The sequence below is a fragment of the Corynebacterium halotolerans genome (genome assembly GCF_050107895.1).
GTDB classification, from domain to species: Bacteria; Actinomycetota; Actinomycetes; order Mycobacteriales; family Mycobacteriaceae; genus Corynebacterium; species Corynebacterium halotolerans_B.
Map to the genome: position 1 here is coordinate 1 of NZ_JBNILW010000014.1, position 55,954 is coordinate 55,954.

At 66.3% G+C, this 55,954-nt stretch carries 51 protein-coding genes and 1 pseudogene (1 of these 52 cut by a window edge); 32 read left to right on the plus strand and 20 right to left on the minus strand.

The genetic code is table 11. The features are described 5' to 3' along the window. Positions 1-82 precede the first annotated feature (82 nt). Together ACQCVD_RS12585 and ACQCVD_RS12590 are read right to left on the minus strand one after the other, a co-directional pair. Positions 83-829, minus strand: coding sequence for an alpha/beta fold hydrolase (locus ACQCVD_RS12585; RefSeq protein ID WP_426824112.1), 747 nt, complete (start codon positions 827-829; stop codon positions 83-85). Between the two features lie 40 nt (positions 830-869). Beyond that, a complete protein-coding gene (locus ACQCVD_RS12590; protein ID WP_426824113.1) occupies positions 870-1,487 on the minus strand; it encodes an AAA family ATPase in 618 nt (205 codons plus the stop codon). A 226-nt stretch (positions 1,488-1,713) separates the two neighbouring features. On the opposite strand from ACQCVD_RS12590, the gene ACQCVD_RS12595 reads away from it, so the two are divergent. Further along, positions 1,714-2,316 (plus strand): CGNR zinc finger domain-containing protein, encoded by a 603-nt coding sequence (locus ACQCVD_RS12595; RefSeq protein WP_426824114.1) that lies wholly within the window; start codon positions 1,714-1,716, stop codon positions 2,314-2,316. A gap of 308 nt (positions 2,317-2,624) precedes the next feature. Further along, positions 2,625-3,851: an NAD(P)/FAD-dependent oxidoreductase gene (locus tag ACQCVD_RS12600; RefSeq protein ID WP_426824115.1), complete on the plus strand. Its 1,227-nt coding sequence runs from the start codon at positions 2,625-2,627 to the stop codon at positions 3,849-3,851. A gap of 150 nt (positions 3,852-4,001) precedes the next feature. Here ACQCVD_RS12600 and ACQCVD_RS12605 read toward each other — a convergent pair whose 3' ends face one another. Then, positions 4,002-4,703 carry an alpha/beta fold hydrolase gene (locus ACQCVD_RS12605; protein ID WP_426824116.1) on the minus strand — a complete coding sequence of 234 codons (702 nt, stop codon included), beginning with the start codon at positions 4,701-4,703 and terminating at the stop codon, positions 4,002-4,004. Between the two features lie 172 nt (positions 4,704-4,875). Between ACQCVD_RS12605 and ACQCVD_RS12610 the strand changes: the two genes are divergently transcribed. After that, positions 4,876-5,748, plus strand: a complete 873-nt coding sequence (locus ACQCVD_RS12610) for an SDR family oxidoreductase (RefSeq protein ID WP_426824117.1) — start codon at positions 4,876-4,878, stop codon at positions 5,746-5,748. 98 nt (positions 5,749-5,846) lie between these two features. On the opposite strand, the gene ACQCVD_RS12615 is transcribed toward ACQCVD_RS12610, so the two are convergent. Together ACQCVD_RS12615 and ACQCVD_RS12620 are read right to left on the minus strand one after the other, a co-directional pair. After that, a complete protein-coding gene (locus ACQCVD_RS12615; RefSeq protein ID WP_426824118.1) occupies positions 5,847-7,436 on the minus strand; it encodes a 4-hydroxyphenylacetate 3-hydroxylase N-terminal domain-containing protein in 1,590 nt (529 codons plus the stop codon). A 57-nt stretch (positions 7,437-7,493) separates the two neighbouring features. Next, on the minus strand, positions 7,494-8,066 hold the full coding sequence (locus ACQCVD_RS12620; RefSeq protein WP_426824119.1) for a flavin reductase family protein: 573 nt from the start codon (positions 8,064-8,066) through the stop codon (positions 7,494-7,496). Between the two features lie 448 nt (positions 8,067-8,514). On the opposite strand from ACQCVD_RS12620, the gene ACQCVD_RS12625 reads away from it, so the two are divergent. The 3 genes from ACQCVD_RS12625 (at position 8,515) to ACQCVD_RS12635 (ending at position 12,636) form a co-directional block, all read left to right on the plus strand. After that, a complete protein-coding gene (locus tag ACQCVD_RS12625; protein WP_426824120.1) occupies positions 8,515-10,848 on the plus strand; it encodes an ATP-binding protein in 2,334 nt (777 codons plus the stop codon). Between the two features lie 88 nt (positions 10,849-10,936). Beyond that, positions 10,937-11,827 (plus strand): aldo/keto reductase, encoded by an 891-nt coding sequence (locus tag ACQCVD_RS12630; RefSeq protein WP_426824121.1) that lies wholly within the window; start codon positions 10,937-10,939, stop codon positions 11,825-11,827. A 32-nt stretch (positions 11,828-11,859) separates the two neighbouring features. Beyond that, the gene (locus ACQCVD_RS12635; RefSeq protein ID WP_426824122.1) at positions 11,860-12,636 is read left to right on the plus strand and encodes a CPBP family intramembrane glutamic endopeptidase; all 777 of its coding nucleotides are present in this window, start codon (positions 11,860-11,862) and stop codon (positions 12,634-12,636) included. Positions 12,637-12,640: 4 nt separating this feature from the next. On the opposite strand, the gene ACQCVD_RS12640 is transcribed toward ACQCVD_RS12635, so the two are convergent. Together ACQCVD_RS12640 and ACQCVD_RS12645 are read right to left on the minus strand one after the other, a co-directional pair. Further along, positions 12,641-13,411, minus strand: a complete 771-nt coding sequence (locus ACQCVD_RS12640; protein ID WP_426824123.1) for an SDR family oxidoreductase — start codon at positions 13,409-13,411, stop codon at positions 12,641-12,643. Positions 13,412-13,423: 12 nt separating this feature from the next. Further along, positions 13,424-14,446 carry a zinc-dependent alcohol dehydrogenase family protein gene (locus tag ACQCVD_RS12645; RefSeq protein ID WP_426824124.1) on the minus strand — a complete coding sequence of 341 codons (1,023 nt, stop codon included), beginning with the start codon at positions 14,444-14,446 and terminating at the stop codon, positions 13,424-13,426. Positions 14,447-14,581: 135 nt separating this feature from the next. Between ACQCVD_RS12645 and ACQCVD_RS12650 the strand changes: the two genes are divergently transcribed. After that, positions 14,582-15,472 (plus strand): helix-turn-helix transcriptional regulator, encoded by an 891-nt coding sequence (locus tag ACQCVD_RS12650; protein ID WP_426824125.1) that lies wholly within the window; start codon positions 14,582-14,584, stop codon positions 15,470-15,472. Between the two features lie 124 nt (positions 15,473-15,596). Here the strand turns inward: ACQCVD_RS12650 and ACQCVD_RS12655 are convergent, their stop codons facing one another. Continuing rightward, on the minus strand, positions 15,597-16,355 hold the full coding sequence (locus ACQCVD_RS12655) for an amidohydrolase family protein (RefSeq protein WP_426824202.1): 759 nt from the start codon (positions 16,353-16,355) through the stop codon (positions 15,597-15,599). Positions 16,356-16,570: 215 nt separating this feature from the next. Next, a complete protein-coding gene (locus ACQCVD_RS12660; RefSeq protein ID WP_426824126.1) occupies positions 16,571-18,115 on the minus strand; it encodes a CitMHS family transporter in 1,545 nt (514 codons plus the stop codon). A 192-nt stretch (positions 18,116-18,307) separates the two neighbouring features. On the opposite strand from ACQCVD_RS12660, the gene ACQCVD_RS12665 reads away from it, so the two are divergent. Next, entirely contained in the window at positions 18,308-19,936 is a 1,629-nt protein-coding gene (locus ACQCVD_RS12665; protein ID WP_426824127.1) for an ATP-binding protein, read from the plus strand. Then, on the plus strand, positions 19,936-20,595 hold the full coding sequence (locus ACQCVD_RS12670) for a response regulator (RefSeq protein ID WP_426824128.1): 660 nt from the start codon (positions 19,936-19,938) through the stop codon (positions 20,593-20,595). The genes ACQCVD_RS12665 and ACQCVD_RS12670 overlap by 1 nt, the downstream gene beginning before the upstream one ends. A gap of 366 nt (positions 20,596-20,961) precedes the next feature. Here ACQCVD_RS12670 and ACQCVD_RS12675 read toward each other — a convergent pair whose 3' ends face one another. Both ACQCVD_RS12675 and ACQCVD_RS12680 read right to left on the minus strand, forming a co-directional pair. Continuing rightward, complete coding sequence (locus ACQCVD_RS12675; RefSeq protein WP_426824129.1) at positions 20,962-21,522, minus strand: hypothetical protein; 561 nt, start codon at positions 21,520-21,522, stop codon at positions 20,962-20,964. Positions 21,523-22,017: 495 nt separating this feature from the next. Next, positions 22,018-22,671 carry an IclR family transcriptional regulator gene (locus ACQCVD_RS12680; RefSeq protein WP_426824130.1) on the minus strand — a complete coding sequence of 218 codons (654 nt, stop codon included), beginning with the start codon at positions 22,669-22,671 and terminating at the stop codon, positions 22,018-22,020. A gap of 453 nt (positions 22,672-23,124) precedes the next feature. Here ACQCVD_RS12680 and ACQCVD_RS12685 point away from each other — a divergent pair, with 453 nt between their 5' ends. From ACQCVD_RS12685 to ACQCVD_RS12705, 5 genes and pseudogenes are all read left to right on the plus strand, one after another. Then, the gene (locus ACQCVD_RS12685) at positions 23,125-24,369 is read left to right on the plus strand and encodes a CaiB/BaiF CoA transferase family protein (RefSeq protein WP_426824131.1); all 1,245 of its coding nucleotides are present in this window, start codon (positions 23,125-23,127) and stop codon (positions 24,367-24,369) included. Continuing rightward, positions 24,359-25,225, plus strand: a complete 867-nt coding sequence (locus ACQCVD_RS12690) for a hydroxymethylglutaryl-CoA lyase (RefSeq protein WP_426824132.1) — start codon at positions 24,359-24,361, stop codon at positions 25,223-25,225. The genes ACQCVD_RS12685 and ACQCVD_RS12690 overlap by 11 nt, the downstream gene beginning before the upstream one ends. 86 nt (positions 25,226-25,311) lie before the next feature. Beyond that, positions 25,312-26,769: a 2-hydroxycarboxylate transporter family protein gene (locus ACQCVD_RS12695; protein WP_426824133.1), complete on the plus strand. Its 1,458-nt coding sequence runs from the start codon at positions 25,312-25,314 to the stop codon at positions 26,767-26,769. 723 nt (positions 26,770-27,492) lie between these two features. Beyond that, complete coding sequence (locus tag ACQCVD_RS12700; RefSeq protein ID WP_426824134.1) at positions 27,493-28,176, plus strand: DsbA family oxidoreductase; 684 nt, start codon at positions 27,493-27,495, stop codon at positions 28,174-28,176. A 240-nt stretch (positions 28,177-28,416) separates the two neighbouring features. Continuing rightward, positions 28,417-28,587: pseudogene (locus ACQCVD_RS12705) on the plus strand (alpha/beta hydrolase); the annotation flags it as partial. Between the two features lie 7 nt (positions 28,588-28,594). Here the strand turns inward: ACQCVD_RS12705 and ACQCVD_RS12710 are convergent. Continuing rightward, entirely contained in the window at positions 28,595-29,389 is a 795-nt protein-coding gene (locus ACQCVD_RS12710) for a SurA N-terminal domain-containing protein (protein WP_426824135.1), read from the minus strand. Positions 29,390-30,708: 1,319 nt separating this feature from the next. Between ACQCVD_RS12710 and ACQCVD_RS12715 the strand changes: the two genes are divergently transcribed. Together ACQCVD_RS12715 and ACQCVD_RS12720 are read left to right on the plus strand one after the other, a co-directional pair. Next, positions 30,709-31,158, plus strand: a complete 450-nt coding sequence (locus ACQCVD_RS12715; RefSeq protein ID WP_426824136.1) for a helix-turn-helix domain-containing protein — start codon at positions 30,709-30,711, stop codon at positions 31,156-31,158. Positions 31,159-31,240: 82 nt separating this feature from the next. Next, positions 31,241-31,708, plus strand: a complete 468-nt coding sequence (locus ACQCVD_RS12720) for a PIN domain-containing protein (RefSeq protein ID WP_426824203.1) — start codon at positions 31,241-31,243, stop codon at positions 31,706-31,708. 488 nt (positions 31,709-32,196) lie between these two features. Here ACQCVD_RS12720 and ACQCVD_RS12725 read toward each other — a convergent pair whose 3' ends face one another. Then, positions 32,197-33,387 (minus strand): PucR family transcriptional regulator, encoded by a 1,191-nt coding sequence (locus tag ACQCVD_RS12725; protein ID WP_426824137.1) that lies wholly within the window; start codon positions 33,385-33,387, stop codon positions 32,197-32,199. A gap of 142 nt (positions 33,388-33,529) precedes the next feature. Here ACQCVD_RS12725 and ACQCVD_RS12730 point away from each other — a divergent pair, with 142 nt between their 5' ends. After that, on the plus strand, positions 33,530-34,759 hold the full coding sequence (locus ACQCVD_RS12730; RefSeq protein ID WP_426824138.1) for an FAD-dependent monooxygenase: 1,230 nt from the start codon (positions 33,530-33,532) through the stop codon (positions 34,757-34,759). Positions 34,760-34,787: 28 nt separating this feature from the next. Here the strand turns inward: ACQCVD_RS12730 and ACQCVD_RS12735 are convergent, their stop codons facing one another. Next, on the minus strand, positions 34,788-36,236 hold the full coding sequence (locus tag ACQCVD_RS12735) for a tryptophan-rich sensory protein (RefSeq protein WP_426824139.1): 1,449 nt from the start codon (positions 36,234-36,236) through the stop codon (positions 34,788-34,790). 74 nt (positions 36,237-36,310) lie between these two features. Here ACQCVD_RS12735 and ACQCVD_RS12740 point away from each other — a divergent pair, with 74 nt between their 5' ends. Both ACQCVD_RS12740 and ACQCVD_RS12745 read left to right on the plus strand, forming a co-directional pair. Continuing rightward, positions 36,311-36,967 carry a CPBP family glutamic-type intramembrane protease gene (locus ACQCVD_RS12740; protein WP_426824140.1) on the plus strand — a complete coding sequence of 219 codons (657 nt, stop codon included), beginning with the start codon at positions 36,311-36,313 and terminating at the stop codon, positions 36,965-36,967. 44 nt (positions 36,968-37,011) lie between these two features. Continuing rightward, on the plus strand, positions 37,012-37,689 hold the full coding sequence (locus ACQCVD_RS12745) for an NAD(P)H-binding protein (RefSeq protein ID WP_426824141.1): 678 nt from the start codon (positions 37,012-37,014) through the stop codon (positions 37,687-37,689). Positions 37,690-37,771: 82 nt separating this feature from the next. Here ACQCVD_RS12745 and ACQCVD_RS12750 read toward each other — a convergent pair whose 3' ends face one another. After that, entirely contained in the window at positions 37,772-39,544 is a 1,773-nt protein-coding gene (locus ACQCVD_RS12750) for a penicillin-binding transpeptidase domain-containing protein (protein ID WP_426824142.1), read from the minus strand. A gap of 183 nt (positions 39,545-39,727) precedes the next feature. Here ACQCVD_RS12750 and ACQCVD_RS12755 point away from each other — a divergent pair, with 183 nt between their 5' ends. Next, positions 39,728-40,195, plus strand: a complete 468-nt coding sequence (locus ACQCVD_RS12755; protein WP_426824143.1) for a PAS domain-containing protein — start codon at positions 39,728-39,730, stop codon at positions 40,193-40,195. Between the two features lie 87 nt (positions 40,196-40,282). Here the strand turns inward: ACQCVD_RS12755 and ACQCVD_RS12760 are convergent, their stop codons facing one another. Then, a complete protein-coding gene (locus ACQCVD_RS12760; protein ID WP_426824144.1) occupies positions 40,283-40,471 on the minus strand; it encodes a tautomerase family protein in 189 nt (62 codons plus the stop codon). Positions 40,472-40,680: 209 nt separating this feature from the next. On the opposite strand from ACQCVD_RS12760, the gene ACQCVD_RS12765 reads away from it, so the two are divergent. From ACQCVD_RS12765 to ACQCVD_RS12775, 3 genes are all read left to right on the plus strand, one after another. Continuing rightward, positions 40,681-41,550 carry a polyphosphate polymerase domain-containing protein gene (locus ACQCVD_RS12765; RefSeq protein WP_426824145.1) on the plus strand — a complete coding sequence of 290 codons (870 nt, stop codon included), beginning with the start codon at positions 40,681-40,683 and terminating at the stop codon, positions 41,548-41,550. Between the two features lie 63 nt (positions 41,551-41,613). Then, positions 41,614-42,330, plus strand: coding sequence for a DUF4956 domain-containing protein (locus ACQCVD_RS12770; RefSeq protein ID WP_426824146.1), 717 nt, complete (start codon positions 41,614-41,616; stop codon positions 42,328-42,330). A 36-nt stretch (positions 42,331-42,366) separates the two neighbouring features. After that, the gene (locus ACQCVD_RS12775; protein ID WP_426824204.1) at positions 42,367-43,950 is read left to right on the plus strand and encodes a CotH kinase family protein; all 1,584 of its coding nucleotides are present in this window, start codon (positions 42,367-42,369) and stop codon (positions 43,948-43,950) included. Between the two features lie 214 nt (positions 43,951-44,164). Here ACQCVD_RS12775 and ACQCVD_RS12780 read toward each other — a convergent pair whose 3' ends face one another. After that, entirely contained in the window at positions 44,165-44,710 is a 546-nt protein-coding gene (locus ACQCVD_RS12780) for a CGNR zinc finger domain-containing protein (RefSeq protein ID WP_426824147.1), read from the minus strand. A gap of 152 nt (positions 44,711-44,862) precedes the next feature. Between ACQCVD_RS12780 and ACQCVD_RS12785 the strand changes: the two genes are divergently transcribed. Together ACQCVD_RS12785 and ACQCVD_RS12790 are read left to right on the plus strand one after the other, a co-directional pair. Beyond that, a complete protein-coding gene (locus ACQCVD_RS12785; RefSeq protein WP_426824148.1) occupies positions 44,863-46,101 on the plus strand; it encodes a CynX/NimT family MFS transporter in 1,239 nt (412 codons plus the stop codon). Between the two features lie 87 nt (positions 46,102-46,188). Further along, a complete protein-coding gene (locus tag ACQCVD_RS12790) occupies positions 46,189-47,229 on the plus strand; it encodes a YdcF family protein (RefSeq protein ID WP_426824149.1) in 1,041 nt (346 codons plus the stop codon). A gap of 131 nt (positions 47,230-47,360) precedes the next feature. On the opposite strand, the gene ACQCVD_RS12795 is transcribed toward ACQCVD_RS12790, so the two are convergent. Continuing rightward, positions 47,361-48,377, minus strand: a complete 1,017-nt coding sequence (locus ACQCVD_RS12795) for a DUF2382 domain-containing protein (RefSeq protein WP_426824150.1) — start codon at positions 48,375-48,377, stop codon at positions 47,361-47,363. 615 nt (positions 48,378-48,992) lie between these two features. Here ACQCVD_RS12795 and ACQCVD_RS12800 point away from each other — a divergent pair. Beyond that, on the plus strand, positions 48,993-49,226 hold the full coding sequence (locus tag ACQCVD_RS12800; protein ID WP_426824151.1) for a hypothetical protein: 234 nt from the start codon (positions 48,993-48,995) through the stop codon (positions 49,224-49,226). Positions 49,227-49,354: 128 nt separating this feature from the next. Here ACQCVD_RS12800 and ACQCVD_RS12805 read toward each other — a convergent pair whose 3' ends face one another. Then, a complete protein-coding gene (locus tag ACQCVD_RS12805) occupies positions 49,355-50,878 on the minus strand; it encodes an MFS transporter (protein WP_426824152.1) in 1,524 nt (507 codons plus the stop codon). 55 nt (positions 50,879-50,933) lie between these two features. On the opposite strand from ACQCVD_RS12805, the gene ACQCVD_RS12810 reads away from it, so the two are divergent. Next, positions 50,934-51,488: a TetR/AcrR family transcriptional regulator gene (locus ACQCVD_RS12810; RefSeq protein WP_426824153.1), complete on the plus strand. Its 555-nt coding sequence runs from the start codon at positions 50,934-50,936 to the stop codon at positions 51,486-51,488. Between the two features lie 10 nt (positions 51,489-51,498). Here the strand turns inward: ACQCVD_RS12810 and ACQCVD_RS12815 are convergent, their stop codons facing one another. Beyond that, positions 51,499-52,029 (minus strand): GyrI-like domain-containing protein, encoded by a 531-nt coding sequence (locus ACQCVD_RS12815; RefSeq protein WP_426824154.1) that lies wholly within the window; start codon positions 52,027-52,029, stop codon positions 51,499-51,501. A 218-nt stretch (positions 52,030-52,247) separates the two neighbouring features. Here ACQCVD_RS12815 and ACQCVD_RS12820 point away from each other — a divergent pair, with 218 nt between their 5' ends. From ACQCVD_RS12820 to ACQCVD_RS12840, 5 genes are all read left to right on the plus strand, one after another. After that, positions 52,248-52,985, plus strand: a complete 738-nt coding sequence (locus tag ACQCVD_RS12820; RefSeq protein ID WP_426824155.1) for a glycosyltransferase family A protein — start codon at positions 52,248-52,250, stop codon at positions 52,983-52,985. 48 nt (positions 52,986-53,033) lie between these two features. After that, positions 53,034-54,023, plus strand: coding sequence for an MDR family oxidoreductase (locus tag ACQCVD_RS12825; protein WP_426824156.1), 990 nt, complete (start codon positions 53,034-53,036; stop codon positions 54,021-54,023). Between the two features lie 2 nt (positions 54,024-54,025). Then, on the plus strand, positions 54,026-54,340 hold the full coding sequence (locus tag ACQCVD_RS12830) for a CHY zinc finger protein (RefSeq protein WP_426824157.1): 315 nt from the start codon (positions 54,026-54,028) through the stop codon (positions 54,338-54,340). Between the two features lie 140 nt (positions 54,341-54,480). Then, the gene (locus tag ACQCVD_RS12835; RefSeq protein WP_426824158.1) at positions 54,481-54,909 is read left to right on the plus strand and encodes a hypothetical protein; all 429 of its coding nucleotides are present in this window, start codon (positions 54,481-54,483) and stop codon (positions 54,907-54,909) included. Positions 54,910-55,215: 306 nt separating this feature from the next. Beyond that, a protein-coding gene (locus tag ACQCVD_RS12840; RefSeq protein WP_426824159.1) for an SDR family NAD(P)-dependent oxidoreductase crosses the window boundary here: on the plus strand, positions 55,216-55,954 show its 5' portion. Its footprint extends 17 nt past the window's final position; only the first 739 of its 756 coding nucleotides appear in the window; the start codon lies at positions 55,216-55,218; its stop codon lies off the right edge, out of view.

A 55,954-nucleotide genomic window follows, 5' to 3' on the forward strand; every position in this document is an offset into this window, starting at 1 on the left:
CGGCAGGCACGAGTGCTCCTGAGTGGTGTACGTTTTCTTGGTCGAATCCGTATCTACCAGGCCTCGTGCCTGCTCTTGTTCACTACCCCACCGTGGCCCCCTGTATCTTCCTATCCGCGCAATCTCTAAGGTCCACCACGTCCAACGGTCGCTCCAGCATCGGCCAGTGGCCGCTCGCCAGGGGCACGGTGCGCCAGTTCGGGGCGTCGGCCTCCTGTAATGCAGCGGGGACATCTTCCTTCCGCGCCGTCACGTACACACCGTTTTGAACAACCACCGGCTGCTTCAGCACAGCCGGATCGAGCACGGTGCGTCCCGGATGTGGTACGAATCTTTCAAGCAGGTACCTCCGCTCTCCCGAGGCCAGGCCCGTTTCAAAATCAAGAGCCGCCGCCGGGGGAGGCGCCCACTGGTAACCGGCTGCAACGATCCCGGACCGTTCCGCCGCTCGCTCACCCTCTGTTGCACCGAAGCCATCGATGAGGCTGTGCCCTTCGCTGGGCAGAAAGCTGCCGAAATGAATGGAGCAGGCGACCTTCTCCCGCAGCTGGTCGGCGACCTGGGCCACGATCATGCCGGAGTAGGAGTGACCGACCAGTACCACGGAGTCGGCACCGGTCTCAGTCAGATGCGTCAGAACCTGGTCCACATGATCCTGCAGGCGCACCGTGCCGCGCCGCTCCGCGAGGGTGCCCGCTTCCAGCCCGGCGAGGGTGAGCGTCGCGGCGTCGACACCGTGTTTCCGGAGCCGCGCCACCGTGGGTTCCCAGATCCAGCCACCCATCCAGGCGCCGGGGACCAGCAGCACATGCGGGGAACGGGGGCTCATGGTGCTCATCCTAGGGTGGGGCAGCCCGAATTTTGTGTTTTCAGCGCGCGGATCCCGGAGACAGGTCCGTAGCCGGTCCGGTCAGCCATCGCCGGACCTCCCGGGGTGTCCGCAGTTCGATGATGCTCAGGTGGGGAAACTCCCGGGACACGGCGGGCATGCGCTCGATCCATTTACCGTGGGTGCGCATTCCCCAGCGCAGGATGTTCTCCTCCGGATTGGTGAAGAAGGTGTACAGCGGGGGTTCGACATTGCCGTGCCACAGCCGTTCGCGGAGGATCTGGCGTTTCAGCGTGCGTCGCAGTAGGCGTTGGAATGCCATGGGGCGGGAGAAGTTCAACCAGATGAGCGTGTTCGCCCGCTCGCCCAGCACGGTCTTCATGCCCTTGCTCCAGTAGGCCCATTCAGTGATCCACTCGTCCCCGGCCGCCAACTCCCGGGCCTCCGCCGCGAAGGTGGGGCGCGGGGTCCAGTGGGGGCCGTGGTGCAGGGCGTCGAGTTCGGTGTGCGGAATGTTCCACAATGCGGCGAGGCGCCGGGCCAGCGTGGTTTTGCCCACGCCGGAGGTCCCGGCGATGAGCACGCGCCGGGGCGGGTGCGGCAGCGGATCCATGTGGGAGAGCACCAAGGAAGAATACCGCGCGAGCTTGGGATCCACCGGAACTTTTGTCCTTCAACGTCGGTCACCGTCAGCGGTGATGACGCTGGCAGTACCGTGCGCACGTTCCGAATCGGGATCGATGCGGCCCGGCGAAGAACTCCGGACATGCTGAGCTGCTCGGCGATCACGCTCCCGCAATTTTCTACGGAATATTCTTGCTTTCAACATGGAATCGATTGCGAGATGGCTATCATGGAAAAAATTAGCTGATAGCATGAGGGTCATGTCGAATATCCCTCTTCCCGCTGCCCCGGGGGCTAAGGAGCACGTCAGCCTCGCATTGGTCAACAGTGCCGTCCATCTGCCGGGCGATAAACTAGCCGATGATCTTCGCAGCCCGGAGCAGGCCACCGCCTGGCTCATCGCGCGGGGACTGGTACCCGAGGACACTGCCCTGCTGAGCTACTGCCAGAGCCAGCTGACGGGGTTGCGGCGGGAGCTGCGGACGGTGTTTCAGGCGCAGGTGGATGGGGAACGCCCGGACTCCGTGGCGCTGGACGCCATCAACCGGGCGTTGACCAGGGCTCCGAGCGCCCGCCTACTGCGGCACACCCCAAGTCAAGGATTCCACCGGGTGATGGAGGATCCGGTGACCCAGCTGGTCGAACACGCCATGGCGATCATCGCCGAGGACGCCGCCGACCTGCTCAGCGGTGAGGACGCTGGGCGGCTCACCCGCTGTGGCGCCGCCCCCTGTGACCGTTTCCTGATCCGGACCCATGCACGGCGGCACTGGTGCTCGACCCGTTGCGGCGACCGCGTGCGGGCCGCCCGGGCCTATGCCCGTAAACAGGAGAAGCGCCAGGAAGGCGTGGCGGCGGAGTAGCCGGGGCGTCAATAAGCGCACGAGTTTCCAGGGGGTGGAACGCCCGGAGACACCTGCCACCGGGCCGGGGCGGAAAACCTGATGTTCCACGTGAACCACTGCAGGAACTTAATGACACACGTGGAGGGCGCGCCGGGCACGATCGTCACGGATTATCACCAGGGGGAGTTGAGCACCCAGGCTCCGGAGGAGTGTGCCGCGGCCTGCGGGGATGTACGGGCAGTAGGCGCTTTTGCGAATCCCGCGCAAAATCACACCAGATCCCCGATACTGAGTTCGGAACAACATTCCGTGTCCTAGGAGGGTTAATGAAGAACGTGATCGTCGTCGGCGCCGGGATGGTGGGACTGGCCACCGCCTGGCATCTGCAGGAACGCGGCTATGAGGTGACCGTGCTCGATCGCGAGGGCGTGGCCGCCGGATCCTCCTGGGGCAATGCGGGCTGGCTGGCCCCGGCGAAGACCATTCCGCTGTCCGATCCCAGCCTGTGGTCCTACGGCCCGAAGGCGGTGTTCGATCCGGACGCGGCGCTATCCATGCCCATCCGTTTCGATCCGAAACTGTGGATGTTCCTGGCCCGCTTCATGGCGCAGGCCACCCAGCGGGCGTGGGACACGACGATGGCCAATCTCACCCCGATCGATCAGGTGGCGCTCGAGGCCTTCGATGAGCTCGAACTGGGTGGGGTGAAGGCGCAGTCCTTCAAGCGTCCCTTCGTCATCGGTTTCGAGGAGGAGTCCCAGTCCAAGGGCTTCCAGAAGGAGATCGCGGGCGTGATCCGGCACGGGCAGGAGGCCCCGCTGGAGCGCCTGGACAACCCCCGCGAACTGGCGCCGATGCTCTCCGACGAGGTGAAGGTGGCCTTCCGCCTGGAGGGCCAGCGCTTCATCGAGCCGGGCCCCTACGTGGAGGCGATTGCACAGGCCGTGGTGGAGCGCGGCGGAAAGATCATTGCCGACGCCGAGGTCGGCAGCGTGACCGCACAGGGTGACCACCCGGCGGTGATCCTGGCCAACGGCCACCGTATCGAGGCGGACAAGATCGTCATCGCCACCGGTGCCTGGCTCAGCCGCCTCGCCCGTGACCTCGGGGTGCGCACCCTGGTGCAGGCCGGCCGCGGCTATTCCTTCTCCGTGGCCACGGAGGAACCCGCCGAGCACGCGCTTTATCTGCCACACCACCGCATGGCATGCACCCCGTACCAGGGCCGGTTCCGCATCGCCGGGACCATGGAGTTCCGCCGTCCCGATGAGCCGCTGTACCCGCGCCGGATCGAATCCATCGTGAACCTGTCGCGCCACCTCATGCAGGGCGTGGACCTGGACAACCGCCAGGACGAGTGGGTGGGTTCGCGTCCGGTCACGCCGGACGGCATGCCGCTGGTGGGCCAGACGAAGGCGGAGAACATCTACGTCGCCGGCGGCCACGGCATGTGGGGCGTGGTGCTGGGGCCGGCCACCGGCAAGTACCTGGCACAGCTGATGGACACCGGTGAAACCCACGAGGCGATCAAGCCGTTTGATCCGTTGCGTTAGGAAACACGGGTACTGGGTGGGTGATGTGTGGGATACGGCGCGTGGAACCCTGGGTGCGCCAAATCCCACCATCTGGCGGTGCTCGAGGAGTGGTGACCTGGAAAAACACAAGTTTCAGGTGGAGTGGCCTGTGGAATGCGGGGCGTTGGGTTAGTTGAGGTTCCCGGTCAGTTCCCGCCAGTAGGCGTCGAGCTTCGCGGCGACCTCCACCGGATGGCCGAGCATGGGGCAGTGATCTCCGGGTACCACATCGGGTTCGATGCCCAGCCGCTCCCAGGCGATTCGCCGCATGAACTCCAGGGGAAAGAAGTTGTCATCCCGGGAGAGCAGGACCCTGGTCGGGATGTCCGGCCAGGCCGGAAGCGGCCACGGCTGCTCGTAGACGATCGGGGACTCACCGTGTTCGTGGCTGAGCATTTCCTCGGCCAACTCCGGCGGGGTGTCGTGCAGCATCAGTTCAACCGTGTCCATCGAGGAATCCGGGTCCCGCCCGGCGGCTTCCGCATGCTGCCGCTGCGCCTTGTCATGGCCGGTGTTTCCCCACCACTGGGCCGGTGACTCCCCCGGTGCCGGGATCTGGGCCTGGAGCATCACCAGTAGGGCGGCGTGGGTCCGTTCGGCCACGATCGGGGCGGTGAAACCACCGTAGGAGTGGGCCACCACAATGACGTCGCGACGCCCGGCCACCGCAGTGACCACGGCGTCCGCGTAAGCGGACAGATCCGCGGTGTCATCGTCATTCGGAAGATCGACGGCGACGACGTCGTGTCCCAGGCGTTCGAGCGCGCCGGTCAGCGGACGCCAACAGGTGGAGTCGGCGCCACCGCCGTGGATCAGTGCGAAGGTGGCCATCTGCGGAACCTCGGAGTCTATTGTGGGCTGCCCGGAAACTGCGGGGCGGACGATCCTGCCCTTATTGTGGCACCTCTCCGGAGCGAGCGGAAGGCTATTAAAACGGTCGCTGCCAGGTTTCCTGTTCCGTCGTAGCCTGGGTGGCAACCGCAGCAGCTGGAGGGGAGAGTCCATGCCCACCGTCCTCGTCGCCGGAGCCACCGGATACCTCGGCCGCTACCTCGTCGCGGAACTGAAACAACGCGGCCACACCGTCCGCGCCATCGCCCGGAACCGGGCGCGGGCCGAGCGCGAGGGCGCGTGGGGCTCTCCGGCGTTGGCCGGGCTCGTGGATGAGTGGGCCATCGGGCAGGTGACTGACACCGAGTTCACCGCCGACGTCGCCAGGGGCGCGCAGCACATCATCTCCGCACTGGGCGTGACAAGGCAAAAAGCTGATCCCTGGGAGATCGACAACCTGGGCAACCTGCATGTCCTGAACTCCGCGCTGGCACACGGGGCCGGGTCCTTCACCTACGTCAACGTCCTGGGCGGGGCAGAGAACCCGGCGCGGCTCACCCGGGCCAAGACCACCTTCGCGCAGACGCTGCAGGCCGCCCCGATCCGTTCCCGGGTGATCAACCCCTCCGGATACTTCTCCGACATGATGGAGATCCTCGGCCTGGCGCGCCGGGGCGTGGTGCCCGTTTTCCACCCCGACGGAAAGATCACTCCCATCCATGGCGCGGACCTGGCGGAGTTCTGCGTGGACCGCCTCGAGGAGGCCACCGCGGGAACCTGGGACGTCGGTGGGCCGGACACTTACACGTGGCGGGAACTAGCACAGACCGCCTTCGCAGCCCTCGGGAAGCGCCCCCGCGTGCCCACCGTGCCGCCGGCGGTGGTGACCCCGCTGCTGCGGGTGCTGGGTTTGTTCACCCCACGGCTGGCGGATACCGCGCGCTTCGCCATGTGGGGGATGCTCCACGAGTATGACGCCCCGGCCTTCGGCACGCATCACCTGGCAGGCTTCTACGCGGAGCAGGTGCGACGCACCGCGCGGTGAGGTCCGCGGCGGATCCGGCCGGCGCGACGTCGGCAGGTAAATGACAAAAAGCACCGCCGCTTCCCGGTGCCGGAAAGCGGCGGTGCCGAAGGGGGAACCTACCGGTTCTTGTTCAGGTAGATGTTCACGTCATCGCTGTTGAACAGGTCCGGGACGGTCCAGCCATCCAGGTCGTACTCGGCCATGCAGTCCTCGACCATGCCGTTCATGGTGGCGGTGGTGCCGTTGTTCATGGCGTTCATGAGCATCTCGATGCGCACGTTCTCGTGGTTGCCGGAGTAGTTGCGCTCATAGAGTTCGTGGCGGCCACCGAACTCCGTGCCGATGGCGTCCCACAGCAGCTTCATCAGCTTCACGCGGTCCACGGCCTCCACGCCGTTGGAGCCGCGGACGTACTTGTCCAGGTAGGGGCGGATCTCGGCGTTCTTGAAGTCCAGTGCGCCGGAGGGCAGGTAGATCAGGCCGGAGGCCACGTCCTGCTCGATGATCTCCTTGACGCGCGGATAGCCCTGGGCCATGAACATGCGGTAGGCCAGCCCGTAGTCCATCTTCGGCAGTACGGAGCCGTTCGGGCCCTCGTCGGGGTTGAGCATCATGGCGTCCGCCAGCGCCCAGAACATGTTGCGCCAGCCGATGACCTCGCCGGCGCGTGCCTGGACCCCGCGGAAGTCCTGGGTGCCGGCGATCTCCAGGGCCTTGAGGAGGAGCCCCGCGATGAAGTCGAGTTTCACGGCCAGGCGGATGCAGCCCTGGTAGGTGAAGCGCTGGATGAAGCCGGTCTTGGGCATGAATCCGTTGATCTGGTCCGGGTCCCCGTAGGCGAAGATGTTCTCCCAGGGCACGAGCACCTTGTCGAAGATGAACACGGCGTCGTTCTCGTCCATCCGCGAGGACAGCGGGTAGTCGAAGGGCGTGCCGGTCACGGCGGCGTTCTGCGAGTAGGAGGCGCGGGAGATCAGCTTGATGCCGGGCTGATCCATCGGCACGGTGCAGATCAGTGCGTACTCGGGCTTCTTGATCGGCAGGCCGTAGTGGGAGATGAAGTTGAAGTTGGTGATCGCGGAGCCGGTGGCCACCACCTTTGCGCCGGAGACGATGACACCGTTGTCGGTCTCCTTCTCCACCTTCATGAACACGTCCTTGACCTGGTCCGGCGGCAGGTGGCGGTCCACCGGCGGGTTGATGATCGCGTGGTTCCAGTAGAGCACCTTCTCCTGGGACTCCTTGTACCAGCGCTGGGCGTTTTCCTGGTAGGGGGAGTAGAACTCCGGCATGGATCCCAGCGTGCCCAGGAAGGCCGCCTTGTAGTCCGGGGAGCGGCCGAACCAGCCATAGCTCATCCGGGCCCAGTGCTCGATCGCCTTGCGGGATTCGCGCAGGTCATCCACGGACTTGGGCACCTTGAAGAAGGGGTGGGTCTTGCCGCCCGAGCCGGTGTCGGTGTCCGTGAGCAGAGTGTCGGCGTTGGCCGGATCATGCAGGGCGTCGTACATGCGGGCCACCATGCGCACGGAGTTGCGGAAGGCCGGGTGGGTGGTCACGTCGTGGACCCGCTCGCCGTGCAGGTAGACCTCGCGGCCGTCGCGCAGGGACTCGATGTACTCGTCACCGGTCATCGGCATCTTCGGGTTGGCTGGGGTGGTGCGGGCGGACATGTCGCTCATCTGGACGTTCTCGGTGGTGGTCATGGTGTTCCTCTCCTTGGGAAAATGGGTGAATGACAAGAATCGGGAAGTGCCGGAAGGTCAGAAGGACCGGAAGTCGGTGGAGCCCTCGAACCAGCCGAAGGCGAGTGCGTCGCCGGAGGCCTCCCAGGGGCTGCCTTCGCAGTAGGGGCCGAGTTCGCGGAACTTGCCCCTGGAAAAGAGCAGCGGGTTGGCGTCGGAGAGCTCGAGGGCGGTGACCTCGCCGATGACGATGATGTGGTCACCGCCGTCGTAGGTGCGCCACGGCTTGCATTCGATGGTGGCGGCATTGCCGCAGAGCACCGGCACGCCCTCATCGGAGCGCCACCGCGGCGGATCCTTCATCGGCTTGCCGGCGAAGTTCAGGCACACGTCCAGCTGGTCCTCCGCCATGATGTTGATGGCGAAGGGCTGGTCCTCCAGGTACTGGGAGGCCCGGTTGCCGCGGATCAGGGTGACCTGGGCCAGCGGGGGATCCAGGGACACGGCGGTGAAGGCGTTGACGGTGGCACCGTGCGGGGTGCCGTCCGGAGTCCGGACGGTGACCACGGTGACGCCGGTGGCGAAGGAACCGAAGGCGTTGCGTAGTTCGCGGGGATCGATGGTTGTTGTGGTGTCCGGTGCTTCAGTCATTGTTTGACCTCCAGATGGCCGGTGAGGTGTCCACGGTGAGGGGTTCATCGCTTCGTGGGCAGGTCGCTGGGCGGACAAGCCCGGGAATTCAGTGGCGGGGTACCTGCCGGGTATGGGCCGGGCTGGCCCGGGCCTGGGATGTGGTCATGTCCTTGAACTTCCTTGCCTTCCTCGTTGTGTTGTGGCTTACAATCTAAAAGTCAATGAGGTGCAGCACATGGGTGAAACTGCCCCAAGCGTTACCCCTTATGGGCAGCACCTCGGCTGAGCAGGTACTCCTCCGGTTACCCGGGTAAGCGGGGTAGCCCTGGTAGCCCTGGTAGCCAGCACCCGGATAGCTACCTCTGGGCGGACAGTTCCCGCCAGATGCGGGAACCTGGACTGTCCAGGGGGTTTCGTAGGTGCTGGTGATAACCGCAAGCCCCTGAAGGAGAGAAAGGACCACACTGTGACCAGGCACATCGGGACGGTGAACCGCGGGACCATGCTGGGTAGGGCGGCGGTGACCAGCTTTGTGGGCCGACGCAGGGAATTGACCGACGCCAAAGCGCGGATGGTGGAGTCCCGGCTGGTCACCCTCACGGGGCCGGGCGGAGTGGGTAAGACCCGGCTGGCTGTGGAGTTGGCGGAGCGGGCCCGGAAGACCTTCGCGGACGGCGTCCACCTGGTGGGCCTCGACAGCCTGGAAAGCAGTGACCGGGTGGCGTCCCTGGTGGCTGACGTCCTCCAGATCCCCGACCAGTCCAACCGGCTGGCGCTTGACCGCGTGGTCGATTTCGTGGCGGACAAGGAGATCCTGCTCGTCCTGGACAATTGCGAACATGTCCTCCAGGCCGCGGCTGAGTTGGTCGACGCCGTGTTGGCCGAGTCCCCCAGGTGCCGGGTGCTGGCGACCAGCCGGGAACCGCTGGGACTGACGGGGGAACACGTCTGTGTGGTTCCGCCCCTGTCTGTTCCGCCGCTGGCAGGCTCCGCGGCCGGCACACCGGAGAACATCGAGGACTTCGAGGCGGTGACGATGCTGGTCGACCGGGCCCGTCACATCGTCCCGGATTTCTCCGTCACCCCGCAGAACCGGGAGGTCATCGCTCAGGTGTGCGCCCGGTTGGACGGGATTCCCCTGGCTATTGAGCTGGCGGCCACGCGCCTGCGCACCCTGTCCCCGGACCAGTTGCTGGAGCGCCTGGACCACCGTTTTCAGCTGCTCAACCGCGGCGACCGCGCCATGCTGCCCCGGCAGCAGACACTGGCGGCGCTCATCGACTGGAGCTACGAGCTGTGTTCTTCGGACGAGCAGCTGCTGTGGCGGCGACTGTCGATCTTTCCCGGGGCTTTCGATCTGGCTGCCGCGGAAGCCATCTGCGGCTGCGCGGAACTGGCGGAGGCGGAGATCTTCGATCTGCTGGATCAACTGGTGGCCAAATCCATCGTGCTCACCGAACGCGAAGGGGACCAGATCCGCTACCACATGCTGATGACCATCCGGGAGTACGGGGCGCGGCTGCTCACCGATGAGGTGGAGCTGCTCCGGCTGCGCCGCAACCACCGGGATCTCTACCTCCGCCGCGTGGTCGCCCGCGCCGATGAGTGGTGTGGTCCGGGGCAGGCCGTGGCCCTGGCGGACACCCGCAGTGAACGGCCGAACCTCATGGTGGCCATGGACTGGTCGCTGAACACCCCCGGCGAACATGACGCCGCCGCCCAGATGGCCGCCAAACTGCGCTATTTCTGGGTCTCGGGCAGCTTTCTCAGCAACGGCCGCCAGACCCTCGAGCGGATTCTGCGGGAAGGCGAACTCTCCGACCTGGAACGGGGCCACGCATCCTGGGCGATCAGCTGGGTCTGCCTGATCCAGGGTGACCATGACGCCGCCGCCGAGCATCTCAAGGTGGCTGACCGCATCGCGGAGCAACTGGGCGACGCCGAGATGAAGGCTCAGCACCAGCACTGGAAGGGGCTCCACCAGCTGTTCACCGGGGACCTGTCGGGCGCCATCGGGCTCTACCGCGAGGCGGTGGCCGCCCATGAACGCGACGGACGGACGGCTGACCAGCTGCTCGCGATGTTCCAGCTGGTCATGGCGATGGCCTTCCACGGGGAATCCGCGGCTGGGCTCGAGGTGGCCCGGGAGGCCGCGGAGCTCGCGGTGCAACACGGGGAACGGTGGAATCTGTCGTTCATCTGGTGGATTACCGGGGTGTGCCACTGGCACCTGGGGGACTATGCGGCAGCGAAGCAGGCGGCGCTGGCGGCACTGGAGATCCAGCACGATTTCCACGACATCCTCTGCATCGCCCACAGCATTGAGGTGCTGGCCTGGGTCGCGGTCTCCACCGGGGAGTACCGGCGCGGCTGGGAACTGGCCACGGCCGCCGACTCGGTCTGGCGGGGCCTGGGAACCTCCCTGTGCGCCTTCGGTCCGCACATCGCCGTCACCTCCTCGGGTTCGGTGGACACCTGCCGGGAAAAGCTGGGGCTGGAGGCCGACGCGATGCCGGCGCTGCGGGAGATCCTCAGCGTCCCCGACGCCATCGCGGTGGCGCTGGGTACCGCCCCCAAGGGGAGGAAGGTCGCCCGGGTCGAGGGCAACCCCCTGACCAACCGGGAGATGGAGGTCGCCGAGCTGGTGTCGCAGGGGCTGACCAACCGGCAGATCGCCGAGAAGTTCGTGCTCTCCCGCCGGACCGTGGATGGCCATGTGGAACGGATCTTCACCAAGCTGGACTTCACCTCCCGCGCGCAGCTCGCCGGCTGGGTGGAGAACCTGCGGCAAGCCGCGTAGCCCGCTACGCGACGCCGCACCCACGGCGTCGCCACGTAAATGACAAAAAGCACCGCCCACCCGGCGGGAGCCGCGTACCTTGGGCGGCATGACGGCACCACTGCTTGACCTGAACAACGGCGTCCAGGTGCCCGCCCTGGGCTACGGCGTCTACCAGACCGATCCGGCAGATACCGCCGCGGCGGTGGCTGAGGCGCTGCGGGTGGGCTACCGGCACATCGACACCGCCGCGGCCTATGAGAACGAGCGTGAGGTCGGGGAGGGGATCCGGGCGTCCGGGGTGGACCGCAGCGAGATCTTCCTGGAGACGAAGGTGTGGATCAGCGACTACGGCTTTGACGAGACTCTGCACGCCTTCGACAAGGCCACCGGCAAGCTCGGCGTGGAGGAACTGGACCTGCTGCTGCTTCACCAGCCGCTGACCAGTGACTTCGACGCCACCATCAACGCCTACCGGGCGCTGGAGCAGCTCTACTCGGACGGGAAGGCGCGCGCGATCGGCGTCAGCAACTTCACGCCCGATCAGCTCAGCCGACTCATGGCGGACACCGAGGTCACCCCGGCCGTCAACCAGATCGAGCTGCACCCCTACTTCCGCCAGGCTGAATCACAGGAATTCCACCGCCGGCACGGGATCCTGACCCAGGCCTGGTCACCCCTCGGCGGCATCACCTTCTACGGCGGCGGGCAGAGCGATCTGCCCAGCACCCTCGACGATCCGGTCCTCGGCGGGATCGCGGCAGCACATGACAGGACTCCCGCCCAGGTGATGCTGCGCTGGCACCTCCAGCAGGGGCGCTCGGCGATCCCGAAGTCCGTCCACCCGTCCCGGATCGCGGAGAACTTCGCGGTCTTCGACTTCCAGCTCAGCGACGCTGAACTCGCTGCCATCGACGCCCTGGACACCGGTGTCCGCAGCGGCCCGGAACCGGGCAGCATGACCCTGGAGAACGCCGGGAAGCCGATTCCAGAGGCATAGGGGGAGCAGGCGGAAGCCGTTATACTGCCCCCATGTTCACTCGGTACGGGTTCAACAACCGGGTGGTGCCACGGCTCCGCGCGGTTCTCCCGGGGCAGTTTCTCCGGGGCCAACGACGGCTCCGGGACGGCTCCACGGTGGCCGCGGTCGTTGCCGCGCTGCTCCTGCTCAACTTCACGGCCCACTTCACCCCGGCATCGTCCTGGTTCATCACCGTCCCCTTCGGCGCGGCCCTGCTGGTCTGCCTGGCCCGCGTGGCGGGGTTGAGCTGGCGGGATCTCGGGATCTCCCGGGCCACGCTGAAGAAGGGGCTGGGGTACGGGGCGGTGGCCGCCGGCGTGGTGGTGGCCGTGGGGATCGGCGTGGCCCTGCCGCTCACCCGGGAGTTCTTCCTCAATGAGGCCTACGCCTCCGCGCGCACCGCGCTGCTGGCCGCGCTGGTGATCATCCCGCTCAAGACGGTGCTGCCGGAGGAGCTGGTGTTCCGCGGCGTGCTGCACGGTTCCCTGCAACGGCTCGCGGGGATGAAGACCGTGTTCATCGGTGGTTCCCTGTTGTTCGGGCTCTGGCACGTGGCGTCCTCGCTGCACCTGACCGCCGGCAACGCCGGACTGTCCGGGGTGCTGGGCACCGGCACGCTCGGCCAGTGGCTCGGCATCGGGTTGGCGGTCGGGGCCACCTCCTGCGCCGGGGCGGTGTTCACCTGGCTGCGGCACCGCTCGAACTCGGTGCTCGCCCCCATCGGGCTGCACTGGGCGTTGAACACCGTCGGTGCCCTGGCTGCCGCGGCGGCCTTCCAGCTGGGATGAGCGACTAGCTGATTCCCACGGTCTGCCCGCCGTCGACCACCAGGGCGTGGCCGATGGTGAAGCCCCCGAGGTCGGAGCACAACCAGAGCACCGCGGACGCGATCTCCTCGGGCGTACCCATGCGGCCGACGGGTTCCTGCGCGATGACCCGGGTGCGTCCTTCCGGGGTGCCACCGGAGAAACGGCCCATCATCGGGGTCTCGATGATGCCGGGGCAGACAGCGTTGATGCGGATGCCCCGATCCGCATAGTCCAGCGCAGCGGACCTGGTCAGCCCGATCACGCCGTGCTTGGCGGCGGCGTAGGTGGCCTGTCCCTTGATGCCGATGACCCCGGCGCCGGAGGAGAGGTTGACGATCGCCCCGCCCTGCTCGGCCATGGCGGGGATCTCGTGCTTCATGGACAGGAACACCCCGCGCAGGTCCACACCCATGATGCGGTCGAAGTCCGCCACGGTGGTTTCGTGCAGGGACGTGGGCGGCTGCTCGACGCCGGCGTTGTTGACGGCGAAGTTCAGCGGCCCGAGTTCCTGAGTGGCGGCGGCGACGGCGGCGGCGACCTCGGCCTCGTCAGCGACGTCGCAGGTGACGGTGTACGCTCGCCGGCCGGTGGCCTCGACGAGTCCGGCGGTCTCGCGCAGGGAGTGCTCGCTGCGGTCGGCCAGGGCGACGTCGGTACCGTGCTGTGCGAAGGCCAGGGCGATGGCGCGGCCGATGCCGGCCCCCGCCCCGGTGATGAAGGCGACCTTGTCGGCGAAGGAATCTGTGGTGAACATGGTTTTTCCTTTCTAGGGGGTGAGCAGGACCTTGACGGCCTCCCGCTGGTCCATCGCCGCGTATCCCTCAGCGGCACGGTCCAGCGGCAGGGTCAGATCGAAGACCTTGCCCGGATTGATGTCCCGGTCCCAGATCAGCTGGATGAGTTCGGGTAGGAAACGGCGCACCGGGGCCGGGCCGCCGTGCAGGTGCACCAGGCCGAAGAAGAGCTCACCACCGGGCAGCTCGACGTCGTGGGAGACCCCGACATAGCCCACGTGACCACCGGGTCGGGTGGAGTGGATCGCCTGCATCATCGCTTCCTGGGTGCCCACGGCCTCGATCACGCTGTGGGCACCGAGCCCGTCAGTCAGCTCCCGGATCTTCGCCACCCCGGCGTCGCCGCGCTCGGTGACGATGTCGGTGGCGCCGAACTCGCGGGCGAGCTGCTGGCGGGGTTCATGCCGGCTCATGGCGATGATCTTCTCCGCACCCATCTGCTTCGCGGCGAGCACGCTCATCAGCCCCACGGCACCGTCACCGACGACCGCGACGGTCTTGCCGGGGCCCACTTCGGCGGCGTCGGCGGCGAACCAGCCGGTGCCCAGGACGTCGGAGGCCGCCAGCAGGGAGGGGATCAGATCCTCGTCCGGCATGCCCGGCGTGGCCACCAGGGTGCCGTCGGCGTAGGGGATGCGGGCGTACTCGGCCTGGGTGCCGATCTGACTGTCCACGAAGATGCCGTTGACGCAGCGGGACTGGTAGCCGGCCTCGCAGATCGGGCAGGTGTTGTCCGAGATGACGAAGGAGCCGACGACGAAATCATCCGGCTGCACGGTGGTGACCTCATCGCCGGTCTCCTCGACGACGCCCACGTACTCGTGTCCCATCAGCTGCCTGTCCGGGGCGTCCGCACCGCGGTAGGGCCACAGGTCCGAACCGCACACACAAGCCGCGACAATCTTGATCACCGCATCCGTGGGCTCCTGGATCCGCGGATCCTCGCGTTCCTCCACCCGGACGTCGCCGGGGCCGTGCATGACTACTCCACGCATGGTCGTGCTCTCCTTTGTGCATCGGTGCTGTTCGCACCTCATCGTTGCACGGCGGATCCGCGGCGGGGAGGCCTTGTTGATGGGGGCACTGGCAGGGACTCCTTCGCCGGGGGTGACCGGCCTTAAGCTGGTGCCATGGACAATCGAGCCGAGGTCCGCGAATTCCTGACCACCCGCCGGGAGAAGATCACCCCGGAACAGGTCGGACTGCCCGCTGGCACCAACCGGCGGGTCAAGGGCCTGCGCCGCAGCGAGGTGGCCACCCTCGCCGGCGTGAGCGTGGAGTATTACACCCGGATCGAACGCGGTGCGATCAGCGGTGTTTCCCCGGAGGTGCTGGACAGTCTGGCCCGGGCGCTGCGTCTGGATGACGCCGAACGCGCCCACCTGTTCGATCTCGCCCATGCGGCCAGCCCGGTCGCGCGGCCGCTGCGGCGCCGCACCACGAAAACGTGGGCCCCGCACCAGAGCCTGCAGTGGGCGTTGGACGCCGTGACCGCCGGACCCGCCTTCGTGCGCAACGGGCGGATGGACCTGCTGGCGGTCAACCAGCTGGCACGGGCCTTCTACACGGAGCTCTACGACATGCCCGGGCAGCCGCCGAATATCGCCCGCCACCTCTTCCTGGATGACCGGGCCCGGGAGTTCTACCCGGACTGGGAGACCATGGCCGAGGTCACTGTGGCGATTCTGCGCACCGAAGCCGCCCGCGATCCGCACAACAAGGAGCTGCATGACCTGATCGGGGAGCTGTCCACCCGCAGCGGGGAGTTCCGCGAACGCTGGGGCGCGCACAACGTCCGCCACCACGGCACCGGGTTCAAGACCTTCCGGCACCCCGTGGTCGGGGAAATGACGTTGGCCTACGAGGGCCTGAACATGGAGGCCGAGCCCGGGCTGACCTGGACCATCTACACGGCCGAACCAGGGTCGGACGCCGCGGAGCGCATGCAGCTGTTGGCGTCCTGGGCGGCCACGGAGTTCGGTGAGACAGACCCCTGCCGGTCCACCTCGGAGCGGGCCTGAGCACGGGGTCTGGTTACGGGGTCGGATTGTCGCCCGGCCCGCCATTTCGCGGTCTGGAATTCTTGCTTCCCGGCCCAGGGCCCCGGGAGCCGGGCCATCCGGAGCGCCAACTGAAACGGCGGACCTAACCCTGGGGTTCCCCGAGGTAGAACCGAGCCGCATTGCCCCAGAACACGGCGTCAGCGTGCTCCGGCCCCACGGTATCGGCGATCAGGTCCAGGTCAGCGTCCACAAAAGGACGTTTCGCCCGTGTGGAGGGCAGGTCCGTGCCCACCATCAGCGCGCCGGGATCCACCGCCATGATCTGTCTGATGGCCTCGGCAGGATCCAGGTCGATGCGGCCGAAGCCGGTGGCCTTCACCTTCACTCCCGTCTCGACGAGCCGCAGCAGTTCCGGGAGTCCGTCGCGGTGCAGCCCGAGGTGGTCGATACTGACGGCGGGGAGAGTGCGGAGGGTGTCGTGCAGCTCGCCCAGCTCCCGGGCATCCACGTAGAGCTCGGTGTGCCAGCCGGCCACCTCGTGCACGCGGTGGGCGAGCCGCTCCAGATCCGCCAGTCCGGCGGAACCACCGCGGCGCAGATTGAAGCGCACCGCCCTGACGCCGACCCGGTCCAGTTCGCGGATCCGCACATCGGTGGTGTCGGCGGGGATCTGGGTGACGCCGACGAATCCGGGCCCCAACGCCTGCAGGGCGTCAACCAGGTAGCCCTGGTCAAAGGCCTGGAAGGAACCGGAGACCACCGCGCCGCCACGGATGCCGAGTCCCTCGGTGCGCTGCCGGTAATCAGCCGCGGTGAAGGCGGCGGGGAGGTAACCGTTATTTTCCACCAGGGGGTGGGCGGGATCGATGATGTGGAGGTGGGAGTCGAAGATCTGGGGCATGGCGGAGCTTTCCGGTTCGGTCGGGGGTGGGGGTGTCACGGTGTCCCCATTGTCCGTGATTCCGGAGCCACCGGGCCATCGGGCATGCTGGACGCCTCCGGGAACCGGCACCACCGCCTACCGGGGCGTCGGCAAGCGGCATATGAAAACGGTCGCCGGGACGCCGCAGTTTCTGCGGCGCCCCGGCGAACCGGTGGGGGTCAGGGCAGTGGGGCTCAGGCCGCCAGCGGGATCACGCCGACGAGGATGCCGACGACCAGCATGACCACGGAGACGATGGCGGCACGCCAGAGGACCTTCTTGTGGTGGTCGCCCAGGCTGACCTTGGCCAGGGAGACCAGCAGCAGGATGGCCGGAACCAGCGGGGACTGCATGTGGACCGGCTGGCCGGTGATGGAGGCCCGGGCCATCTCCACGGGCTCGATACCGAAGTGGGAGGCGCTTTCCGCCAGCACCGGCAGGATGCCGAAGTAGAAGGCGTCATTGGACATGAAGAAGGTCATCGGGATGGACAGCAGTCCGGTGATCACGGCCAGGAAGGGACCCATGGAGGTCGGGATGACCGAGGTGATCCAGGCGGCCATCGCGTCGACCATGCCGGTGCCGTCGAAGACGCCGACCAGCACGCCGGCGGCCAACACCATGGAGACCACGCCGACGATCGAGGAGGAGTGGGCCAGCATCTCGTTGGCCTGGTCCTTGACCTTCGGGAAGTTCACGGCCAGGGCCAGGCCGGTGCCGCCCATGAACACGAAGGCCAGCGGCACGATGTTGATGACCAGCAGCACCATCACGACCAGGGTGAGCACCAGGTTGAACCAGATCAGCTTCGGGCGCAGGGTCGCACGGTGCGGATCGAGCATGGTGTCGGTCAGGCCGTCGTGCTCCAGCTCGGCCTCGTTGGACAGGGAGACGTGGGTGTTCCCGGCCTCGGCCGCGCGGTCGTCGACCAGCACGCCGCCACCCGGGGTGGGCTCATCGGAGTTGCCGCGCCGGCCCTTGGGCCCGGTGCCCGGATCGGAGCCGGCGCCACCGTCGGTGTCAGTGGAGTCGCCGCCGAAGCGGGAGGTGTCCAGGGTGCCACCCAGTCGCTTGCGCTCGGCCAGGCCGAGGAACCAGGCGAAGGCGAAGACCACGACGACGCCGACGGCCAGGGAGGGCAGCATAGGGACGAAGATGTCGGTGGGGTCCACGCCGAGCGCCGCGGCGGCACGTACCGTCGGGCCGCCCCAGGGGACGATGTTCATCGTGCCGTTGATCAGGCCGGCCACCACGGTGAGCACCACGGGGCTCATGCCCAGGCGCAGGTAGATCGGCAGCATCGCGGAGGTGGTGATGATGAAGGTGGTGGATCCGTCGCCGTCCAGCGAGACCACGCCGGCCAGGACCGCGGTGGCCACCACGACCTTCGCCGGGTCATTGCCCAGGGTGCGGGTGATCAGGCGGATCAGCGGATCGAAGAGCCCGACGTCGATCATGATGCCGAAGTACATGATCGCGAACATGAGCAGGGCAGCGGTCGGGGCCATGTCCTTGATGGCGTCCATGACCATGTCGCCGATGCCCAGGCCGGCCCCGGCGATGAGACCGAAGACGGTGGGAACCACGATCAGGGCGACCATCGGCGTGATCCGGCCGAGCATGATCAGCGTCATGAAGGTCAGGATCATGGCGAATCCCAGGATGACGAGTAGGCCGTCGGACAGCGTGTGACTCAGGGCGTAATCCGCGGCGAGCGTCACCACAGCGGGGGTGTTCATCGCGACTCCTTGGTCGGTAGATTATGAGTGGTCTGCGTACAGATCGGCAGTCTAGAGTGGCACAGGTCACCACTGGAAGAGTTCTGTGCGTTGCACAACCCAAGGGTCATTTACTCATTTCTGCGCGTTTAGTGCAGGAAGCATTTCCCAGGTGAACTGAACCGGGATAATCTGCTGGGAAAGAGGAGGGATATGCGGTTCACCACCCGTTTCGTGCTGCTGCAGCTGGCCACCGTCGCCGCTGTCCTGGCTGTGAGCACCGGGGTGTTCGTGATGCTGTCCATCGAACAGCTCAAGACGGAGACGGAGACTTCCGCGCTGTCGATCGCCCGCACCGTCGCCTCGGCCCCGGAGGTGCGCACCGCGGTGGCCGCGGAGACCTACCAGCAGGCAGACCCGGCCGCGGACATCCTCGCTGAGGGGCACCTGCAGGAGTTCGCACTCGCCGCCATGCACAACTCCGGCGCCCTGTTCGTGGTGATCACCGACGGCGACGGCATCCGGCTCGCGCACCCGGATCCGACCCGCCTCGACCGGGAGGTGAGCACCAGCTTCGATGCCGCCATGCGCGGCGAGGAGGTCATCGCCTGGGAGACCGGCACGCTCGGCGAGTCGGCCCGGGCCAAGGTGCCGATCTTCGCGCCGGCTACCGACGACCCCGTGGGTGAGGTCAGCGTTGGCTTCGAGCGCACCAGCGTCTTCGACGACCTGCCCCGGTCCCTCCTGGCCATCGCCGCCGCGGCCGGCCTGGCGCTGGTCATCGGCACCGCGGCCGCGCTCCTGCTGCGCCGCCGGTGGGAGCAGCTCACCCTGGGCGTGCAGCCGGAGGAACTGGTGGCCATGGTGCAGAACCAGGCGGCGGTGCTCGACGGGGTGGCCGACGGCGTGATCGCCCTGGATGACGACGGGGTGATCCGGGTGTCCAACAACGAGGCCGCCCGGATGCTGGGGGCTAAGGCGCTGACCGGCCGGTATCTCAGGGAGACCGGCCTGCCGGAGGAGGTGGCCGACGCCCTGCGACGGCACGAGTCCCGCGACGGCGTCACCGTGGGGGACCGGGTGCTCTACCTGGAGTCCCGGGCCGTCGACCGCGGGGGCCAGCACCTGGGCAGCGTGGTGATCGTCCGGGACCGCACGGACCTGGTGGCCCTGACCGAGCGGCTGGATTCCGTGCGCGCCATGACCTCCGCCCTGCGGGTGCAGCGCCACGAGTTCGCCAACCGGATGCACGTGGCCACCGGCCTGCTTGACGCCGGCCGTTACGGGGAGGCCGGGGACTTCCTGCGCATCATGCGCGACCGCGGCCCCGTGGATTACCCACTGGTCAACGGCGACCTGCTCGACGAGTCCTTCCTGCTGTCCTTCCTGGGGGCGAAGTCCCTGGAGGCGGCCGAACGCGGGGTGGAGCTGCGCATCGGGGAGGAGACGCTGGTCCTGGGCACCCTGGACGCGGTGGAGGACACCGCGACCATGCTGGGGAACCTGGTGGACAACGCCATCGCCGTGGCGGCGGTGGGGGAGAAGCCCCGCTTCGTGGAGGTCACGTTCATGGACGAGGGTGACACCCTGGTCCTGATGGTGGCCGACTCCGGTTCCGGGGTCGCCCCGGGCACGGATGTGTTCGCCGCGGAATCAGCGGAACAGGATACGGTGCACGGCCACGGCATCGGACTGAAACTCTCCCGGGAACTGGTCCGGCGCCGCGGTGGGGAACTGTGGCTCATCGATCCCGGTGGATCCGGGGCGGGTGCGGTGTTCGGCGTGCGGTTGCCGCATGCGATGGTTGCTGACGGAACTATTTTCTCGGAGGAGAAGAACTGATGGACAAGACGTGGCGGGTACTCGTGGTGGACGATGATTTCCGGGTCGCCGGCATCCACGCCGATATCGTCCGGGCCGCGCCCGGCTTCTCCGTGGTCGGCTCCGCCCGCACCCTCGCCGACGCCCGTCAGCAGATGGTGGAGGAGAAGCCGGACCTGCTGCTGGTGGACGTCTACCTGCCCGACGGCGACGGCATCGAGCTGGTGCGCACCAACGGCGTGGACGCCTTCGTGCTCAGCGCCGCCGACGAGGCCGCCACCGTGCGCCGTGCCATGCACGCCGGCGCCCTGGCCTACCTCATCAAACCCTTCCCGCAGCAGGCCCTGACCGAACGCCTGGACCGCTACGCCCGCTTCCGCCACGTACTCTCCGGCGCCCGCGGACTGCGCCAGGAGAAGATCGACCAGGCACTCGGCATCATGTTCGGCGGCGGCAGCCCCAAGCCCTCCTCGCGTTCCGCCACGGAACAGCTGCTTCTCGACGCCCTGGGCGAGGGCGAGCTCTCCGCCAGTGAGGCCGCGGAGATCGCCGGAGTTTCCCGGGCTACGGCCCAGCGCCGCCTGGCGGCCATGGCCAACCAGGGCGTGGTGGTCGTCCGGTTGCGGTACGGGCAGTCCGGACGCCCGGAACACCTGTATTCGAAGCTGGGGGCGCAGTAGGAGGGTGGGGTTCCACAGCGGGGATGGAGGGCCGGGATCGTCCTGATGTCATCTTCTGGCGGGGGTCGCATGGTGGCGCTGACCACCCGGGGGTACCGGTTCGACGAGTCCGCCTTGCGGCGGATGCGCAGAAAAGGTCGGGCCACGGTCACGGTGCGCTGACGCGAGAGGTGAAAGCTCAGGGCCCCCAACAGCGATAACCCGCTACTTCGCTGGTTTCCCCTTGCGGGGGCACCACCAAAGTAGCGGGCGCTGCGGCGTTTCGCCGGGGACCTCTGGGGTCGGTGTGCGTGTTGTTGCCCACCTGCCTGCCGGGGGTTCCCCTTTTTAGGTGCTCACACCATCACCACCTCCGGGGAAGTACCCCTAGCGGTTTGCGGCAATGATCTCCGCTGCCGGCGCCAGGTTGTAGGGCCCTGAGACCACGAGGTAGATGTGGTCGGCATCGCGGGAGACCGCGTAGCCGAGGCGGTCATTCTCCGCATCCTTGCCGGACAGCAGGTCCTCCAGGAGCGAGTCCATGCGCGGGACGTAGGCTGCGGCCTCGCCCAGGGTCAGGCGGGTGATCTCGGCCGCGTACTGCCCGTCCTCGGAGAACTCCCAGGTCAAGGTGTATCGACCCTGCTCGTACTGCAGCTCGCCGTCGGCGAGGCGGTCCGCGACATCCTCAGCGAAGGTGTTGAGCTCCTCGTCCTGCTTCAGTCCCTGCTTCTGCAGTGCCTTGGCGTAGGAGGCCTCGAACTTGCCCTCGAGGGAGTTGGCGGGATGGCGGCCCTCGAAGTCATCGTTCGCGCCGGTGTCGGAGGTGCTGCTGAGCGAGGAGCCGGAGAAGAAGTTGGAGGACTGGGCGGTGGCGATGCCGGCGGTGGAGACAGCCAGACCAGCTGCCAGGGACAGGGAAACAAGTGAACGTGTCAAGTTGGTCATGCCCACACGCTAAGTCAGGAGGATGATTTCCGCAGCAAAACATTATGGTAATATCAGTAAATCATCTGGATACTCTTATCTAGTTACGCCTCCCGGAGTGAAGTGAGGGAGCGAGGAACTGGTAAAACACCAGCTCAGTCCCGGCATCGAGTTTTCCTGTCGGGAGGGGCCACGTGTGCGTCCCGCCCTTCCCGGGCTTCCCGGCCGGGTGACCCCGTTAGGGTGTCCCTAAGTTGCTGGCAAGGGTTGGGGACCGCTTGCTGTCTGGACGTCTGGCTCAGTGATCGCTACGGCATCGTCGCCCACGGCGTGGACCAAGCGCCCCAACCCGGTCTCTGTGACCGTTGCTCTGGCGATGGTGCCGGTCGGCGGATGCCATCCCCGCCAGGCGCCCGCCACAGGCGGAAAAGTCGGCAGGATCATGACCCCGATTACGTGCTGAGCCGGCCTTCCTCCTGTGCTGGCCCACGCTGGTCCTGCCCCCAAGCCGTATCCTCAGCTGTGTTCCCGGGTCGTCAATTCAGCCGTGATCTTTTCCGCGGTTCGACGTACTGCCTCCCCGTGATCGCTGCCCACGGACTTTTTTGTCCGGTGCAGCGGGACGGCCACGCACACCACTCCGAGTATTCGCCCCTCGACCATGATCGGGGCACTGACCGAACCTACTCCCGGAGTGCGGTGTCCCTCGGATTCAAACCAACCGAATTTTTCCAGGCTCGCCGTGGCTTCGGGAGTTTGCGCGAGGACGCCGCCCGCGGAGCCGCTCGGCAGCGGCAGCCGGGACCCCACCGGGAGGGTGATCCTGAGTTCATGCGGGGCGTCGACGGACATCCGGCAGACGCGTTCGTTTCCGGACCTGACCCAGAGTTGCACGGACTCATTGGTCTCGGCGCTGAGCTCCCACAGTGGGGCATAACTGATCGGCTCCTGCTCGGGGCGGCCCATACGGGGTCCAGTCCCGAAGGAGGAGTCATCGAGCCGGACCAGAAAACCGGTCTCCACCATCGCCAATGCCAGGCGGTGGGTGGTGGACAGGGACAGCCCGGTCTCCCTGGCGATCTGGGAGGCCAGCTTGGCCTCGGTGTCCACGGAATCCAGAATTGCCGCCGCCCGTTCCAGGGTCCGGTTTGAGGGGGACTTTTCCTCCATGGCTACCTTTCCTCGAGCTGTCGCAACCGTGCTGTTGCGCAGTGTCCACTGTAGCCAGGCGGGAACCGGAGCCCCGGGCAGTGCTCCACCTCCACTACCGCTGTCTTCGATTGCTGAGGACCGGAAGATTTCAGGATCAACAGGTCTTCTTGTGTGTGTGGCCGTCTCCCAGTGCCGGAAAATGCTCTCGGGCCAGCCGGATGTCGGTATGGGCCGAAACCAGCCTCGTCCTGCGGTGCGAGGTTCTTCTCTCAGGCGTCGGAGGGAAGTTCCAGTAGTTCAGGTCCAACTGTTGCGCATTGTCCTGTTCACTTCTGCACCCGCTCCAGCAGTCAGTCAGGGGTAAATGGCGAGCCCGGCAAAACTTTCTCCCGCCACCCCTTGACGTGGCTCACGGCACAGGAATAGGCTCCCAGTGGGTAATAGCACAACTACCACTGAATGGGAGTTATCATGTCGGAGATCGACATCAAGAACAACCCGGCCCCGCTGGAAGGCATCCGGGTTCTGGAACTGGGCAACTACATCGCCGCCCCCTTCGCCTCCCGGGTCTTCGGCGACTTCGGCGCGGACGTGATCAAGATCGAAAAGCCCGGCGGTGACGAGCTGCGCGACTGGCGCCGTCCCGTCGGTGACATCTCGATGCTGTTCCGCACCGTCGGGCGCAACAAGCGCTCCGTCGTCCTGGACCTGCGCAGCGAGGCCGGCATCGCCGCCGTGAAGAAGCTGATCGCCGCCTCCGACGTCGTCATCGAGAACTTCCGTCCCGGCACCATCGAGAAGTGGGGCATCGGCCCCGACGTCATCTCCGGACTGAACCCGGACGCCGTCCTGGTGCGTATCTCCGGCTACGGCCAGACCGGCCCCTACCGCAACCGCGCCGGTTTCGGCAGTGCCGCGGAGTCCTTCGCCGGTCTGCGCTACATCACCGGCGAGGCGGACCGCCCCGCCGCCCGTGCGGCAGCCAGCATGGCCGACACCGTCGCCGGTCTCTACGGCGTCATCGGTGCCCTGATGCTCATGCTGCAGCGTGCCCGTGGCGGAAAGTCCACGGCCCGGACCGTGGACATCGGACTGTATGAAGGCGTGTTCAGCCTGCTCGAGTCCCTGGTCCCGGAGTATGACGCCTACGGCATGGTCCGGCAGCGTTCCGGTGGCAAGCTGCCCGGTGTGGTGCCGATGGGTGCCTACCCGTGCGCCGATGACCTCGAGATCGTCATCGGCGGCAACGCCTCCTCCGTGTTCAAGCGCCTGATGCGCGCCATCGGCAGGGAGGATCTGGCCGCCGACGAGTCACTGACCACCGCCGAGGGCCGCCAGGCCCGCGAGGAGGAACTCAACTCCCTGATCACCGCCTGGACCAGGTCACTACCGCTGTCCGAGGCGCAGGCCATCCTCGATGAGGCCGGGGTTCCCGCCGGCCCGGTCTACGACGCCCCCTCCATCGCGGCCGACCCCCACTACCGGGCGCGCAACATGGTCGAGGAGCACCTCGTGGAGGTCGAGACCGGCGAGGAACCGCGCACGGTCCGTTTCCCCGGCGTCGTCCCGAACATCCCCGGTGCTGAGGGGAGCACCCGGTGGTTGGGCCCGGAGCTCGGTGAGCACACCGTAGAGGTGCTTCGCGGCGTCGCCGGTTACAGCGAGGATGATGCCCGCGCGATGGCGGAGCGAACGGAGGTCTCCCATGTTGGTTGAGATCACCGACGTCTTTCTCCGGGACGGTCTGCAGGATGAGCACGTCATCGTCTCAACGGCGGAGAAGCTGGCCATCGCTGCGGGCCTGCAGGAAGCGGGCGTCCGGCGCATGGAGGTCGCCTCCTTCGTGAATCCGAAAAAAGTTCCGCAGATGGCGGATGCCGCGGAACTCTTCGCCGCGAAACCGGACAACGCCGCCACCTGGACCGGGCTGGCCCTCAACCGGCGGGGCGTGGAGCGTGCGCTGGCGGCAGGGGGGGACGAGATCCAGGTGGTGACCTCCGCCAGCAACGCCCACAGCTCCGCCAACGCCGGCGCCTCCACCGAAGCGATGCTGACCAACCTCACGGACGCCATCAGGGACGCCGGTGTGGTGGCCAGCGAGCGCTTCTTCGCCGGGATCTCCACCGCCTTCACCTGTCCTTTCGAAGGCGTGATCCCCGCCGAACGGGTCGTTGACCTGGTGGGGGCGTTCCGCGACGCGGGCATCACCGAGATCGGCCTGGCTGACACGCTGGGCACCGCCGAACCGGCGCTCGTGCTCGACACCGTGCGCGCGGTCCAGTCAGAGGTTTCCGGCATCACCCTGTCCCTGCACCTGCACAACGCCCACGGCAGAGCCCTGGAGACCGTCACCGCCGCGGTGGACCAGGGAATCACACGGTTCGACGCCGCCCTGGCCGGTTTCGGTGGCTGCCCCTTCGCCCCCGGTGCCGCCGGCAACCTCGACACCCTGGAGCTGGTGCACCACCTCCACGCCCTGGGCCTGGACACGGGCATCGATGCCGGGGCCCTCGCTGACCTCTCCGACCGGGCCCGCGCCAGCGTCTCGGCGGCCCAACCCATCACTGTCTGATCCCCCCGGATGACCTCCCACGTACCGCCCTCCCCGATGTCAGGCTGGGGACGGCGCCACCACACCGGTTCACTAGGAGCCAAGCCATGACAACCCAAGACCACAAGACCACGTTGACCGACCTGGATGAACTGGGCCCGGACTCCGTTCGCTTCCCGCGGATCGGGGACCGCAACAACCCGGTCCGCCAGACCCTCGTCGAGAATCTGACCCCCAGTTCCTCCTCAGTAGGATCCACCCTCACGGACGCCAAGAGTGAGCCCTGGCGCCGGATCGCCGGTTTCCCGCCGATCTGGTTCGGTCTGCTGCTCGCGGTCGTGGCCATCGCCACCTTCACCGGAAGTCTCCCGGAGACCATGCTCGGCGGCTTCGCACTGACCATCGTCCTCGGCGGCCTGCTGATCTGGACCGGCAATCTCTTCCCCTATATCCGGGAGATGGGCCTGCCCACGATCCTGTGCACCTTCGGTCCCGCCACTCTCGTCTTCCTCGGGCTCTTCCCGGAACACGGGGTCACCGTGGCCTCCAACTTCGTGGATTCCCAAGGCTTCCTCGACTTCTTCGTCATCGCAGTCATCGTCGGCAGCGTCATCGGAATGCCCCGCGACCTGCTCATCCAGGCCGGCCCACGCTTCATCGCCCCACTGGTTGGTTGTCTGACCCTGACCTTCCTGGTGATCGGCCTGCTGGGCCTGCTCACCGGTTTCGGTGGTCTCGAGGCAATCCTGTTCATCGCCGCCCCGATCATGGCCGGCGGACTCGGCGTCGGCGCTGTCCCGATGTCAGAGATGTACGCCGCCCAAATGGGCGGTTCCTCCGCTGACTTCATGGGGGACTTGATGTCCGCGGTCGCCGTGGCCAATATCTTCTGCATCCTCATCGGCGGTGGCTACAACGCGCTGGGAAAGCTCAAGACGCAACCCTTCCAGGGATTCAACGGCTACGGTCAGCTGCTACGCGTCAATAAGAAGGGCCGGGACCTGATCATCCCGAAGCGTCCGGACCATGCGCTGCTGACCACTCTGGGTAAGGGGCTGGCCATCACCGCTGTCCTCTACGTGTTCGGCCAGTACCTGGGGGATGTCTTCCCCTTCCTCCACGCCTACGCCTGGACGATCATCCTCGCCCTGGTCCTGAACCTGAGTAACCAGCTGCCCAGGGAACTCACGGATGCGGCGACAGGTTGGGGCGACTACATCCAGTCCTATTTGGTCCCTGCACTACTGGTCGGAGTCTCACTGACCTACATCGACATCGGTGAAGTGCTCGCCGCCCTGCAGAACCCGGTGTTCATCCCGCTGACCATCGCCACCGTGGTGCTGGCCACCTTAACTTCCGGTGCCATCGGCTGGCTGGTGAAGATGAACTTCATCGAGGCCGCCATCACCCCTGGTCTGGTGATGGCGGATACCGGTGGCAGCGGTGATGTGGCAGTGCTCTCGGCAGCCAACCGGATGCACCTGATGCCCTTTGCCGCTCTGACGAACCGGGTCGGTGGGGTGCTGGTCCTCTTCGTCACCTCGGTCCTGACCGGTTTCCTTTAAGCACGGTTACCCACGCCAATCCGCTCCAGACCGGTGCCTGGAGCGGATTTTTCCTTGGACTGGGTCAGGACACGGGGGTGATAAGCGTCGGGCTCCGTGTGGAAGCCGCTGACCCGGCTGGTTTTCTATGGCGCGCTTGACGGTGAGGTGGACCGAACTGACCGGACCGCCGGTCAATGTCGTCGTTGGAATCGACTTGGTAGATCAGCTCATCAGAGACGGGACAGAACAGCTGGTCATACGCCTGATAGGCGCGAATGTCGACCGTGCCGTACGTGCCGACGTCGATTCGCGGGCCACCTCAATGCGTACCGGGTGGGTCGCCCCGTCTGGGTGCATGCGGGGGGAGTTGCTTGCGGATGCCACATCCTCCAAGGCACCGATGATCAGCGGGGGAACGGCTCGGGAAGCGGGAAAAGGTGCGTATCTGCCATGAAGAGCTGTACGGGAAACCTCCTCAGGAATTTCCCGATCTGATCAAACACTCTGGGAGTCTGAATCTCCGCTGCCTCAATGAGAAAGTGTCTCTGATCTGCGGGATGCTCCGCTGAATCACATTTCAGATGAAGTAACCAGTGGGAGGCGCCTGGCCCGGGAAAACGGTGGTAGTACGCCTCCTTTCAATTCATGCACCGGCGAGGAGCGGATTTTACTGGTTCTTCCGAGGTGCTCATTGTCAGCGCAGAACGTGACGTGGGTCCTGAATGCTGGAAGACTGGAGATATGACACAACCTCAGGTCTCCTCAGGCACCGTCGTCGCCTTCACTGATGTCATGTGCGGCTGGTCGACCCTCGCCTTCCATCGCTTCTACCAGGCCCGAGCGGCCGCCGGACTCGACGATCAGCTGACTCTGGATCCACAGTTGTTCCTGCTTGAGGACGTCAACCAGATGGCCCTCAACACCAAAACCATCGAAGGGGAAAAGCCGGTAATCGGTGCGCTGGCCGAAGAGCTCGATTTCAAACCGTGGCAGCGCGATCCGTCCGAGTATCCCGTGACGAGCCTGCCCGCCAACGAGGCGGTCCACGCCGCCAAAGAACAGTCCCCACGTGCTGTCGAGCAGCTTGACATGGCGCTGCGCATGGCATTCTGGCGCGAGAGCCGATGCATCAGCATGCGGCACGAGATTCTCGACATCGCAGCCGACTGCGACCAGGTGGATGTGGACCAGCTCCGGGATGCGCTGGATAACGGACGTGCGCGTGGGCCAATGATGCGTACGTATGAGACCTACCGCGAAAGCGTACAGGGAAGCCCGCACTTCTTCTTGCCGGACGGCAGCAGCGTGCACAACCCGGGCATCGAGATGCACCAGGTCGGCTCATCCGGAGCGGGGTTCCTCGTGGTTGACTCCGACAATCCTGATGTATACGCGGACCTGGTGCGACGAGCCGTGCAGGGATAGCCGCGCACCGTAACAGGACCCTCTTGTTTTTAGGGTGGTGGACACCCTGGCATCGTCTGCCTTACTGCCGGTCAGCCGAAACTTTCCGAAAATCACGCTGATCACGGCTTCCCTGGATCAAGGCATGCGCATTCCCGCTCATCAGGGGCGGGTCGTCTACCCGGACATTTTCCAACCGGTCTGGCGCCACCAGGCTGAACGGACGAATACGGATCAGCGCTCAGCGTTGAGTACGAGGTTCTAAGCGATGAAGCGGAGGCCTACGCTGAGCAGCTCGCCACCGCTGGCGTGGAGGTGGAGCGCAAGCGCCTGCCTGGTTTGATTCACGGCGTTTACCATGTGCCCGGTGCGGTGCCGCGCTGGATCGAGATGCACTGCGCTACCGCGGGCTTCCTCAAAAGCCACCTCTGACCTGAGGTCAGAGGTGCACCGTCACGTCCCCCTTTTCACGCAGATCCTCGACGAGCTTCTGAGTTGACTCCATCTGCTTCTGGTTGATTACCTGCTCTTCAACCTGTGGGCGCACCTCATCGAGCGGCGGAAGTTCCTGGGCACCTCCGGCCTGACCGCCCATCTGCTGCTGGGCCTCTGCCTCCTGGTAGGTGGCCTGGACCTCATCCTCGGTGGCTTCGAACTCCCCGAACTCGTCCGTGAGGAGATCCTCGATCACGATCTGCGACGAGATCTCGTCCCTCATGGCGGTTTCATCCATGCCCTGTTCTTCGTTGGCTGCGATGAACTCGTCAGGGCTCATCTGATTGGTTTCGGCGTACTCCGCGAGTTTCTGCTCGGCGTCTTCGTCCGACGCCTCGATACCCCGGTTATCCGCCTCCTGCGCGAGGAGCTCGTTACCGACCAAGCCTTCGGCAGTCATATTCTTCAGCTGATCCTGGTCAACTTCCTGGCCTGACATCTGCGACTGCATGGCCATCTGCTGGAACTGGACTTCGTAGACTGTGGTGAAGTCTTCCTTCGAGATCTCGGTTCCGTTCACCTCAGCGACAACGTCCGGAACGCTGTCGAGGTCAGGCTCTGGCATGTCCGCCTGGCCGGCATCACCACCGGGATCCTGCCCGCCAGCTTCTGCAGCCGCCTGCTCTTGTTGTCCTTCAACTCCACTGCCGCCCTCACCTTCGGTGACGGCGCTACAGCCCGAGAGAATCAAAACGGATCCTGCCACAGCGGCTCCGAGGCGCCACTTAGCTTTCAGCACACTATCTCCTGTCTTTTGGGAACTGGGCCGCGATGCTACACCCTGGAGCTGTGCTCGCAATATGAGTGAGCTGGCGATAAGCGCCTGCCCTGGTTGTCGGCCCACGCAGAGCAATTTCCCGCAGAACCGCATCCAGGACCTCCGGTCGGGACGAGGGATCGTTTTCCCACCAGCAGCGGGTAGGTAGCTTGAGCTGCGGGCATTCTACTGAATGCCTTCCTGGCGACGCTGCCGTCAACAACCCGGGAGCTTGACGGTCACCCTGGCTCTTTCGGCCACAGGCGGCACGATCTTGCGGAGTCCGTCCGGAATTAGGGCCGAGAGGAAAGCTGCTGGTAATGCGTGGTTCCTTGCGGGCCAGCGAGCCGAAGGCCACTGAAAAGAATTCCTCGTGGTGGGGACGGGCGCGGATGCTACTTTTCGTGCTGATAACCTGCGCGTCCACCGGTACTCACCGGCTCGCGCGAGTGGAAGATCCTGCAAGGGCAGTTTTCCCTGGCAGGATTCGGCAGCTAGTGTCCTGCGCCGTTAATTCGTTTCAAGTACCTCGCGATGGACTCGAGGATCTCTCGGACGGGTTTGGTCCAGATGAACGGCTGCGGTTCTCATGCCACGCCACCACCGAAATTGCGTAGGCCTTTTTCCAGTGCCTACACACTCCGGCGGTCGGAGCGTTGTAGGAGATCCCGCGTGACTTCCCCGAAGAGCCTTTCGACCTGGTTGATCCAGGATGAGTAGGTCGGGGTGAAGTGCATGTGGAACCGGGATGTTCTCCCAACCAGGTCTGGATAGAGGGGTGCTTGTGCGTGGCGTAGTTGTCACAGACCACATGGACCTCGAGGTGTTCCGGCACGGTCCTGTCGATCTTGATCAGGAATTTCTTGAACGCGACGGAACGGGGCTTGCGGTGGATCGAGGAAATCACCGTACCGTCGGCGACATTCATCGCCGCGAACAGGGCCGTCGTGCCGTGCCGGACATAATCGTGCGAGCGCCGCTCAGGAATGCTCGGCATCAGAGGAAGCGCTGGCTGGGATCGTTGTAGTGCCTGTGCCTGGCTTTTCTCGTCGACTGACAATACGACGGCGGATTCCGGCGGGTTCAGGTGCAACCCGGCAATGTCATAGTCTTTTTTGCCAAAGAAGAGGTCGTTGGAAAGCTTGAACCCCTCCTCCCGGTGGGGCTTGAGCCTGAAGGTCGTTCTGGTTCGGCCGCAAGCTTCATTTTCACTGTTTGTGCGGCGCTTGAAGGTGCGCTCCGGAAGTGCATGACCCTCAGAGGTCGTTTCGGTTATTTCGTTTAGAGGATATAGTGGCGATATGGCACACCTCAAGGACACTAACGGCACCGATACCGCCGCCACCGTTCGTGAAGCACTTCGGCGTCTCAATCATGTTCTTGATGGCGACCCCCAGCAGGATGTCGTGGAGGTTGCTGTGGAGCGTTCCGAGGAGACAATCCGCCTTCCCCGAGACGTCGCGGTCGTACTTCGGGAGATCCTGGTGAATGCGGCGGCCGGCAAATCGGTCGGCGTGATACCGACGCATGCTGAACTGACTACCCAGCAGGCCGCCGACCTTCTCAACGTCTCTCGCCCCCATGTCATCAAGCTCATGAATGACGGTGTCTTGCCGGGACATAAGGTCGGCACCCACCGGCGGATCTACGCCTCTGACGTGCAGGCCTACAAGCACCAGCGAGACATCGGCGGACGCATCGCCGCGGATGATCTCACCGCCCTGACTGAGGAGATGGGGCTTTACGAGTGAGCGGGTTCACCGTCGTTCTTGATGCCAATGTGCTCTACCCTGACGTGCTCCGGACATCCTCATCAGACTCGCTGGCACCGGGATTTTCCACGCCCGTTGGACCGAGAAGATCCTGGACGAGGTATTCCGAAACCTCCAGAAAAACCGTCCCGACCTTGAACCTAAGAAGCTGCAGAGAACCCGGGCACTGATGTGCAAGGCCGTGGATGACTGCTTGGTAACCGGTTATGGCGACCTCATTGACTCCTTGTCGCTGCCGGATCCTGATGATCGTCATGTCCTGGCCGCTGTCATCAGATGTGGTGCCCAGGTGATCGTCACCGAGAACAAGCAGGATTTTCCCCAGGAGGTGATGGACCAGTACGGCATTGAGATACAGGGAGCTGATGAGTTCCTCTGCGATCAGATTGATCTGTTCGGGCCTCGGGTACATCAGGCCGTGACGTATGCGACGGCGGCCTTTAAACGCCCGCCCAGAACGATCGATGATGTGCTGGACGCTCTGGCGAAGTCCGGGGCTCCTGCAGCGGCAGGGCTGCTACGGCGATAAAGAGCTGCTCACCTGACCTGCTTGCAGGGGAAAAGTGCTGTCCCACTAGCCGGCAGAACAGAGGAAGCAGTTCCATCGAACTTATCGTGGACGTTTCTGCCCATGACACGGTGTCTCATATTCTCGGTTTCACGGGCCTGATCCCTGTTTAGCGGGCACGTTGACTCTGGCACGGAATGGGCCGGAGAATGCGAGAGACCACGATGCCGGAGAACCCCTATACCCTTGATTTCCGGGGCGGATGCGGCCCGGCTTTACGAGACCAGCGAGGGCCCCTCCTTTACCTCGATCGCTGAGGACCTCAGGATCGGGTGGGCCGTGTTGAAGGACTGGGTCTACGCCGACCACAGAAATCGCGGGGCGCAGCCCACGGCTGACACCGGGGGTCCTACCGACGAGCTGCTGCGGCTGCGCAAGGAAAATCAGCCCCTGCGGTATGGCTCAAAACAGCAGATCATGGTGTGGGACAACCCGCCCAGTTTTACGGGTCAACTCCGCGGAGCTGACTTGCCGGGCCGGGGGACCAGCCCGGCAAGTCGGGCCATCCGTAGTCCGGTGTGCAGGTCCCTGCGGAAGACGCCGTCATTGAGATCACCTGCGAGGATGCTGCGCAGCTTGTCCAACCGGTAGTACAGCGTCGAGCGATGGATGCGAAGCAAACGCGCGGTTCGTGCGGCGTCACCTCCAGCGACCAGGTAGGTCTCCAGGGTGGTCAAAAGGTCCGGGGAGTCGACTGCAGCCAGCAGATCCCTGGTGGACGGCGGAAGATCCGCCATCCGGAAGTGTTCCAGCGGTAGTCGGGCCAACGTCCCGTCCAGTCCCATGCCCTCCCAGGTGCTGACGGTCTCGTGGTCGTCCGGGGCCAGCCAGGTGGCCCGCCACGCCAGACGCGCCTGCTCAAAGGAGCGGTGTACCTCATCCAGGGGAACCACGGGTCCGATCCCGGCCTGTACCGGGGTCACCGCCGGGTCCTTAAGGATGCGGGTGAGGCGGGCAGCCACCACCGGCCGGGGGAAGACCAGTACGCCGACCTGCTCCTCCAACACTCCGCCGACGACGGTTGCCGTCGAGGTCTCCCGCACAAAACGCAGGGTGCGTGACACCGCGTGGGCGGTCCTTTCATGGTCCAGGGGAGTGGCTCCACGGGGATCCACCCCGAGCGCCACGGCGCAGTAGCTCTCGGACGTGCTCAGTAACCGTTCGGTGATGAGTGCCTCGGCCGCGGCATCACGCTCTCCGGCGCTCCCGGTGACCAGGTCGGCGGTGAGCTGATAGGTGCGTGCCGCGCGGTCAGCTACATCATGTTGCCGGGCCGCGAGCAGCTCGCCCAGGTGGGCGGCAGTCTCCTCAAGGGCGGGGTCAGGACCGTGTTCCGGGTCGGTGTCGTTCCAGGGGAGGACCACATGGCCGACGATGCGACGCCGGGCGTCGAGCAGCCGCAGGAACAACATCGTGCCGATTTCCGGGAGCGTAATGACGGCGTGCGACGATTTCGCGGTGTGCGGCCGGGGCCAGGAGCCGCTGTGGGTCAGTATGTGGAACAACCGCCTGCGATCCGCCGGGGTCTCATGGATCGAGTAGGCCACCACCTGCATGACGTGGTCGATCACCACCAGGCGCCGGTCCAGGGTCTCGGACAGATCCTGCACCGCGTCATCGAGTTCGGGGAGTCGGTCCATGCCGCTCACCATAGCCGGATGCGACAGACTGTCGGAATATTCGGCAGGGACTTGGCACAGAATGCCGGTGTTTTGTGGAGCAGATCACTTCTAGTCTTTGTGGCAGAGATCCGCACTCACCCTGACCTGGAGGCAAGACGCCATGACATCCTCGTTCACCACACGTTCCGGCACCCGCATTGCGATCGTGGGGGCCGGTATCGGCGGCCTCACCCTGGCCGCTGAGCTGCGCCGCCGCGGTCTGAATCCGCAGATCTATGAACAGGCTGCTGAACTGCGCGAGGTTGGCGCGGCCGTGGCGCTGTCGGCCAACGCCACCCGCTTCCTGCGCGACCGCCTCGGTATCGGGGAACAGCTGGCGGAGAAGGCCGCCGACGTCGACGGCCTCATCTTCCGGGATGGCCGGGACGGTCGCGTCATCGGCCGTGTGTCCTCACGCCGGGACTATCACGGGCGTGCCGGGGCACCCTACTACGGTGTCCACCGGGCGGATCTGCAGCAGATGCTGAAGCAGGCGGTGGGGGAGGGGGCCCTGCACCTGAACAAGAAGTGCGTGCGGGTCGAGGACGGGGAGCGGTCAGCCGTCCTGCACTTCGCCGACGGCGACACCGTCGAGGCTGACCTGGTCATCGGCGCTGATGGGGTGCGTTCGCGGCTGCGTCGGGAACTGCTGGGCTATGACGACGCGCAGTTCTCCGGCTGCCACGGCTGGCGCGGGATCGTGGCGCCGGAGCAGACGCCCTCCCTGCCTGATCCCGAAGCCATCCAGTTCTGGATGGGACCTGGCGGCCACCTCCTGCACTATCCCATCGGCAGCGGCGAACAGAACTTTCTGCTGGTGCGCCGGCACGACGGCCCGTGGGCCGAGAAATCCTGGGTCACCCCCGCCGAGGAGAACGAGCACCTGGCGGCCTTCGAGGGCTGGGCCCCGGCGGTCCGGGAGATGATCGGCGCAGCCCCGGCGGCGGAACGTTGGGCGCTGTTCCACCGCCCTCCGCTGCAGCAGTGGAGCCGGGGCCGCATCACGCTGCTTGGCGACGCCGCCCACGCCATGGTCCCCCACCACGGGCAGGGGGCCAACCAGTCCATCGAGGACGCCATCGTGCTGGCCGACTGCCTGATCGACGGACTCGAGCAGGGCACCGGTTGGGACGCCGCCCGTCAGCGTTACCAGGATCTCCGGGCCGACCGGGTGCGACGGGTGCAGATCACTTCACTGGCCACCGCGGACGTGCTGCACCTGCCCGACGGCCCCGCGGCGGAGGCCCGCAACGCCCGGCTGGGCGCCGCCGATGCGTGGGACCGCTACCTGGGGTGGATTCACGAGCATGTCGCTGATCAGGTGCCGCAGCCGGTGGGCGCCGTGGGGTGACCGGCCCGCCCCGGAGATGCTGCCGGTACTACCGCGTACGGTTCCGCCACGCGATCGCGGTGCTCAGCGCCGTCGCAAAGCTGGTCCAGGCGGCGTAGGGGGACAGTAGGACGCCCCGCTGCGGGGAGGACTTCCCCGCCCGCCGGACCAGATCTGCGGAGCTGACCGCCAGCGCCGCTGCTCCAGCGGCGGCCACCCAGGGTCGGCGCGCCCGGAAGAACAGACCGGACCATCCCGCATTGAGCACCAGATTCGTCCCCAGGGCGGCCCAGTCCGGGACTGCGGACCCCCGCTTTTTCTCTTCCGCATCAGCGATGACCAGGGCCGAGACGACCGCGATGTCCACGTACAGCGCCGTCCACGCGAGTGGGAAGGCGAGCTTCGGTGGCTGCCAGGCCGGCTTGTCCAGTTTCCGGTACCAGGAGTTCTCCGGGTCGGTCAGGGCCGTTCCCACTGCCGCCGTCGCAGCAACCGCGGACCCGGTCTTCAGGAGCGTGTGGCGCCACCGCCGGGTGTGCAACCCGGCGGTGGCCGCGCGGACGGCCTCCTCGAAGCTCTGGTTCCCGCCTTCGGGCTGGCCCACCAGTTCCTCCAGGTCGCGCTCCTTGACCACCGTGTCGGCCAGCACGCTGCCGATCAACGGGGCAGCCACCTTCGCTGGCACGGGCGTCACCAGGGACATCCACTGGGCCGCGAGTTTCGGGGTGACCACCGGCAGCGTGAACACCAGGCGCGGCGGCAGGCCCACTGCCTGGGCGTAGCGGCTCATCATCTCCCCGTAGGCCAGGGTGTCCGGACCCCCGATGTCGAAGGTCCGGTTCACCTCCCGCGGTAGGTCGGCGGCGGCCGCGAGGTAGTGCACGGCGTCGCGGATGCTGATGGGGGTGATCCGGTTGTTGATCCACGAGGGCCCGAACGCCCCCGGCAGGCGCTCGGCGAGGTGGCGCAGCATGGTGAAGGACTTCGAACCGTCACCGAGCACCACCCCCGCCTGGAGCGCGGCCGTCGGCACGCCCGAGTCCAGCAGTACCTCGCCCACCTCCCGGCGGGAGGCCAGGTGCTCCGAGAGCTCCTCATCATCAGGATGCAGTCCGCCGAGGTAGACGATCCGCGAGACGTCCTGCTCCCGGGCAGCGGCGGCGAAGGCCTGGGCCATCTGCTGTTCCTTCTCCCGGAAGTCCGGCCCCGAGCCCATGGAATGCAGCAGGTACCAGGCGGCGTCCACGTCCGTCAGGGCGCGGCGCAGGTCGTCGCCGTCACCGGCGTCTCCCTCGAAGACCTCCACCTGCCCGGATTGTGCCGGACCATTCGTCACATACGGGTGCCAGGGGGCTTTCGCCGCCTTGTCCCGGCTGCGGGACAGGGCACGCACGGCCCAGCCCTCCCGGACCAGCTTCTCGATGATCTGGCTGCCGATGTAACCGGTCGCGCCGGTCACCAGCGCTAAGCGGCTGTTCTCTGCCGTGTCGTGGACCATGCTCGCCTCCGTGTGACGTGGATTTTTGCGCCAGTGTAGGCCCGTCCGGCAGTCGGCGTGCCATGCTTGGGGCCATGACGGCACCGAAGCAGAACCGCCGGCGGCAGCCATCCCTCGCGGTGACGGTGGCCGCCCCGCTGGTGTTGACCGTGGGGCTGCTGCTCACGGCGGCCCTGGCGCAGAACGGATCGATCCTGTTCTACGCCACCACGTTCGGCGCCGCCGCGGTCCTGTTCGGGGCGTGGGCGCTGTTCGGGGATCACGCCAGGTCCTTCCCCCGCGACCGGTTGTGGCCCGGACTGGCCCGCGGGGTAGTCGTCGGGTTGGGGCTGTTGGCGGTGTTCGTGCTGGGCGCGTTCGTGCTGCGGCAGATCCCGGTGTTGGCGATGCCGGTCCAGGACCTGATGAGCAACGTCGTGCTCGGCGGCGCCACGGTCACCCTGGCCACCACGTTGCTCAACGGGGTAGGGGAGGAGCTGTTCTTCCGCAACACCGTGGTGTCCCGGTTGCGGGCGAGGGGACTGGCGGAGAAATGGGTGTTCGGGCTCGCGATGGGGGCCTATCTGGTGGCCACCTGCGCACTCCTGGTGCCGCTGCTGCCGCTGGCCGGGCTCGTGTTGGGGGTGGTCGCGCACGTCGAGGCGGAACGCACCGGTGCCTTGTACTCGCCGGTGGTGCTGCACCTGGTGTGGAGTACGGGTCTGTTCTTCGTGCTGCCGGTGGTGCTCTGACCGGCGCTGCTGCCGCAGGGGCGGAAAGCCGTAGGCTCGGGGCCATGAACCACCCCGTGAATCACAGGAAGGTCCTGATCATCGGCGGCCACGGCCAGGTCGCCCTGCTCACCATCCCGCGTCTGATCGAATCCGGACATGAGGTCACCGGTCTGATCCGCCAGCGCGAGCACCAGGCCGACCTCGAAGCTCTCGGCGCGACCGCGCTGATCAAGGACGCCACCGAACTCACCGTCACCGAGTGGGGACAACTCATGGCGCGTTTCGACGTCGTGGTCTGGGCGGCCGGCAACGGCGGCCGGGCGGGCCCGGAGGTCACCACCGCCGTGGACCGGGATGCCGCGGCCGCCTCCGTGGCGGCCGCCGCCGGGCTCGGTGAGAACGCCCCGCGTTACCTCATGGTCTCCTTCGCTGGCTCGCTGGACATTGAGCTGGAGCCGGAGGCGGCGCTCTACGTCTATGCCGAGGCGAAGAAGTATGTGGACCGGAAGTTGCTGGCCACCACGGGTCTGGAGTATCTGATCCTGGCGCCCTGCGTACTCACCACGGATCCCGCAGACGGGATCGAGGTCATCCCGAATGATCCGCGCTCGGCGTTTCAGGACACCACCTCCCGTGACCTGGTGGCGGCGGTGATCACGGAGATGGTCGGACGGGATGCGTTCCCGAATGACAAGATCCTGGCGTTCCGGGACGGTGGGGAACCGGTGCACGAGTTGTAGTGCGCAGCGTGCGGCATCTCTGCCGGGGAAACTGAAAGAACCACGCCACTGCCGCCCCAGCCCCTCTCACCCCGGTTGCTTGCTACTGCCACTCGGCCAGCGTCTCGTCGCGCAGGAACTGGCCGGTGGTGGACACTGCCGGGGAGGAGGAGTCCGCGCCGGCGATGAAGGTGGCGAAGGCCAGGTCCCCCTGGATACCGGCGAACCAGCCGTGGGAGGGCTCCCCGCCGCCGACTTCCGCGGTACCGGTCTTGCCGCCCAGTCCCTCGATGTCGCTGAGGCTGCTGGCGGTACCGGAGTTGACGGTCTCATTCATCATGTCCCGGATCGCCTGCACCACGGCCTGGTCCACGGGTTCCGGTTGCTGATCGGCCTTCGTCTCCGCGCCCTGGATCACGGACGGGGAGATCATCCGCCCGTTGTTGCCCAGCGAGGCCTCCATGACCGCCAGGCCGAAGGGGGAGGCCAGCACCTCGCCCTGGCCGATGGCGGCCTCCACACGGGCCGCGCCGGGTTCGGTCTCCGGGACGGAGCCGGTCACGCTGGTCATGCCGGGTGCCTCGAAGTCCACGCCGAGTCCGAGCCGGGTGGCCATGTTCTTCATGTCCGCCGGTTCCAGCTCCTGGGAGATGAAGCCCTGGGTGGTGTTGCAGGACTGGGCGAAGGCCTCGGTCAGGGAGACCTCGCCGAGTTCGAAGTCATTGTCATTGGGGATAACGCGGCCATCGATCTCCGCTGAGGCGGGGCAGGACACGGTGGAGTCGGGGGTCACGGTGCCGCGCTCCAGGGCCGCGGCGGTGGTCACCGTCTTGAAGGTCGAGCCCGGCGGGTAGAGCCCGGTCAGGGAGATCGAGCCGAGCTGGTCGGCGGCGTCGTTCTGCGCCACCGCGATCACCCCGCCGGTGGACGGGCTGATGGCGACGATCGTCGCAGGTTCGGACACCGCGTCGACGGCCCGGTTGGCGGCGGTCTGCACCCCCAGGTCCAGGGTGGTGCGGAGCGCCTCCGTATCCTTCGGCGCGACCTGGCCGAACACCGCCTCCCCGGCCTCGGAGGTGGCACCCAGGGTCCAGCCGGCGTCGGCGGTGATCTGCTCGTTCCAGTACTCGCGCAGGCCCGCGTCGAGCGGGGAAGCGGCCTCCCGGTTGGGGCCGAGCATCTGGCCCTCCTCGCGGAACCCCAGGCCGTCGATGGCCTCCAGGTCCTCCCTGACCTGTGCGAAGTCCTCCTCGCGCAGGGTGTACAGGCCCACCGCGGAGCCGTCACCGGCCTCAATCTGGGCGGTCACGGACTCGGCCGTGGCGTCCGGTACCACCGGCTGCACGGCCGCGGCGATCTGCGCGGCCCGGTCGGCCAGTTCCGGCCCGGCGGACACGATGGTGACCGGCGTCCAGCTGAGCACGTCGGTGCCGTTCTTGTCGGTCACCGGCACGGTGACGTCCCTGTCATCGGAGTACCGGAAGGTGGCGTCCCCGGCCAGGGCGGCGTCGAAGACGCGCTCGTCCCAGGCCATCACCCCACTGTCCTGCTCGGCGACGCTCGCCGTGCCGGTGGTTTCCACCGTCTCACCGTTGGGCACCGTCCAGGTGGCGGTGACCTCGGTGATCCCGTCCTCGGTGTCGCCGGCGGCCAGTTCCACGCGGGTGTCACCGATGCCGGAGCGCAGCTGCTCCAGGTCCGCGGTGGCCCGTTCCGGGTTGTCGCTGAGCCCGGCGGCGGTGGCGTCGTCACCGGCGTTGAAGGCCGCGATGAACTCGTCCACGGCGCTATCGGTCCAGGGGACGGTGCAGCCGGACAGCACCAGCCCCGTGACGGCGGCTATGGCAGAGACACGGACGGCGGAGCGGGTTTTCATGGTGTCCGACCTTAGGCCGCAGCGGGATGCGGCACCACTGTTCCGGGTGAATTCGAAGCAGCTTTTCAGCATTGGATGACCGCGGGGTACGGGCACCAGATATTTACCGGATACTTCCGGTGAAATAGCGGAGTGGGCGTGTTTCAATGAAGGGTGACCCACCCGAGCAAGGAGATGAACCACATGAACGCCACCCCCGGCGGCGCCGACGCCGGTTTCTTCCAGGAGACCGCAGCCCGCATCATCGCCGATACCACGCTGGACGCCGTGATCTACGCCGACCGGAACGGCGTGATCCGGTTGTGGAACGACGCCGCCGAGGACCTCTTCGGCCACAGCGCAGAGCAGGCCATCGGCCAGTCCCTGGACCTGATCATCCCGGAGAAGCACCGCGGGGCGCACTGGACCGGTTGGGACCGGGTGATGGAGTCGGGAAAGACCCGTTACGGACATGAACCGCTCGCCGCGCCGGGCGTCACGGCCGCGGGGGAGCGGGTCTCCCTGGAGTTCTCCATCACCATGCTCAAAGACGCCGAGGGCCAGATCGAGGGCATCGCCGCGATCCTGCGGGACGTGTCGAAGCGCTGGGAGGCGGAGCGCGAGATGCGCAAGGAACTCCGGGAGCTGAAGGGCCAGCTCAAGAAGGACTGAGCCAGCCGGCTCCTGCTTGCCGACGCCCCGCCCACCCACGGCCCCGGTCTCCCGGACCGTGGGTCAGCATGACTGTGACAGTCTTGGTCAGTCCTGTTCGCTCTTCAGGCGGTCTCCCACCGCGAAGTGATTCGGTGGCACCGTATTGACCATCACGCGTACCGAGGACAACGGGGCCTCGAGGGTGCGGGCGGCGGTCTGGGCGACCTCGCGGATGAAGTTCTCCACCACGGCGTCGTCCCGACCTTCCACGAGGGTGACCTGGATGATGGGCATGCGCTGCTCCTTAGCTGTTGCGGGTGATACCGATACTAATGGCATGTCTACAGGGGAGGCTTCCGCAGCTAGCGGTGAGTTAACCCGGTGGAAATGTGCTGTTTCCCCGGAGTTTTCCAGTTTCCTCCGCCGATAATCACATTCAACTCTCACCGACACCGCAGTGTAACCCGGGTTTTTCGGCAGGTGGGCGGTGTTAGCTCAGTGATGTGAACAGCACATCCCTGACTACACAAGCGAGGCGGCCTACGGCATCCGCTCGCGCCACATCCACCGGGCCGGCCGCCGAGGCCGCCCCGCACCGATTCAACCGGTACGAGATCAAGTACCTCGTCGCCGAAGCGGACGTTCCGGCTCTCCGCGTGGAACTCAGCAGCCGGTTGGCCACCGACCCCCTGGCGCCGGAGGGCGGCTACCGGGTGGAATCGCTTTACTTCGATTCCCCGGACCTGCGCTTCTACCGCGAGAAGATCGAGGGGTTGAAATTCCGCCGCAAACTGCGCATCCGCCGCTACGGCGACGGGCCAGTTGCCGAGGAAGAGCCTGTGTCCATCGAGATCAAGCAGCGGGTCAACCGGGTCACCCAGAAACGGCGCCTGGACCTTGGTTTCACTGACGCGCTCGCGCTCTGCGACTCCACCGGCGATGCCACGGGACACGCGGTGGATACCGCCGAACTGATCGAGTCCCTGCCGGAACGCGATCACGCCCTGATCCGGGAGATCGCCTCTTTCGTGGCCGTCAACCGGCTCCGGCCGATCGCCACCACCACCTACCGCCGCGAGGCCTTCGTGGGTGCCGACGCGGAGGCCGGCGCGCGAGTGACCATCGATCACGGCGTCGCGGGCCGGGACCGGGACTTCTTGCTGGGTAACCCGACCGCGGAGGATCGTCCGACGGTGGATCCGCAGCTGGCCGTCGTGGAAATCAAGGTGGACGAGCGGGTGCCGTTCTGGTTGACGGATCTGACCGCTCAACAGGGCATGGCCGTGATCCGGATGTCCAAGTACTGCCAGACCATCGAGGCCTTCGACCTGCGGCCGGCCTCCGCCACGGGGGCGGTACAGCAGATCATCTGAGCCACCCCCAATCCCCCGAACCTCTGTGCCCGCATAAAACTCCCTCGCACTGAAAGAACCATCGTGACCGATTTTGATTTCTCCACCATCCTGGACTTCCAGGACCTCTCCGGCACTTTCTCGGTGACCGACGTCCTGCTTTCCCTGCTCCTGTCGTTCGTGCTCACCAGCATTGTCGGCGTGGTCTACCAGAAGACCCACCGCCATATCTCTTACAGCCAGTCCTTCGTCCAGACCCTCGTGCTGGTCGGCATGGTCATCGCCGTGATCATGCTGGTGGTCGGCTCGAATATCGCCCGAGCCTTCGCCCTGGTCGGCGCTCTGTCCGTGATCCGCTTCCGTAACGCGGTCAAGGAGACCCGTGATGTCGGCTTCCTCTTCCTGGCCATGGCCATCGGCATGACCTGCGGTACCCGCTTCTACGTGCTGGCGATCGCCGCCACCGCCGTGATCTGTGTGGTCCTGCTCCTGATGTACCGCTTCGACTGGTTCCGCGCGAACGTCCAGCGCCAGGTGATCAAGGTCCAAGTGCCCGCCGACGGCACCGCGGACAGCGGCGAAAGCTACGCCGAGCTGGTGGAGAAGATCCTCGCTGCTCACTGCACCTCCTTCGAGCTGATCTCCGCGGAATCCGTGCGGGGCGGCGCGTTGACCGAATTCTCCTACACCGCGCAGATGCGCAGCAGCACCAAACCGCATGAACTGGTCGCCGCTCTGCGCGAGATCAACTACGGCCAGAAGGCCAGCGTGCTCACCGGCCACGACCAGACGGACGTGTGATCTCCCGTGCCGATCTACCGTTCCGCGAAATGGCGGATGAACCGCCGTCTGCTGTTCGGCTCCGCCGCCGTGGTGATCGCCGTCGGCGGGGTGGCCGGTGGCACCCAGGTGGTGCCCTATATCTCCTCCTCGGAGATCGCCGCCTCCGCTGGCGCCACCATCCCAACCGTCGACCTGGGAGAGGGAAGCACCGACCTCTTTGACGACGCCGCCACCCACGAGGTCTCCCTGGACATCGACCAGACTGCTCTGGACGAACTGTTGAGTACCTACCAGGAGGACGGCGAGAAGACCTGGGTCCGCGCCACCATCACCATCGACGGTGTCACCATCGAGGACGTCGGCGTGCGCCTGAAGGGCAACTCCACCCTGCGTGCTCTGTCCGGCTCCGAGGGACAGATGCCCGGTGGCATGCCCGGCGGCGGGGAGCAGCAGGGACAGCCCGCCATGGGTGATGAGGCCGCGACCTCGGCGGCCGAAGATACGGCAACCGGTGCCGCCCAACCGGCAGGCATGGAACTACCCGGGGGTGGAGGCATGGATGTCGGCATCGATGAGTCGGATCCGGCCACCTACCCACTGCTGATCAGTTTCGACCACTATGTCGAGGGCCGGGTCTACCAGGGTCGGAGCGAGCTCTCCCTCCGCCCGGGCACGCCTTCGCTGAACGAGGCCACAGCGTTGTCGTTGACCGCGGCCACCGGCCAACCCACGCAGGATTTCGGCTATGTCACCTACTCCGTCAACGACAGCGCCACCACCACCCGGCTGGTCCTGGAGAACCCGGACGAGAACTACGCCGCGGAACTGGGCAACGGCATCCTCTACAAGGCGGACGCCACCAGCAGCTTCACCTACCAGGGGGAGGACCAGACCGAGTACGAAGGCCAGTTCAACCAGGTCAACGACGAAGGTTCCGGGGATCTGCAGCCGATCATCAACCTGCTGAAATGGCTGGACGAGGCCAGCGACGAGGAATTCGCCGCGGAGCTCGGTGACCACGTGGACGTGGAGAGTTTCGCCCGTTACGTGGCCACCCAGAATCTGCTGATGAACCAGGACGACATGGCTGGCCCAGGCAAGAACTACTACCTCTGGTACGACTACGACACCGGGCTGATCAGCGTGGTGTCCTGGGATCTGAACATGACGATGTCCGGCGCCACGGACACCGCCCCGACGGACAGCGTGTCCATGAGCGGCGGCATGCCGGGTGACGGTGCCCCGGGACAGCAGGATGAAACTGCCACTCAAAGCATGACCCCGCCGGAGGGCATGACCCCGCCGGACCAGGCGCAGCGCCCGGCCAGCGGGGAACTGCCTGAGGGGATGGTGATTCCTGGTCAGGACGGGGGCGGCGGCATGATGGGCGGAAACGAGCTCAAGGAGCGGTTCCTGGCCGATGACGCCTTCGTGGAGCTCTACCAGGGGGTTTACTGGGAGCTGTACGACCAGGTCTACAGCTCCGGTGCTGCGACGGCGACCATTGATCAGCTGGCCGCCAGCATCCCGGTCACTGATGGGTTGCCCGCGGAGGAGCTGTCTGTCGAGGTCGAGCAGCTGCGTACCTGGACCGCCCAGCGCAGTGAGGCGCTCGAGGTCCAGCGCGACTCGGTCTGAGCTCCGCACTGGCTGTGGCTTCCGTTACCTTGTGGACCTCCCCATAATGGGGAGGCCACAAGGTAACGGGGAAAGGTGCTGCCGGTCAACGTGAAGGGCGCAATCGGCGCGTTGGTGACGACGCTGAGGATTCCGTGGCGGGTGGCGCGTGGGTCGAGGTCGAGGCCGCCGGTGACACCACCCCGGTCGAGAACTAGGGGCGCCGGTGCAGGACTCAGCCGTGCCGGCGGCGGAAGGCCCGGGCGTGGGTGCGGCCACTGCAGTTGCGGCCGTCGCAGAAGCGCTTCGAGCGGTTGCGGGTCTGGTCCAGGAAGAAACGCCGGCAGTCCTCCGCCTGGCACACTCCGAGGCGGGTGAAACCATCAGTGACCAGGTGTTCCATGAGGCCTATGGCCATCTGGGCGGCCAGGTGCTCGGGGAAGCGGACCCCCTCGACGTACCAGTCGATGTGCCAGTCGATCCCGTCGTGCCGACGCAACCGCGGTAGTGCTGGAGCACGTTCGATCAGGTTATTCAGCTGGACCGCCGCCACCTCCAGCTCCTCGGCGCTCAGGGCCGCGGTGATGGCGGCCCTGATGCGGCGCACCGGCGGCAGGTCCGCCTCGGTGATCTCGGTTCCCAGAAGCATGTGGGCGTCGGCGAAGCGGCGCAGGGCGAGTGCATCGGGGAGTTCGTCCACCCCGCCGCTGCGGGTCGGGCCCGTGTTGGCCAGGTCCACCGCGATCTCCACTCCGGTGACGGGCGAATGTCCTAATTCCACGTTGACCCCTTATCTGCGGCTGACTAGGTTGGTGGACGCATAAGGTGCTAACCGCGACTTTACTCCTTCGCTGGAGATGATGTTCCGGCGAAGGGTGTGCGGATGACGGCCCTTTTCCTGTCCACCCTGTATTTTCCTCCCCGAGGTAGGCCATGACCAGTAACCGGCTCGACCACTCCCGGCCGGCTCCTGCCGCCAACGTTCACCGGCCCGGACTGGTGCTGACCCTGCTCGGAGTATTCTTCGTCGCGATCAACCTGCGCCCGGCGATCAACTCGGTGGGCTTCGTGCTGCCGGAGATCCGCTCGGACCTGGCGCTGGGCGCCACCGCCGGCGGAATGCTGACCACGGTGCCGCTGCTGGCCTTCGTGTGCTTTTCCATGCAGGCGCCGGCCTGGGGCAGGCGCTTCGGCATGGGGCGTCTGATCTTCGCCTCCCTGATTCTCCTGGCGGTGGGATTCGCGATCCGCATGATTCCGCACGCCGCCATGCTCTTCACCGGTATGGCGGTGGTGGGGCTGGCGATCACGGTGGGCAATGTGCTGCTGCCGGCCTACATCAAGGCCCGCTACCCGGATCGGGTGGGCGTGCTGATGGGGGTGTACACGGTCTGCCTTTCCCTGGGGCCCGCGGTGGCGGCGGCCGGGACACTGCCGGTGGCGCAGGCCACTGGCTCCTGGCGCATCGCCCTGTTGAGTTGGGCGATCCTGTTGGTGGCGGCGATCCCGCTGTGGCTGCCACAGCTGCGCACGCCGCCCGTCACCGGCGGGGCGGCCCCGGGGCGGGCGGCCAACTTCCGGCACCTGTGGTTCAACCCGCTGGCCTGGGCGGTGACGGTCTACTTCGCGGTGATGTCGCTGTTGTTCTACACGGTCAACAGCTGGTTGCCCACAATCCTCGCGGACGGGAACTCCTCCGCGGAACTGGGCAGCCGGATCCTCTCGGTGGTCAACTTCACCGCCATCCCCTTCACTCTGGCGGTCTCGATCCTGGTGAACCGGACGCGGGCCCAGAGGTGGGCCACGGTGACCGGTTCGGTGGGCTTCGCCGTTGGGCTGGCCGGCATCATCTACGCCCCCAGCTCCACGTGGCTGCTCTGGGCCCTGGTCTTCGGCACCGGGCTGGGCTTTTCCACCGGCGTGGCTTTCTCGCTCCTGGTGCTGCGCACCGCCACTGCGGACGGCACCGCAGCGTTGGGTGGGATGTCACAGACCGCGGGCTACACCTTGTCGGCGCTCGGCCCCGTGGGCGCCGGAGCGTTACGGGACCTCACGGGCAGCTGGGACGTCGTCATCTGGGTGTTCCTCACCCTGTTGGCTCTCCAGGCGGTTGCCGGAGTTATCGCCGGGGCCAACCGCACCATCAGCGAGCCGGCTCCGCACCGCGTCTGAGTCCGGGTCCGCCTGATAACCCCCGGTAGCCGTAGATCGCACCTATACTGATTGAGTTCGAGCCACTGCCGAGCTCTGGAGTCTCCCGTGACACTGACCCCGCTGACCCTGATGTTCGCCTTTGCCCTGGTGCTACTCGCGGCCGGGGTGGTTGCCTTCCTCCGGGACCGCCGACGGGTGGGTCCTGCGGCGCTGACGCTGGTGGGCTCGGGGGTTGCGGGATTGAGCGGCCTGGTCTGGGCGGCGGACAGCGGTCTCTTCGGTACGCTGCCGCAGATCCTGCTCGTGCTGATCCTGCTCGTGCTCGCCCTCGGTTACCCGGTGCTCACGCTGTTTCTTCTGGTCAACGGCTTAGCCATGGTCCGGCGTGAGTCCCACAGCCTGGGCAACCTCCTGTCGCTGCTGCTCGGCATCATCCTGGCCACGTGGATTCTGGTCCCGGTGCTGCTGGCCGCGCTGCACTCACCCGATGCGCTGCTCTTCGTGGTTAACGCCCTCGGCGCGGGCTACGGCTTCATCCTCAGTGAGTACTTCCTGGTTTTTCTGGTGGCGGCTGTCGCCTACCGCGGCGTTCCCACCCGACTGCGGGCCAGCCACGTGATCATTCTCGGGGCGGGGTTGATCGGGGAAAAGGTGCCTCCGCTCCTGGCCTCCCGAATCGACCAGGCCATAGCGCTGGCCGACGCCCAGCATCCACCGGCGGTGCTCGTGCCCAGCGGCGGAAAGGGCAGTGATGAACTTCTTCCGGAGGGCACAGCCATGGCCCGCTACATGCGGGACAAGGGCGTCGACCCTGCCCGCATCCTCGTGGAGGACGCTTCCCGCACCACCCGGGAGAACCTCATCTACAGCCTGGCTCTGCTACCTGAGGAGGCCCCGGGGCACCGACGGGACATCGTGGTGGTGACCAGTGACTACCAGGTGTTCCGAGCGGCACTGCTCACCCGGGAACTGGGGGTCCCGGCGCAGGTGGTGGGGGCGAAGACAGCGTTCTACTACGTCCCCAGCGCCTTCCTCCGCGAGTTCGTGGCGGTGCTGCGCCAACACCTGCGTTTCGCTCTGGTGCTGCCCGTCTCGTGGGCCGTGTTGGTCCTCGGCGCGGTGGTCGTCCACCTGCTCCAGGGATGAGTTGGGACGGTGGTGGACCCCGCTCCCCGGGCCACAGAAAACCGCTTATCGACGCCGCCGGGGTTTCCGGGGCGTCGATAAGCGGTGTGTCAGGCGCGTCCCGCAGTCAGGAAGCTGGGGCGCTTACCGTGTCAGCGGTCCTTGCGGCCGGGGCGGTCGGTGCGGTCGTTCAGGCCCTCGGCCTCGATCTCCTCGCGGGCCACATCCTCGGTGACGCGCTCGGTGTCGCGCACGGTGTCCTTGTCCAGCCTGACCTTCTCCACCGGCACGGACTCCTTGTCCACGTTCACCCGCTCCTCGTGCAGGGTCACGGAGGCCTCGTCCTCGACCAGGTCGCGGTCGCGGTCGGTCACCTCATTGGGGTCCACCGGAGTGCGTTCCACGTGGACCTCCTCGCGTTCGACGGGCACGTCCACCGTCTCGGTGTCGTGCACGATGTGCTTGCGCAGGCGCACCTTTCCGGTGGTCTCCCGGTCCTTGGACACCCGCAGCTGTTCCTCGGAGCGGGTCAGCTCGCCGCCCTCGTCGGTGTCACCGACGGGGTTGCGGCCGCGGGGGGTCTGGCCGACGTCGCCGGCGCGGACGTTCGGGCCCGGGGCATCAGTGGCGTGTCCGGCGGCATGATCCATGCGGCTGTCGTCGGCATAGGCGGAGGGATCGGCCACGGGATCGGGCTCTCCGGCCGCGTCGGTGGCCTGGGGGTAACGTCCCGTGGTCTCGCGGGCGCCGGCGGCACCTGCCAGACCCGCGGTACCTGCGGTTCCGGGGGCGGCACTGCGGTCCTCGGCAGCGCGGTGGTCAGAGGGGTCGGTGTAGGTCTCGGTGTTCTCGGTGCTCTCCAGCCCGTAGTGGTGGTAGAGCGTCTCCAGCTGCGTGGGATCCAGGTGCTCATCGGCATCCAGGTTCGGCGCATCCTTGATGCGGTCCTTCGGGAATGCCAGCTGCAGCTCATCGCCGTTGAGACGGTGGCCGCGCAGCGGAACCAGGCTGGAGCTCATGCCGAACAGGCCGTGGCCCACCTCAACGAAGTCAGGCTGACCCGTGGTGTCATTGATGTAGACCTCCTTGACGGAGCCCAACTTGTCGTTGTCGCTGTCGAAGGCGGTGGCGTTGCTCAGATCGTTGATATTACGGGTGTTCGGGGTCATGTCCTTCACCTTTCTCGGATCTTCGTCGTGCATGTCCATCTAGCTTCTGTCGACTCCGGCCTGCCGAGGTCATATGCGGTAAGTGTCTCGGCGGCGACCGGATGACTCCGACGGTAGGGGGGACGAATGGGAAAAACCTGTGGATTGACTGATCCGGAACTGGTTGTCGTTTTTCCTTGAAACCTGACGAGAACGAAGTAGAATGTGCCATTTTCCTGACGGTGACATCCTGGTCTCCGCCGCCCTTTTTCGTGGTGGCGCCGGCGCTGTCGGGAACATCGATGGAGGATACGGGGCTTTCCAGGGGTTTCAGGGAGAGGCGTGCGGGTGCGCGGAGGGGCGTAGAGCCATCTCCTGGGGGCACGGGAAGACGACCGGAGATGCGAAAGTGAGACGCAGAACACATAAAAAGTGGTTTATGTCACACCGGCTGACTTTGTGGGAACCAGTGGTTGAAGCGGTCGTCGGTGAAGATGCGGGTCCGGGGCATTTCCTGCTTCAGCTGGAGAAAGCTGCCGGGGAGGTGGGCCAGGCTGGTCTGTCGCCGCGGCCGACGGACCAACCTCGACGCGCCTAGACTGGGCCGCACATCCGACGAGGAAAGGAACGGCAGCAATGAGTGACGAAAACGACCACAACACCACCGGCGTCGATGAAGAGCAGATCGGGGCCCCGCGCCCCACGGACCGCTCCCGGGACCGCGACCCGGACAAGGACACCGAGAACACCTCGGGTCCCTCAGGTCAGGGCGGTAAACACCGGGAAACCGAAAACCCCCACCCGGCGGACGGCTCGGGAATCGCCGACTCCGAGGGTGCGACCCAGAACGAGCCGGGTCCTAACACCTGAGTCGGACCGGGCAGCTTGCCTGGGTAATGCAGTAGGCGTGCGGCGGACAGGAAGCCCCTGTCCGCCGCACTCTGTTTTCTCCGGCCGGGCTCCCGGTCCCGGGACATCCCTGCGGCTCATTCTCCGCGTCAGCTCTTCTGCTCCCGCAGTGTGAGCCAGGCCAGTACGGCTGCCGCGGCCATGAGGGCGGCACCGATCAGGCTGGTGATGAGCACGCCCGAATCGAAGGCGTGCTGGGCCGATTCCAGCAGGCTGGCGCCGGCGCCTCCGCCCAGCTCCTGGGCGATCCGGGTGGCGTTTCCCAGGGTCTCCCCGGCCGAGTCCGCCAGCTCCGCCGGAACCTCTTCCGGCACCTCGAGGTTCGTGCGGTAGGCCAGGTTGAGGATGCTGCCGAGGACGGCGGTGCCCAGGACCGCGCCCGTCTCATAGGCGGTTTCCGAGATCGCCGAGGCGGAACCGGCCTTTTCCGCGGGGACGGCGGACAGGATCAGGTCATTGGAGATTGTCTCCGCACCGCCGATGCCCGCGCCCAGGATCATGAAGGCGATGAGCAGGCCCAGATCCGAACCTTGTCCGCCGGTCAGGGCGATCAACGCGTAACCGACGACATTGAGCAGCAGTCCCCCGGTGACGATCACGGCCGGCTGGAAACGCTGGGCCAGCTTCACCACGAGCAGACCCGCGATGATCGTCACCACCATGCCCGGCACCAGCATCAGTCCGGCCGTCATCGGGGAATGTCCGCTGACCAGCTGCAGGTGCTGGGAGACGAAGTAGAGGAAACCCACCAGGGAGAACACGCTCAGCAGGTTCGCGCCGATCGCGCCGGAGAACACCGGCCGTTGGAACAGGCGCACGTCCAGCATGGGCTCCTCGCGGCCGAGCTGCCGGCGGACGAAGGCTGTGCCCAGGGCGAGGCTGAGTGCGATGGCTGCGACCGGTACCGGCGAAAGTCCCGCCGCAGCCAGCTGCTTGATGCCGTAGACCAGCGGCGTCATGGTGCCCAACACCAGCAGGATGCTCACCGGATCGACCGGGCCCGGGTGCGGGTCGCGGGATTCGGGGATCACCACCGGCCCGAAGACGAGCAGTGGCAGCATGACGGGGATGGCCATGAGGAAGATCGAGCCCCAGTAGAAGTGCTCCAGCAGGAAGCCGCCCACCACCGGCCCCAGGGCCGCGCCGCCGGAGAATCCGGCCGCCCAGATCGCGATGGCGGTGCGCCGCTCGGTGGCGTCGGTGAAGATATTGCGGATCAGCGAGAGCGTGGACGGCATCAGCATGGCACCGAAGAAGCCCATCAGGGCGCGTGCGGCGATCAGTAGTGCGGCATTCGGCATGAAGGCCGCCAATACCGACACCAGGGTGAAGCCGGTGCCACCGATCAGCAGGAGTCGACGCCGGCCGATCCGGTCGCCCAGACTGCCCATGGACACCAGCAGGCCCGCCAGCACCAGGGGGTAGACGTCCACGATCCACAGCAGTTCTGTACCACTCGGCTGCAGCGCTTCCGAGATCTCCGGCAGGGCGAATGCCAGCACGGTGTTGTCGATGGACACCAGCAGGACCGGGAGCATCAGTGCCACGAGCGCCCACCAGCGGCGGGCGTGTGTGGTGTTGACCGAGGGGTGATCGGAACGGGAGAGCCTCATGCAGCGGTACTGTACCGTCTGGACGGTTTAGTGTCGATCCGGTAAGTTCTAGTTCATGTCCGCACGCGAAAAAGTCCTCGATTCCTACCAGGCGATTCTCATCGAGGAGGGGGAGCGGGCGGCGACCATGGACCAGGTGGCTGCCCGCGCCGGAGTGTCCAAGGGTGGACTGTTGTACCACTTCCGGGACAAGACGGCCATGGCTGAGGCGCTTCTGGAGCGGGCGCGCCACCTGCTCGAGGAGGACCTGGCGAAGATGGCGGCGGCTCCGGAGGGGGCGGCCTCCTATTACCTTCGCGGCTCCCTGCTGCAGGACGATCCGCTGGACCGGCTCCTGTTGGCGGCGATGCAGCTGGCCCCGGAGCATGACGCCGCCAAACTCGCGGCCTACCGCGAGGTTCAGGAGGGCTGGTTCCGTCTGATCCGGGAGGAGGTCGGCGATGACGCGATTGCCGACGCCGTGATGCTCATGGGGGACGGCCTGTACTGGAACGCCTCCATGACCAGCACCCTTGGCGACGCCCCGAAGGGCGCCCGGGAAGCGGGACAGGCCCGCATGGCAGGCCTGGAGGGGGTGCTCGACATCCTGCGGGAGGCGGGGCGTCGTTAAGCGGAGGGCGTCAATCGGCGAGCCGGGAGTACAGATCCGTGCGTAGCGTGGTCGGGTCAGCGTCCGGGGTCGGCTCTGTCACGTACACCTCCCAGAAGGGGAGGCTCGGTTGCGTGCCGGAGGCCGCTATCGACTGCATGAACGTCCCCCAGGATTCGCCGAGCCGTTCATAGGGGCCGAGGTGGGAGACTCTGGCGACACGGCCGGCCGGCAGGGTGGACGGGGTCAGGGTCACTCCGGCGTCGGTGGTGAATTCATTGTCCAGCGCGGCGTTGACGGGGACGCCCACCTCGAAGGTCGCGGTGTCGGTGGGCATCCGGTAGTGCAGCGCGAAGGCGGGACCGGCCGGGGTCAGGCCGTGGGCTGCCAAGGCGGGGAAGAGTGCCCGGAAGGTGGCGTCGAAGGTGGACGCCATGTCCGTCATGGGATGGTCCGTGAAGTTCGCGATCACGGTGTGGACCTCCGGAACCTCAAGGAACTCAATATCAGTGATCGGGTCAGTGTGGAGATAGGCGGAATTGGGGATGCCGGGGTGGGTCATGTCCTGGGTCCTTCCGGTTCAGATGAATGGGGGACACTGGGGTCGGGATGTGGCGGGAGGGCGCACTGTGCTGGATCGCCGCCCTGTCTTCCAGGGTACGTTCGGTGTGGCGCGACAGCTGGGGGAAGATGCCCGGGCGGAAATGTTTCACGTGAAACAATGAGGCTCCTCCCAGTTTCCGCTAATTTCGTGCCAACCACCACCCTGAGGGAGCGGAGATGAGCTCGGTCAGTGTCGTCATTCCAGTACGGAATGACGCGATGCTGCTTGCCGGTTGTCTCACTGCCCTGGCGGGGCAGGATCAACCGCCGGAGGAGGTGATCATCGTGGACAACGGCTCCGCTGATGATCTGACGGCTGTGCTCGCGACGCACCCCGAGCTTCCGGTCCGGGTGCTCGTTGAACCGGAGCCGGGCATCCCCATTGCCGCGGCAGCCGGTTATGACGCCGCAGCGGGCGAGTTCATCCTGCGGTGCGACGCGGACAGCAGGCCGCCCCGCCACTGGATCTCCCGCCACGCCCACATCCTGATGGCCGCCGGACCGGAGGTGGTCGGAGTCAGCGGCATCGCCCGCAGCGGCTACGGCAGGAATGTGCTCGGCAGGCTGGCCGGATTCTGCTACATCACCCTCTACCGCAGTTGCGCGGCCGCCGCGCTGGGGCACCACGCGCTCTGGGGCTCGAACATGGCGGTCCGTAGCTCCTGGTGGCGCCAGGTCCGTGGCGGGGTGCATCTGGTGCGCACGGTCCACGATGATTTCGATCTGAGTTTTCAGCTGCGGCCCGGGCAGCGTCTCCTGGTGGACCGGGGCAGCGTCATGCCGGTCAGCTGGCGGGCCCTGCTGTCGCCGCCCCGCATCCTGCGCCAGGCACACTGGGCGATTGTCACGGTGCGGTTGAACTGGAGTGAGCAACCGCACTGGTTGCGGCTCCGACGCCGCTGGTCAGCCAGATGATTGTGCAGCCGCCGCGTCGGGTCCGCCAGCTCGCCTACACTCGGTGGCATGACGAGAGCACTGGTAGTGGACAAAGACAGCTCAGACAACATCACGACCGACATCCGCGAAGTCGGCGACGACTTCCTCGGTGAGGGGGATCTGCTCATCGACGTCGCCTTCTCCAGCCTCAACTACAAGGACGGTATGGCGCTGGCGGGCGATCCGGGTGTGGCGCGCACGCTGCCACTGATCCCGGGCATCGATGTCGTGGGTACCGTCACCGAGTCCTCCTCCGGCCGGTTCCGGGAAGGCGACGAAGTGGTGCTCAACGGCGCCGGCCTCGGGGAGAGACGGCACGGCGGGTACACGGAGAGGCTGCGGATCGCCGCCGACTCCACCATCGCCTTGCCGGAGGCATTCTCAGCGGCGCAGGCCGCCGCCATCGGCACCGCAGGCTTTACGGCGGCGCTGTCCGTCGACGCCCTGGTGCAGCAGGGCGTCAAGCCGGAAGACGGGGACATCCTGGTCACCGGCGCCACGGGCGGCGTGGGATCGGTGGCCCTCCACCTGCTCAGCCGGCTCGGCTACCGGCCGGTCGCGTTGACCGGACGCGTCGAGGAACACGGCGAATACCTGCGCGGGCTCGGCGCCGTGGACGTGCTGGACCGTGCCGAGTTCGAGGAGGCCGAAAAGCCGATGCAGAAGACCCGGTTCGCCGGGGTGCTGGACACGGTGGGCTCCCACATCCTGGTCAACGCCCTCGCCCAGACCCGGTGGGGCGGCGTGGTCACCGCCTGTGGCATGGCCCAGGGGCCGGATCTGCCCGGCAGTGTCCTGCCGTTCATCCTGCGTGCGGTGCGGCTCATCGGCATCAACTCCGTGGACGCGCCCCTGGAACTACGGGAACGGGCCTGGAGCCTGTTGGCGGAGCACCTCGATCCCACCGTGCTCGAGGGCTTCACCGAAACCCTGACGCTGGAGGAGGTCGCCGCGGCGGGGGCGGACCTGCTCGAGGGCAACCGCCACGGCCGGGCCGTCGTGAAACTGGGGCAATAGCGGTGGGCGTCCGTATCCGGGGCACGGCGGTCGACGGGCAGGGCAGGTGCGCGCACTATCACTCGGAGTGGGACATCATCGCGAACCGCTGTGCCACCTGTGACACCTGGTGGGCCTGCTTCCGATGCCACCGTGACCACGCCGATCACCCCTTCGGACGCGTCGTCGCAGACTCAGGGGTGACTGGTGCCAGATGCGGAGCCTGCGGCCACGAGATGAACTACGCTGAGTACTCCGCAGCGACCCGGTGCCTGAAATGCGGGCATCCCTTCAACCCCGGCTGTGCAGCGCACGCTCCGCTCTATTTCGAACTGTGATCGGCGGCTGCGGTTGACTGCCGGGAGGCGCGCGGGAACAATTGACGTGTCATCATGTTGCATGAAGAAGGACCCGCACCCATCCGCGGTTGCGGGGCCCTCACCCGTAGAACACCAAGAAGAAAAGACAGGAAACACAGATGAGCCTTCCGAACATCATTCTGCGCGGCGTCTCCGGCGCCTACATCCTCCAGTCCGGCGTGGGCAAGCTGGGGCTGCCCGCGGAAGCTGCCGCCGGTATCCAGGAATTCGCGGCCACCGGCGTCCCGGCGGTGAAGAAGATGTCCCCGGAGACCTTCGGTAAGTTCCTCAGCTACTCCGAGATCGGCATCGCCGCCGCCCTGCTGACCCCCTTCGTGTCGAACCGGGCCGCCGGTGCGGCCATGGGCACCTTCTCCGCCGGTCTGCTCGCCATCTACTTCCGTAACGAGGCCATGACCCAGGCTGACCGCCTCCGTCCGTCTGAGGCCGGCACCGGTCTGTCCAAGGACCTGTTCATGGCCGCTATCTCCGGCGCTCTGTTGACCTCCAAGTCGAAGAAGAAGGCCAAGAAGGCCAAGAAGAAGTAGCCCTTCCCGGGCCGTCGCCTGGCTGGTGGCCCGGCCCACCCGGGTGTAACGACGCCGCGGGCGGAACCTGTTGGTTCCGCCTGCGGCTTTTTTCATCTGGTGTTGTTTCTGGCCTATCTATACAGATCCTGAAATGCCGACCGAACGAAGGCGTGGGGCAGAGCAGGCGACTTCCACCGGCTGACAGTGACCGTTCGCGCGACCGGAAGCATGCCGGACCAATAGTATGAAGCGGATGAGAAGGACGCCGAGTTCTCCGGTGTCCATGACGACGGAGCCCGGGTGTGGAAGGTCGGAAGGAGAGGGATGGAGCTGGCAGGAAAAGTTGCTGTGGTCACTGGTGGGGGACGCGGCATCGGCAGGGGAATAGTTGATCGCTTCCTGGCCGCAGGAGCGAAAGTGGCGGTCCTGCAACGTCGCCCCCTCGACGAGAAGCTGGCGGAGCACCCAGATGTTCAGCATGTCCCCGTGGAGCTGCAGGACACGGAGGAAATCCGTACCGCGGTTGATGAGGCGGCGGAGCATTTCGGCGGGATCGACATCCTGGTCAACAACGCAGGGATGATGTTTGAGGCCAGCATCTCTGACATCACGCCGGAACAATGGGATCTCATGATGGCGGTTAACCTTCGCGCACCCTTGTTTCTCACGCAGGCGGCCCTACCTCATCTACGGAAACGGGGAGGCGGCAGCATCGTCAACATCGGTTCCATTGAAGGTATCGGAGCGAACCCGCAGCATGCCGCCTACTCCGCTTCCAAGGGTGGAATTCACGGCATGACCAAGGCGATGGCGGTGGATCTGGGGACCGCCAATATTCGCTGCAATGCCGTCGCGCCGGGGTGGATCAGCACTGAACTGAGTGAGGACTACCTGACAGGCATGACTGACTCCGCCGCCGCCCGCGCTGCCCTGAATGATCTGCACCCGGTGGGCAGAGTGGGGACCCCGGAAGATATCGGGGACCTCGTCGTCTTTCTGGCGGGTGACAGTGCCCACTTCTTGACCGGAGAGGTCATTGTCCTCGATGGTGGGCGGACTGCTC

What these genes read in the sequence shown, in the direction of transcription:
- ACQCVD_RS12585 (WP_426824112.1), bottom strand. Translation starts at nt 829, where the DNA reads ATGAGCCCCCGTTCCCCGCATGTGCTGCTGGTCCCCGGCGCCTGGATG.
- ACQCVD_RS12595 (WP_426824114.1), top strand. Translation starts at nt 1,714, where the DNA reads ATGTCGAATATCCCTCTTCCCGCTGCCCCGGGGGCTAAGGAGCACGTC.
- ACQCVD_RS12600 (WP_426824115.1), top strand. Translation starts at nt 2,625, where the DNA reads ATGAAGAACGTGATCGTCGTCGGCGCCGGGATGGTGGGACTGGCCACC.
- ACQCVD_RS12605 (WP_426824116.1), bottom strand. Translation starts at nt 4,703, where the DNA reads ATGGCCACCTTCGCACTGATCCACGGCGGTGGCGCCGACTCCACCTGT.
- ACQCVD_RS12610 (WP_426824117.1), top strand. Translation starts at nt 4,876, where the DNA reads ATGCCCACCGTCCTCGTCGCCGGAGCCACCGGATACCTCGGCCGCTAC.
- ACQCVD_RS12615 (WP_426824118.1), bottom strand. Translation starts at nt 7,436, where the DNA reads ATGACCACCACCGAGAACGTCCAGATGAGCGACATGTCCGCCCGCACC.
- ACQCVD_RS12620 (WP_426824119.1), bottom strand. Translation starts at nt 8,066, where the DNA reads ATGACTGAAGCACCGGACACCACAACAACCATCGATCCCCGCGAACTA.
- ACQCVD_RS12630 (WP_426824121.1), top strand. Translation starts at nt 10,937, where the DNA reads ATGACGGCACCACTGCTTGACCTGAACAACGGCGTCCAGGTGCCCGCC.
- ACQCVD_RS12635 (WP_426824122.1), top strand. Translation starts at nt 11,860, where the DNA reads ATGTTCACTCGGTACGGGTTCAACAACCGGGTGGTGCCACGGCTCCGC.
- ACQCVD_RS12640 (WP_426824123.1), bottom strand. Translation starts at nt 13,411, where the DNA reads ATGTTCACCACAGATTCCTTCGCCGACAAGGTCGCCTTCATCACCGGG.
- ACQCVD_RS12645 (WP_426824124.1), bottom strand. Translation starts at nt 14,446, where the DNA reads ATGCGTGGAGTAGTCATGCACGGCCCCGGCGACGTCCGGGTGGAGGAA.
- ACQCVD_RS12650 (WP_426824125.1), top strand. Translation starts at nt 14,582, where the DNA reads ATGGACAATCGAGCCGAGGTCCGCGAATTCCTGACCACCCGCCGGGAG.
- ACQCVD_RS12655 (WP_426824202.1), bottom strand. Translation starts at nt 16,355, where the DNA reads ATGCCCCAGATCTTCGACTCCCACCTCCACATCATCGATCCCGCCCAC.
- ACQCVD_RS12660 (WP_426824126.1), bottom strand. Translation starts at nt 18,115, where the DNA reads ATGAACACCCCCGCTGTGGTGACGCTCGCCGCGGATTACGCCCTGAGT.
- ACQCVD_RS12665 (WP_426824127.1), top strand. Translation starts at nt 18,308, where the DNA reads ATGCGGTTCACCACCCGTTTCGTGCTGCTGCAGCTGGCCACCGTCGCC.
- ACQCVD_RS12670 (WP_426824128.1), top strand. Translation starts at nt 19,936, where the DNA reads ATGGACAAGACGTGGCGGGTACTCGTGGTGGACGATGATTTCCGGGTC.
- ACQCVD_RS12675 (WP_426824129.1), bottom strand. Translation starts at nt 21,522, where the DNA reads ATGACCAACTTGACACGTTCACTTGTTTCCCTGTCCCTGGCAGCTGGT.
- ACQCVD_RS12680 (WP_426824130.1), bottom strand. Translation starts at nt 22,671, where the DNA reads ATGGAGGAAAAGTCCCCCTCAAACCGGACCCTGGAACGGGCGGCGGCA.
- ACQCVD_RS12685 (WP_426824131.1), top strand. Translation starts at nt 23,125, where the DNA reads ATGTCGGAGATCGACATCAAGAACAACCCGGCCCCGCTGGAAGGCATC.
- ACQCVD_RS12690 (WP_426824132.1), top strand. Translation starts at nt 24,359, where the DNA reads ATGTTGGTTGAGATCACCGACGTCTTTCTCCGGGACGGTCTGCAGGAT.
- ACQCVD_RS12695 (WP_426824133.1), top strand. Translation starts at nt 25,312, where the DNA reads ATGACAACCCAAGACCACAAGACCACGTTGACCGACCTGGATGAACTG.
- ACQCVD_RS12700 (WP_426824134.1), top strand. Translation starts at nt 27,493, where the DNA reads ATGACACAACCTCAGGTCTCCTCAGGCACCGTCGTCGCCTTCACTGAT.
- ACQCVD_RS12715 (WP_426824136.1), top strand. Translation starts at nt 30,709, where the DNA reads ATGGCACACCTCAAGGACACTAACGGCACCGATACCGCCGCCACCGTT.
- ACQCVD_RS12725 (WP_426824137.1), bottom strand. Translation starts at nt 33,387, where the DNA reads ATGGACCGACTCCCCGAACTCGATGACGCGGTGCAGGATCTGTCCGAG.
- ACQCVD_RS12730 (WP_426824138.1), top strand. Translation starts at nt 33,530, where the DNA reads ATGACATCCTCGTTCACCACACGTTCCGGCACCCGCATTGCGATCGTG.
- ACQCVD_RS12735 (WP_426824139.1), bottom strand. Translation starts at nt 36,236, where the DNA reads ATGGTCCACGACACGGCAGAGAACAGCCGCTTAGCGCTGGTGACCGGC.
- ACQCVD_RS12740 (WP_426824140.1), top strand. Translation starts at nt 36,311, where the DNA reads ATGACGGCACCGAAGCAGAACCGCCGGCGGCAGCCATCCCTCGCGGTG.
- ACQCVD_RS12745 (WP_426824141.1), top strand. Translation starts at nt 37,012, where the DNA reads ATGAACCACCCCGTGAATCACAGGAAGGTCCTGATCATCGGCGGCCAC.
- ACQCVD_RS12750 (WP_426824142.1), bottom strand. Translation starts at nt 39,544, where the DNA reads ATGAAAACCCGCTCCGCCGTCCGTGTCTCTGCCATAGCCGCCGTCACG.
- ACQCVD_RS12755 (WP_426824143.1), top strand. Translation starts at nt 39,728, where the DNA reads ATGAACGCCACCCCCGGCGGCGCCGACGCCGGTTTCTTCCAGGAGACC.
- ACQCVD_RS12760 (WP_426824144.1), bottom strand. Translation starts at nt 40,471, where the DNA reads ATGCCCATCATCCAGGTCACCCTCGTGGAAGGTCGGGACGACGCCGTG.
- ACQCVD_RS12775 (WP_426824204.1), top strand. Translation starts at nt 42,367, where the DNA reads ATGAACCGCCGTCTGCTGTTCGGCTCCGCCGCCGTGGTGATCGCCGTC.
- ACQCVD_RS12785 (WP_426824148.1), top strand. Translation starts at nt 44,863, where the DNA reads ATGACCAGTAACCGGCTCGACCACTCCCGGCCGGCTCCTGCCGCCAAC.
- ACQCVD_RS12795 (WP_426824150.1), bottom strand. Translation starts at nt 48,377, where the DNA reads ATGACCCCGAACACCCGTAATATCAACGATCTGAGCAACGCCACCGCC.
- ACQCVD_RS12800 (WP_426824151.1), top strand. Translation starts at nt 48,993, where the DNA reads ATGAGTGACGAAAACGACCACAACACCACCGGCGTCGATGAAGAGCAG.
- ACQCVD_RS12805 (WP_426824152.1), bottom strand. Translation starts at nt 50,878, where the DNA reads ATGAGGCTCTCCCGTTCCGATCACCCCTCGGTCAACACCACACACGCC.
- ACQCVD_RS12810 (WP_426824153.1), top strand. Translation starts at nt 50,934, where the DNA reads ATGTCCGCACGCGAAAAAGTCCTCGATTCCTACCAGGCGATTCTCATC.
- ACQCVD_RS12815 (WP_426824154.1), bottom strand. Translation starts at nt 52,029, where the DNA reads ATGACCCACCCCGGCATCCCCAATTCCGCCTATCTCCACACTGACCCG.
- ACQCVD_RS12820 (WP_426824155.1), top strand. Translation starts at nt 52,248, where the DNA reads ATGAGCTCGGTCAGTGTCGTCATTCCAGTACGGAATGACGCGATGCTG.
- ACQCVD_RS12825 (WP_426824156.1), top strand. Translation starts at nt 53,034, where the DNA reads ATGACGAGAGCACTGGTAGTGGACAAAGACAGCTCAGACAACATCACG.
- ACQCVD_RS12835 (WP_426824158.1), top strand. Translation starts at nt 54,481, where the DNA reads ATGAGCCTTCCGAACATCATTCTGCGCGGCGTCTCCGGCGCCTACATC.